The sequence below is a fragment of the Leptolyngbya sp. PL-A3 genome, assembly GCF_039962325.1.
Classification (GTDB): Bacteria; Cyanobacteriota; Cyanobacteriia; order Elainellales; family Elainellaceae; genus Vacuolonema.
Window position 1 is genome coordinate 1 of record NZ_JAMPLB010000054.1, and the last position, 47,444, is coordinate 47,444.

The window sequence follows — 47,444 nt, forward strand, 5'->3', positions numbered from 1 at the left end:
AATGCAATAAGATTGTCGTTATTCATGGTGTATCCTCGTCTGGTCTTTTTCCTTATCCAGCAGGATACGCCGTTTCTTCTCCTTTACTCATACACCACAAATAAACATAGCTCTCAATATAGAAACCTATCTTACTGAAACAATCTTTCACTTGTTAGAAGAGGAGGGATTACTCAACGAACACCAACAACTGGATTTGGAACGGTTAGGAGCACGTAACCGCGCTAGCGCTGAGCTACAGTATATGACGAATATTCATTCAGAAACTGCCGTATGAAGCCTTAAAAATGATCTACAGCATTTGATTGGATAGGGATGAGAGATAGGTGTAGGATGAACCACATCTATCTCTTATCCCGCTACCCGGTCAGATGCTGTAAGTCTGGAATGGGTGTGGATACCGGGAGGAGTAAGGCTAGCTGTAAAAACTCTTTCCCAAGGGAGTTTAAAAGAGAGGCTACGAGCGTTTTGATTCTAATTATTAGGATTTCACTTAAAGACACTCAAATGACTACTCTTGAAGAAGTATTAGAAACTGCTTCCAGTGCTGGGTACAGCTTGCTTGCAGAAGCAAGTAATGGTCGTGGGTACGTCCTTGGTCGTCAGAATGCTGAGCAGCCAGTGGGAGTCTTTCAAACCCTGGATGAGGTCATGAATTTTTTGGCAACTCAGTATTGGGAAAGGTAAGCGAGAAAACGCCTGGGCGACAATTGAGAGGAACGCCAAGCTGCAGGCCCAACTAGTAGGCTGCGGCCTAAGTTCACAACCTATGTTTTGTGTGGGGTGCGAAGCACCCCACACAAAACATAGGTGATGGATTTCCGCTTCAGCGTACTAGTGAGACATTTGGCATGAACCTCGCTATTGGTCAGAGTTGTCTATAACTCTTGCAGGGTGGGTGTGGGCATCTTGCCCACACCATAGGTATCCAGAACTGAAGTCAGTGCCAGGCAACCATAGCTTCGATAACCTGCTTGGATAACCCATTATTAATGCCATATTCAAAGCAAATGAACCAATAGTGCTTTCTTAGGAGGTTTCTGCATAAGAATTTACCCAGAATGTTGGTGCTTTGCCCGCGAAGCGGGCAAAGCACCAACATTCTGGGGGTAATTTTATTACTGGAAATCTCCTTAACTGACATGACGGTTGTCTTGTATTTGAATGCTCCAGGGTAGCAATAGCGTAAACGTTGTCAAACCTTGTTTGCTGGTTACAGTAATGCTTCCTTGCAACAACTCTACTCGCCGTTGTACAAGAGCTAAGCCCAGGCCAGTACCGCCATGCTTCCAGGGATCGTTGTTCGGAACGCGGTAAAATTTTTCAAAGACGTGCACTAACTCGTTGGTGGGGATTTCGGTACCCGAGTTACTCACGCGTATCTCTAAGCCGTCTGCTTCTGCGATCGCTGAAATTGTTATCGTTTCACCACTAGGGGTGTATTTACAGGCATTAGTAAGGAGTTCCGCCAAAATTTGTTCCAAGCAACCCAGATCGGTCATTAATGTGGGAAGTTGAGTTGGGATCTGAACAGACAGATGCTGTTGTTGACTTCGGGCCTGTGCTTCAAACGGATCGAGAAGAAGAGGAATCCAAAGCTCTAGTTCAACCTCTGCGAGCATCAGTGGTTCTGTCTTAGCTGAAAGCCGAGAGAGATCTAGAAGGTCATTGATTAACGTAATCTCCTGTTGGCATTCATGCTGAAGAACCTCGAAATAACGGCTGGCTGAACCGGATTCAGGATCAAGGAGCCCAAGGGGCTTGAGGATGAACTCCAACATATGGGTTGCCATCTTGATATTAGAGATGGGGGTTCTGAGCTCGTGAGAAACTGTACTCAGAAAATCGTCTTTCAATTGGTTGAGCCGCCCTAATTCCTCGACTTGTAACTGTGCTGCTTGATAGAGTCGAGCCTGCCGAACAGCGATCGCACACTGGTTAGCCACCTGTTGTACCAAGCGAATTTCCAGTTCTTCGAAGCATTGTTCGCCAGCTTTGTAGAGCCATAAATCCCCGATCACCGAGTGATCATTGATGATGGGGCAAGCGAGAGTGGTCAACCGTTTAGCAACTGGACGGATAGGATTGGGGTGTTCAGGCATCCAGGAAAATTGCAGCGTGAGCCCTTGCAATAAGGGATCGTAAGTTTCAGGTCTATTACTTAGAGCAATGATGGCGCCCTTTGCAGGCGGCACCTCGCAACGCACGGTTTCGTAGTGGATAGTTGAGGTATTCTGCCCTAAATCGTATAGACCTGCGTCGCAGCTATAGGCTCGCAACCCTAGTGCAAGTTCTTGGACTGCCGTTTGCAAAATCTGGGCTTCCTCCAGAGAATCCCGAACTTTGTCTGTAATCCGTTTTAGGAGTGCCTCAAAATCGAGCGATCGCTTTAATTGCTCAGTTCGTTCTTCCACCTGTTGTTCTAAGCGGGCGTTAAATTGTTGGACCTGTTGGTATAGTTCAGATTGTTGGATGGCGATTGCAAGTTGAGCAGCTAACTGTTGCAGCGAGTCAATTTCCCAGGTTTGCCAGGAATGTGGAGCTAAGCAATGGTGTACCACCAACAGCCCCCAGAGGGTAGTTTCATGCAGAATAGGAACAACGAGATTCGCTTGTACTTGAAGACTGGCTAGAAGTTGCTGGTAACAGGGCTCAACATCACTGCTCTCTACATTTTCAATAGCACTAATACGTCCCTGCTGATATGGTTGTTGCCATCCGCTTTCAAAACATGGATCATAAATCTGCTGATGCAAAATTGATAAATCAGGTGAATGAACGGATTCAGCGACAATGGTGCCACTCACACCAGGATTAAAGCGGTAAATAACGACGCGATCGCTTTGTAGAAGTTGCCGGACTTCTGCCACTGCTGTATCTAAAATTTCCTCCAACTGCAATGATTGACGAATATGTTCAGTAACGCTTACCAACAACTGCTCTCGTTCCCGCTGTTGTCGTAAGGCAGCTTCTGTCTCTAGGCGCTCAGTAATATCTTTTACAAAGGCAAAATTGTATTCCTCCCCATTAAAGTCAAGGTAATTGATTGTGACCTCAATGGGAATAATGCTGCTATCTTTCGCTCGATGCTGAGATACCAACGTCAGGGTTTTCTCATGTTTCAGCCTCTTCCAATGCTCTGACCAAATTTCTGAAGAAAAATTGGGATCGATATCATACACATGCATTGATTGCAACTCTTCGCGAGAGTAGCCTAACATCTGGCATACCCCCTGATTGACCCGTAGGATCTGTGCATTTTTGCCGATCCAGAGGGCTGCGATCGCCGCGCGTTCAAAAGAAAAATCCGCTAGTTTTAGGGCTTCATCTGCCAATTTGCGTTCTGTAATATCCTGACCGATACCAATGGTATTGCCATCCGATAGTCGTACATTTGCCCAAGTTGTATTAATGATGGTGCCGTTTCGAGTTTGAGTCCTGAAATCTTGCCATTTGCCCGTTGCAGTTTGAATGAACTCAAGAACGCGTTGGCAGTGGAGGGGATCAGGATAGAGCTTTGTTAAAAGGTTTTGTTCTTGTAGCTCTTGAGCCGTCCACCCTAACGTTTTTTCCCATGCTCGGTTGGCCCATTGAACCTGTCCCTGTGAATCAATAAAGTCAACCATGATGGGCACGTGGTCCATGATTGTTTGTAGGAGTTCGTGCTGTTTTTTGAGCTTTTCCTCAGCAGCCTTACGTTCACTAATATCACTGAAAGTACAAATTACCTGTCTGATATTTCCCTCCTCATCGAGCTGAGGCTCAGCACTGACTAACAGCCACATGCGGTTCTTATTTTGGGGATGGTAAACGCCCATTACCACATTGCGAACAGGCTGACCTGTGGTGATGGCTTGAGGAACTGGATGTAAATTTCCAGGAAATGGAGAGCCATCCTCGTGAATGACATTCCAACTTGGATCAAAAGATGTTTTACCCAGGAGTTGATCTTCAGTTAATCCCAGTAGTTGCAGGGCCTTGGAATTACTCAACAGAATTTCAGCGTCCGCTCCTTGCACTAAAACACCGACATGTAGATCCTGAAGTAGGAGACGAAAGCGCTCTTCACTTGCTCTTAATACGGCTTCTGCCTGTTGCCGTTCTGTAATGTCTCTGGCTACTGCACACATCACGGGTCGATTGTTCCAGGTGAAGCGGCCTACACACAGTTCGACTGGAAAGATCACGCCATTTTTCTTGCGATGCCATCGTAAATAAATTCGTGCTTTTCCTGTTGAATTGGCTGTACGAATAGCAGCTTGGGATTGAGCCGGTTCGGCGCTCACGTCTGCAACTTTGAGTTGCATGGCTTCAACTCGGCTATACCCATATAACGTTTCAAATGCTTCATTAACATCTAAGATTTCCCCAGTCTCCGTATCGAAGAGGCTTACAGCGTCGAGCTCGTTGGAAAACAGTAAGCGATATTTTTCTTCACTCTCACGTAACGCCGCTTCGACTTGTTGCCGTTCTGCAATTTCTTGCTCTAAGGCCTGATTAGCGGCTTGTAACTGCTCTGAACTCGGCAGTTCTAATGCTTTGGATACGAGGGGTACTAACAAGACAGCCGTTGCGAAAGAAATTAGAGCAAGTACCGCTTCAAGTCCATCAAATACCCAACCAGGAGGATACCAAAGAGCCCAGATCTCCAATAGGTGAGTCGTTCCACAGGCAGCAATGAAGGCTGCAAATAACAAAAATATCCAGGAAAGCGGTAAATCTTGCCGTTTACGGACGAAGTAAAACAATGCTGCTGAAATGGAGTAATAAGCGAGTGCGAACAACCCATCAGACAGGATATGAAGCTCAGCCAGTTCTGCTTTCCACGGATAGCAGTGTCCATATGGAATAAAAGCTGTCAGGGAAAACCTATAGAGGAAGGAAGGCATTACAGGACGGCTCATAGCTACTTCTTTATAGAAGATAACCCCCTTTCAAAATATAGCGCTGGCGCGCTGATTAAGTACGGTGGTGTGGGGCACGAGGTGCCCCACACCACCGTTGCTGTACTTAACACACTTGCACATTGCAATAAGAGAAATACTTCTTTTCTAGAGGTTAATACCGTTGCTCCAGAAGCTGCCCATATTGGGGAAGGGCTGCGTAATGTGTGCTCCTTCCCCAATATGGGCAGCTTCTGAGGATTAGACTCGTTGTGAAATCAAGGTTAAAACTCGAAATTAGTTTTTCCTTTGCAATTTTGCAACTTAGGTTGCCATTCGTCACAGTAAGTTTTGTTCAAACCATTGCCTCAACTCCGGTAAATAACGTGCTGTGAGGATACCAGCGACAAAGCCGAACAAATGTCCCTGCCAAGAGATGCCGCGTCTTCGCGAGGGCAAAATGCCCCAGATGAGGGGACCGTAGAGCAACGCAACCACAACCGAAACGGCGGCGGATGGGAAGTCCTGTTCGAAGTAGCTGCGGGACAGGAGAAAGCCAAAATAGCCAAAAATTATTCCGCTAGCACCAATGTGAAGTGTATTAGATGGCGCGAAGAGCCAAACACCTGCACCACTGACAAACCAGATAACGGCTGTCACGATTGTAAATTCTGTAACACCACGCAGTAGGGTAAACCAGCTTAGAACGGCAAACGGTAGCGTGTTTGCTATCAAATGCTTCCAGGTACCGTGCAGTAGTGGTGCAAACAAAATGCCTCGCAGCCCGACCTGAGTACGGGGCAAAATGCCTAAACGGTTTAAACGGTGCTGCAGCAACAATTGGTCTACAATCTCCAACACCCAGATGAGTATGATAAAACTGCCAATAATTTTGGCTTGAGTTTCAATGTCACTAGTGGCCAGGGGCGATTGCATTGATAACGTACATAAAGTTCTTTAATAGTTTAAAGCTTAGTTTTTTCAATAGAGTTGTAACGTTCCTCGATAGGCGTTAAGGGCGATCGCCCTTCGAACTCGAATAGACGAAAAATGTTGTGGTACATCCTTGGAATCAATCCGTGGGGAATTACAGTCAGTTAATGGGTAGCACTATTTTGATGTGGTAGGTTACTACATCGTCTTTCCAATCGTTGGTCGGTTTGCTTTTTAGGTTGAGGATATGTTGAAATTCAAAGGTTTGTTTTGGCTTGGTGCGATCGCTCTTACCACAAATTTAATGATTGCAGCTCCTCCTGCATGGGCTAACTGCAATGATTCTGTTGGTCGTGTTGAGTTTTGGCAGTCTCCTATGCAGCGGCACTGGCAGCAATTGCAGCAGCGTACTGATTATCCTTGGGGTCAAAGCCGCCCTTATGCTGAGATCTCGGGCGATCGCATTACCCTCACTGCCGATTTCGACCGGCTCAATGGTGCTCAAAAACAACAAGTGCTCGATTTACTGCTCAACCCGAATTGGCAGCAAATTATCACTCCTCAAGAACAACAAGCAGGCATTGAGCAAGGTACTATCGGTGCTCTTCCCTATTCTGTCTATGCGAGAGATGGCCGTTTAGTTTCAGCCGTTTATGATGGCTGTACTCGCATGACCATGCTAACGGAACGGGCCCGTTATAGCTGGTATTACAATAGTATTGGGCGCAACCTCCCAACTAACCTGAATCCAGTTGCTCTGAGAAATGCTGGAACTCCCTCCTGGCGGCTGGTGCAGCGTCCAATTTCAGCAGCGGAAGAAAGTAGTGTGCGTCTGCGCTTCTGGAATGCTGTTGGTTACAACCAGGCTGCCAATGGATTCTGGATCGCCTGGGTTCCTGAGGGGGGGTATTTTGAAATCAATGTTCCACCCGGTAATGATGCAAGGCAATTACCATTTTGGAGCGTTGCTCCTCGTGAGTATAACTATCGCGTCATTGCAACTGACGGAACATTTGTTAGGGATGCCAATTTCAATAGTCGAGGTGGCTAATATCATAGCGGGTTAAACGCCGATCATAAAAAGTGGTGCGGCGCAAAGCGCCCCACCACTTTTTATGATCGGCGTTTAATCTTACCTGTTATAACGGCATCAAATACACTCAGTAGTTCAACCCAATTAGAGATAAAACCCAAAATGCTGTGTCGCTCCAAAACGGTGCTATAGCATTTTCTCCTATTGTCAACTAACGAAAGATAGATCGATACATCAATCTAATTGTAGATTTGGCTCCCAGATGCAGGTCAGTTCAGCTTCTATAACCCAGCTCCTCTTCCTAGAACCGTTAGTCGATGCTTAACATAGAGGAGAGGGAGGATTGCGAATGGATGGACAAAGAACAAGTCCCTTTTCCAGATTTGGGGAAATGGGGGCACGTATGCAGGCCTTGGATTGGGCAGAGACTCCAGCAGGTTCTGTCGAATCCTGGTCACAAAGTTTGAAGTCAACCGTTCGCACATTGTTAGGTTCGCGCTACCCCATGATTCTGCTCTGGGAGCAAGAACTCATTCAGATTTACAACGACGCTTATATCAATTTAATTGGAACCAAACACCCTTATGCCCTGGGGCGATCCATCCGGGACACCCAGGCTGAATCCTGGGATGTCATTGGACCCATGATCACTGAAGTGATGACGACTGGAATTCCCAACTGGGTTGAAGACCAGATGCTAGCGGTGAACCGCTCTGGCTACAACGAGGAAGCGCACTTCAGCCTGTCCTACAGTGCGGTTGAAGATGACGCAGGGGTGATTCGCGGCATGCTCTGTGTCTGTAGCGAAGTAACCCAGCAGGTGTTGGGAGAGCGGCGCTTACGTTTACAACGGGACTTGGCCGCACGGGCCGGTGAGACCCGTAGTGTGGAGGCGACCTGTCACGATATTTTAGCGGCGATCGCTGAATATCCTCTCGATGTACCCTTTGCCCTCATCTACCTGCGCGATCCAGATGGCCAGACCCTGCAATTGGGCGGCAGTGTTCGGATAGGTACTCATCCCAAACTGGCACCAACCCATGTCTTGCTTGCAGAATCAACGGATCGATGGTCTTTAGCCAACGTTATGGCTGGTCAAACGGTGATTGCAACAGATCTGGATCGGGACATTGCCATTCCCGGTGGCCCCTGGGGTGAAAGCGTACATCAAGCGATCGCCCTACCGATTCCATCCTCTAACGTAGCCGCTCCGTTGGGGGTACTAATTTGCGGTATCAGCCCGAATCGAGCTCTTGATGAAGGGTATCAGTCATTCTATGAACTTCTAGCTGGGCAAGTTTCCGTGCCCCTCCGCAATGCTCAGGCGTATGAGGAAGAACGCCGCCGGGCTGAGATGCTGGCAGAAATCGATCGGGCAAAAACAGCTTTCTTTTCTAATGTCAGCCATGAATTCCGCACGCCGCTGACTCTCATGCTGAATCCTCTGGAGGATGTGCTTCAAAATGGCAATTTACCCACTCCAGAACGAGAACAAATTGCCGTAGCGCATCGTAATAGTCATCGTTTATTAAAGTTAGTCAACACCCTACTCGACTTCTCTCGCATTGAAGCGGGCCGAATTCAAGCTGTTTATGAACCGACGGATCTAGCCAGCCTCACGATAGATTTGGCTGGCGTATTTCGTTCAGCCATTGAAAAAGTCGGGTTGCAACTCGTTGTTGACTGTCCACCCCTGCCTGAACCGGTGTATGTTGACCGGCAAATGTGGGAGAAGATTGTGCTCAACCTGCTTTCCAATGCCTTCAAATTTACCTTCGAGGGGCAAATTTCTGTTTCACTGCGCCCTGTGGATGCTTCGGTTGAACTGGTCGTTCAAGATACAGGAACAGGCATTCCAGCTCATGAGTTACCCCATCTGTTTGAACGCTTTCATCGAGTAGCCGGGGCACCAGGACGCTCCTACGAAGGTTCAGGTATTGGATTGTCCCTTGTGCAGGAGTTGGTTAGGTTGCATAAGGGTACGGTAACGGTGAGCAGCGTGGTCGGGAAAGGAAGTACATTTGTTGTGCGGCTACTGATGGGATATGCTCACCTACCATCGGAACAAATCCAGGCGGCTCGTACTCAAGCTTCGACCGCTCTAAACTCCACAGCCTATGTCGAAGAAGCTTTGGGGTGGGTTGTAGAGGACAGAGCTCCTCCAGCTAAAGAGGCCGTTTTATCTCCCCACGCTTTCACGCGGATTCTGCTGGCTGACGACAATGCCGATATGCGTCACTATCTGCAACGGCTCTTGAGCGAACATTATGCTGTAGAGGCGGTTGCTGACGGTCAGGCAGCGCTAGAAGCGATTCGTCTCCAACTGCCTGATTTAGTCCTGACAGATGTCATGATGCCCAGGCTCGACGGTTTTGAGTTGCTCCGCCAACTCCGGGCCGATCCGCGAACCCGTGAAATTCCGATTCTGCTACTCTCTGCGCGGGCGGGTGAAGAAGCCGCGATCGAGGGATTGGAAGCGGGAGCCGATGATTACCTGGTCAAGCCTTTTAGTGCCCGAGAGTTACTGGCCCGTGTTGCAACCAGTTTAGAGTTGGGGCGATCGCGTCAGGCAGCCAGTCAACAACGCTTTCGCTTTTTAGCCGAAGCAATCCCGCAAATAGTTTGGACAGCCGATGCTCAGGGTTGGATTGATTATTACAGCCCGCGTTGGTTCGAGTACACCGGCTCGACCCTGGAACAAACTCAGGGATCAGGATGGCAGGATGTGATCCATCCTGACGATCGCACCCGCAATATTGAGGTATGGAATCATGCCATCGACACGGGAACCAGCTACAACATCGAACATCGTCTGAGACGAGCAGATGGTAGCTACCATTGGCATCTAACCCGAGCCCTCCCGATGCTTGATGAGCAAGGCCATGTTATTCGCTGGTTTGGCACCTGTACGGATATTAGCGATCAAAAACAAGTTGAAGTTGAACGAGAACAGCTATTGCAACACGAACAAGCTGCACGACAGGCTGCCGAACAGGCAAACCGCATCAAAGATGAGTTTTTGGCGGTGCTGTCTCATGAGTTGCGATCGCCTCTCAATCCAATTTTAGGGTGGGCAAAGTTACTGCGGAGTGGCAGATTAAATGAGGCTAAAGCTCGTGAAGCGATCATCACCATCGAACGTAATGCACAACTTCAAGCCCAGTTAATTGAAGATCTATTAGACATTTCTCGTATTATGCAAGGCAAGCTGGCACTGAATGCAGCCCCTGTCAGTTTGGCAGTGGTGATTTCGGCTGCTATTGGGACCGTACGCTTGGCTGCTGAAGCAAAAGCGATTCAAATTGAAACCTACTTTGAACCAGACGTCCGACAAGTTCATGGGGATGCAGGGCGATTGCAGCAGATCGTATGGAATTTGCTCTCGAATGCCGTGAAATTTACGCCTCCTGGAGGACAAGTAAAAGTACACCTCCAGCGAGTCGTCGATGACAGAGGAAATGAAACCCAACCCAATGGATCACTATTGTTATTGGACTGTTCATTACCTATTACTGAATATGTTCAAGTTATGGTTACGGATACGGGAAAAGGAATTCGCCCTGAATTTCTTCCTCATGTATTTGATCATTTCCGGCAGGAAGATGGAGCAACAACGCGTCAGTTTGGTGGTTTAGGCCTGGGTCTGGCAATTGTGCGTCATTTAGTGGAACTTCATGGTGGTACGGTTCAAGTGGAAAGCCCAGGAGAAGGTTTAGGCTCTACTTTCACTGTCAAACTGCCATCGATCCCCATCTCCAGTTCTATCAGCTCAGAATACTCCACAACCGCACCATTATTAAGCTTGAGTGGGATACAAGTATTAATCGTTGATGATGAAGCGGATTCACGAGAATATTTAGCGTTTGCGTTGGAGCAGGCAGGAGCCAGTGTGATCGTTGCTTCGACGGCATTTGAAGGGTTATCAGCATTTACACAATCTAAACCGGATGTGCTGTTAAGCGACATCGGTATGCCTAATATGGATGGATATATGCTGCTCCAGAAGATAAGAAGCTTGCCACCGGAGCAAGGGGGGCTTGTTCCAGCGATCGCGATCACGGCCTATGCAGGGGAGTCTGACCAACAACAAGCATTGGAAGCTGGGTTTCAACAACATATTTCTAAGCCTGTTAATTCAGAAGCTTTAGTGAAAGCTATTCTCACGTTTGTTCATTGCCCTTCTGATACTACAGAGCCGTAGTTCCAATGAACCGCCCATACCTGTGCCCAAGTACTGCCTTCAATGCCAGCATGGGTGGGGCTGGCGATCGCCTGCAACAAGCGTGCGTATGAACGTTCATCGATGGGAAGTTGAGGATCATGATAATGACCCCGTGTTCACCTTATTGCGTAACTTCTGAATCCCTTTGAGCAGTGAGGTCCGATGCTGTGCAAGCTTCATCCATCGCGGTAAACGAACTGCGATACCATGATGGTTCCCTTTACCTCCTTGCCGTTCTCGAATTGTGGCACTGATATACATTTCTAAAAAATCTAGATGGGCTTCGTTGTAAGCCCACAGCACCTCTCCACAACAGGGAACCTGCAACCAGAGGGGAAGCCCGAATAGCGGATCAACGGCACCATTGTACTTACGATACTGTTGCCACCAGGTACCTTTCCACCAGGGCATTGGCTTCCGATGCTTGCCTACTCTTGATGCGGTTTGCGTATAGCTACAATGAGGGCACGCGATTCGCCAGGTCAGCTTTTCATCCAGACATCGCGAGAGCACAGGGCGATCGCAACGAGGACAAAGCACCCATATATTCGGCTCAAACTGTTCTAAATAAGTTTCGTAATCCCTAAAACGGAACATTACAGGCCCTCACAAAAACAACCGTGGCTGATTCAAGCGCAAAGCCCTGTACAAAAAAATGATGGGTTTTAATTTTGTAAGGATCCTTAGGGGCATGAATTCTGTTTTAGCTCAGGTTGATCGGCATGTCTTTTGCAAAGCCTTTCTTAAGTGACAGTGCAAGGACAATGTAATTTGATAAAAGAGAGGAGCACCTATATGGTATAGCCCATGGTTGCTACCCTCAACCCGTATCTTTCCGATAACTTTGCTCCTGTTGGGACAGAGCTGACTGTAGATAATCTTCCAGTCCTGGGTGAAATACCACCTGAGTTGCATGGAATGTTTGTCCGCAATGGTCCTAACCCTCAATTTCCGCCATTGGGCCGTTATCACTGGTTTGATGGTGATGGAATGTTGCATGGGGTTCATATTCACGATGGTAAGGCTAGCTACCGCAATCGATATATTCGAACTCAAGGGTTTCAGCAAGAGCAGCAGGCAGGGCGAGCCCTGTTTGGAGGGTTGCTAGAGCCATCACCTCAAGGCTTCAAGAATGTTGCCAATACGGCTCTAACCTGGCATGGCGATCGCCTTCTTGCCCTCTGGGAGGGCGGTGAGCCTCATGCTATTGAGGTGCCAAGTTTGGATACACGGGGTACTGACACTTTTAAGGGCAAACTAGCCTCTCCTGTCACCGCCCATCCCAAAGTTGACCCCTCTACAGGGGAAATGATGTTCTTTGGCTATTCTTTAGCTCAGCCTCCCTACGTTAAATACAGTATTGTTTCTGCTGAGGGAGAACTTGTACGCACTATTCCTATCGACTTGCCTGTGGGGGTGATGATGCATGACTTTGCCATCACAGAGCACTACACCATTTTTATGGACCTACCCCTCACCTTCCGATTGGAACGACTCCAGCGGGGAGAACCTGCATTTGCCTTTGAGCGCGATCGCCCTAGCCGTTTCGGGATTTTGCCCCGGCATGGAAAGAGCGAGTCAATTCAATGGTTTGAAGCACCCAGTTGTTATATCTTTCATACGTTCAATGCCTATGAAGCAGGGGATGACATCGTTCTAATTGCCTGTCGTATGAGCAGCACCGATGTCTTAGGTGGAGGCTCTCCAGGCTCTCATGAGGGAGATAATCGCCAAATTCAGGCTGATGTCCCATTACCGTATCGCTGGCAGTTCAACCTGAAACATGGAACGGTACAGGAGGGACCCCTGGACGATCGCCCGTGTGAGTTTCCCCGCATCAACGAACAGTATTTGGGACGACAAACGCGCTACGGATATGTGGGGAGTAGTGCACCGACAGAGGTGCCAAAGTTCGACGGTTTGCGTAAGTTTGACTTCCAGGACGATAGTGCTCAAACCCATGCGTTTGGCGCAGGACGGTATGGTGGGGAGGGTGTGTTTGTGCCACGACCTGGAGCGATCGCAGAAGATGATGGCTGGTTAATGACGTTTGTCCATGATGAAATTCAGAACGCGTCTGAACTGGTGATCATCAATACTCAGGCCATGACGGATGCACCCGTTGCTCGTATTCTAATGCCACAGCGAGTTCCCTACGGCTTCCATGGCACTTGGATTGCATCCGTATAGACTTCCTATCTCAGTACAGGACAGAACCTCTAAAACCCAGTTTTTTCGTTACAGTAGCGAAGTCGCCGCAACAGAAAAATTCGGGTTTTAGAGGGCGTTCAAATTTTGTTCTGTCCTATAAATGTGCAAGTGCGTTAAATACAGCAACGGTGGTGTAGGACACTTCGTGCCCCACACCACCGTACTTAATCAACGCGCGTAGCGCTATAAAGTTTTCTACATCTTCTTTCTAACATCAAAATCGAGTTTGGCAGGATTACCGTAGTAGCAAAGAGCGGTTTTCGCTACCCTTGCAAGCACTGATATTCACCTGACTGGGTGAGCTTAAACACGCTTACCTTAGGTAAATTAGAACTATGAAGACAAATCGTTCATCCCCTCAATTCACTACACCATGAGTGGGACGGAAGTAGGGCGATCGCGCCTGAAGGAACGCGCTTCTCAAAGCGAATAACATTGGAGAAGCGACATGACGAAGCTTACTTATCGTGGCACAAACTACACTTACAGCCCTGCTCAGCCGAGCCCGACTGTTATTTCTGTTCCCTTAATCTATCGCGGTGTTCGTTATCAGCCGACTCATCAGGTTGCTCCAGCATTGTCATACACGCTGAAGTACCGGGGTGTTGCTTACCAGGTAGGGTCAAATGTTCAACCTGCTGCCAAGGTTGCACCCTCTCAAACCAACGTAGCCAATGTGCACCAACAAAACCTGCTGAACAACGTGCAGCATCGAATAGAGGTTGCACAGGCGCGAGGTGATGACCGGCTTTTAGCGCTTCTTGTTGCTGAGCGCGAACAACTCGCTGTCTAATGCGATGGTGGTCTGAAAGCCGTCGCTTCTAGACGTGCTTTCAGAGAGTGAAAATTAACCTATGTTGAATGGGGTGGAGTGCTTTACATTCCACCCCATTCATTCAGTTAATGAGTACTAGAGCCTGTTTTAGAAGTTGCTTTTCGTGCGCGAAGCGTAGGGAAAAACAACCCTTTCAACGAGTTTTAGAACGCGCTCTCGTGGCCCGTCAGGATAGATCTGAGGTACCTCTCAGATCTATAGAAACTAATCTTTAGGTTTTGTTGAGGGGTTACAACCCCTCAACAAAACCTGGGCAACCTATTAGGGAGTCAGCCGCTGTAGGGCGATCGCCCGGTAAGCTTCTTCTTCAAAACCCATTGCAAGTTGTTCTGCCAGCTCCCGATCTTCCGTACTTAAGGCTTGCTCAACCATTTGCCAGAGGAGCTCACGTTGCGCAAAGCGATCGCCCATCGTTTTCACGGTATCTAACGAAAACTGAATAGCCTGATTTGCGCGGTTCGTTTCTCCCTGACGTGTATAGGCTTGCGCAATTAGAAACCAGTTGTACGCTCTTAAGTTGGCAGACTGAATGTCGGCATTGATTTGCCCTGCTTGCAATAATTGGGCAATCGATGGATCCTGGTTTCCTGGAAGGACGAAGTAGTAACGAATAGCATCATTTAAGGCTTGCTCTCGCTGGCTATCATCCGGAATCATTTCAGTAATCTGCTGAAGCTGAGCAACAACGGCTTGCGCCTGGCTATCTTGGCCTTTGGCATAATAATTGGCGGCTATTTGGGCCAGTGTTGGGATATATACTGCTTGCTGGGGCTGATTTTGGATCGTCTGAAGGGCATAAGACGGTTCCGAGGATGCGGCTGCGACTGCAATAAGTCCTATCAGCCAGTCCCGCTGAGCCGGTTCGAGGCTTTGAACCAGGGTTAAGGCGGCTTCTGCGGTTTCCTTCATCTGGGATTCTGCCCCCAGGGTTCCATAAGCTTTAATGATCGCGTTCATTCCCCAAAGTCGTGGAATGGGCTCTGTAATCGTGCTGCTGGCTGTTTTCAATCCTGACAGCATCTCCATCGCCTGCTCCCTGTCGCCGGCAATGCCAAACATTTGAGCCACCTCAGCCAGGGGCTCTACAGTCCAGGCAGGGAAGACCGACGATCGCTCACTTCCGGGGGCTTGATTAATTAGATTAAACGCGCCTTCTGCCGCTGCCCGTACCCGCTCGCCCTGCCCTAGCTGGTCATACAATCGGGCGATCGCTCCTATAGACCGCACCTGTTCCCGTACCGAATCTTGACTCTCAACCTTGAGAACCTGGGCTGACTCAAGTGCCTCATCTAAAACAGCTACAGCTCGATTGGGTTGGTTGAACGCGACATAGTCCTGGGCAATCTCTAGCAACAAGCCTGCATTGGAGACGGTGACAAAGGTATTGCGATCGTAGAAAATGGTCGTTCTATCCACCGTACGGGCTACTGCAAGCGCTTGATCTAGGGTAGCGATCGCTTCTTGAGATTGATTGGCCCGTTGATAGTGTTGGGCAATTGCCCGCAGTGCCTTGACCCGTCCCTGTTCCTGTAGAACATTCGCGGCCTGCACGGCCCGACCATACTGCCCTGCCTTTACGGCTTGCTGAGCGATGTATTGCAGTGCTTCCGCTTTCAGGTCCGGCATATCGCCAAAGGGTTGCAGTACCCCATCCGGTACCCGCTGCACGAGGGCGATCGCTTCGTCATATCGCCCTGCATCGGAATAGACACGAGCAATGATGACTCTGGCATGGGCCTGGTCATATCCGGTCAAGCCGTCAGCCAGGGCTATAGCGCGATCAAACGCTCCAACCTGAGCAAAGTAGCCTGACCACTGGGCAAACACCTGTGAATCTGGTTGCATTTTGGCCAGTTCATAAGCTTCTGAAAGAATGGTAAGCGCCCGTTCTTGTGCTCCAGTTTTGGCATAGGCTAACGCAACTTCGATCCAGAGCTGGACGCGACTGCTAGATTCCGGAATCTCGCTGGCAATCTGGTAGGACAGATCCGTCTTACCACTGCGCCACGCCCATTGGGCCAGAGTTGTCAGCAGAACAGATTTTTCATTTTGGTCTGCAATTGTTTCTGTAAACGCTAATGCGTCAGTAAAGCGATCGGCGTTGATATAGCTTTTCAGGATAGCCTGGTGGGCCAGATCAGTATAAGCTTCGGTGCGCTGGCTGAGGGCGATCGCTTCCCGAAACTGCCCCTGTTCAGCTAGATAAGAAATCACAGGCACCAGGGCTACATCACGAGATGAGGCAAACTGAATTCCCTCTGCAAACTGCTGCGCTGTCTCGACTTGGCCAGCACTCAAATAGGCCTGGACGATCGCTACCTCTGCATCGGTTCTCACAGGTACGCAGCACCCTAGAGCAGGGAGGGAGGTATAACTCATGCGGTTGGCAATTGCGATCGCCCGGTCATACTGGCCCAATTTCGCCTGCTCTGCTGCAATGGTGGCAAAGAGTTGGTCAAGGGTCGTGGAATTGGATAGAAGCGCGGCAGTTTGCTCGGCCTGGAAAAGGGCTTCTGTGGCTTTGGCAACCTCCCCACGAGCCGCGTGCCGCCGTGCTGTCTGGATTAACGTCCAGGCTTGCGTGGCGGGATTTGACTGGGCAGTGGTTTGGGCGATCGCAGAGCCAGAATCGCCGTCTGACAGATCCGAAGGGTTCGGGGTTGTCGCTGCAGTGACAGGTATCGCAGTCAGTACGGTAACGAGGATGGATACCATCCACGGCTGTATGGAACACACGTTTGGAATGACCGTAACTTTTTTGAAGGGAAGCATGACATGCCTCTATTTAGGAATGGATAGGACGCTTTCAGGTGACACGTTGTGGAAGCATCACCCTCAATAACAATCTGAGGGATCTACAACTCAAAGATTACAAATTGCGTAGAACCTCCAGATTGAGGGCAAATATCAAAGCATGCTGCGCCAGTTTTTGGGGAGATACCATTAGTCTGGTCGTAGGGAGCGATCGCCGGGTTGGAATGTGCCGTCATAGCTTTATTAGACGAGCAATGAGAGAAATAGATTCCAACAGAATCCGTTCAATAACTCCAACTCAATTAAACATACAGCGCTTTGCGCTTGAATCAGCCACGGTTGTTTTTGTGAGAGCCACGCGGAGCGCGGTTCTCACAAAAACAACCAGGTTTGAAGCGCTTGAAAAGCGCCGTAAGAACCACAAGGTTTTGTATCGTTCGTGTTCCAGTCTCTGACAAATACGAGTTTTACAAATTCTGAACGTTTCAATTTGGATTAAGCCCAGGAGCCATTAACGATAAAGAAAAACCTTTACAAACTAAGAGGACTTGCTAGGATACTTTCTAAAGATATTTCTTTTAAAAGTATGACCTCCACTACAAGCCAGCTTCAATCTCTTGTTCGCGCTGCCAGCCTGGTAGAACTCCAGGAAAAAGGGCAATTACTGGTTCGTATTAACCAGCAACCTGTTGCACTGTTTTACAGTGGGGAGCGGGTCTACGCGATCGATAACCGTTGTCCCCACATGGGGTTTCCGCTCCACGGCAGCGTATGCAAAGACGGAATTGTGACCTGTCCCTGGCACTATGCGCGCTTTGACCTGGCCAGTGGAGGGACCTTCGATTCCTGGGCTGATGATGTACGCGCGTTTCCGGTGCAAATTCAAGATGGAGAAATTTGGGTTGATGTTGCCCCTCCAGCGAACCCTAAAACTCACCAGCAACAGCGATTGCAGGATGGCCTGGAGCAAGGTATTTCGTTAGTCATCGCAAAATCTGTGATTGCCCTGCTTGATTTGGGGGTTGCCCCTACAGAGCCCTTTCAAATGGGCTTAGCTTTTGGAACACGCTACAACAAAGCAGGATGGGATACAGGGCTCACCATGCTGACTTGCATGATGAATCTGATGCCCTATTTAGAGGAAAGCGATCGCCCCCGTGCCCTATATCAAGGGCTTTCTGCCGTGGCTCGGGATAGTGCAGAGGCGCCACCTCATTTTCATGTGCATCCTCTACCAACAACAGACCTGAATTTTTCCACCCTAAAAGCCTGGTTTCGTCAGTTTATTGAACAGCGCGATCGCGAAGCGGCTGAGCGGTGTTTGGTAACTGCATTACAGGCCGGCATGAGCCGTACTCAAATTGCTGAGATGCTGTTTGCGGCGGCAACCGACCACCGTTACCTGGATGTTGGTCATGTGCTGGATTTTATCAATAAAGCCCTGGAAGCTCTGGATGCGATTGGTTGGCAGGAGGCTGAACCCGTGCTGGCAAGTCTAGTGGCCGGGTTGGCAAATGCAACTCGGATGGAAGAAGCGAGTTCATGGCGATACCCTGTAGATTTGGTTGCAATTCTGGAAGCAGCATTTGAGCAATTGCCTGCTGTTGTAGAGATAGGCCACACTTATCGAGGACAGTGGACGCAACCTGCCGAGCTACTTCCAGTGCTTTTAGGGGAAGATGCTCAGGCGATCGTAGACAGTCTTCTCAATGCGCTGCGGTCCGGATGCACAGAAGCCCAGTTAGCCCAAGTTGTTACCTATGCAGCAGCTTTGCGAGTGGCCCGGTTCCATACCAACAATGACCATGGAGATTGGAACAGTGCTCACCATCCCTTTACCTTTGCCAATGCTGTACAGCAGGGCATCCATCGAGTACCGACAATCGAGCTTCTGCGTGGCGTTTTTGATGCAGCGATGAGTGTCTACTTGAATCGATTTCTCAACGTGCCTCCGGCTCGCTTGCCCGAACCCCAAGATAACGTTGCCGAGCCAGACGCCTTACTGAAACAATTGCCTGACTTACTTGACCGTCAGCAGCAGGTGAATGAAACGGGGCGTCTAGTTGCGCAATACCTTTATAGTGGTGGCAAGCCTGCAACATTGATGGCACTGTTGGCGAAATTGATGCTGCGGGAGAACCGAGATTTTCATGTGATTCAATCTATTGAAGCTGCATTTCGTCTCTACTCCCTGCTTGATGATTCTCAAGAGGGTGTATTCGTGCTTGTCGCAACTGCACGGTATCTAGCCGCTCATGCTCCTACAATGCGATCGCAGGAGCAAACCTATCAGATGGCCTATCGCTTGCATCGGGGCGATCGTTTGTTTGAGGAAACGGAATCGGAGGCTGCTGGCTAATGGGGTAAAAATAATGTCGGCTTATGATGGTATTGCAGTTCGCCATAGAGTCTAAAATCTACCCCGGAACTGAAAACTCAAGGTGTGAAGGGTGGGGTGCGTACGTACCTCACCCTTCACACCTTGGGTTTTCGAATAAGCTCTTAACACTTCTTCATCGAGATGTTCTCGCGCGCAGTACTCAGCCCTGATTTTCCAACATATAGCAATGTACAAGTGCGTTAGGTACAGCAACGGTGGTGTGGGCACTTTGTCCCCCACACCACCGTACTTAAGTAACGCGCACAATGCTATAAAGTCAAAAACTAGACAATTCGACAAACAGATCCTATTCCCAGCAGAATTAAATGTGATTAGAATAGGGTCATGACAGCGAGTTGCTTTCCGCCGACCCTGGCAATAGAGTAATTCCGCCGATTAGCTGCACTAGACAGTCCGACAGACCTGCAAAGCTTTTTGCTGAAATTATTGCGTTTTTAGAATTCCTGGGCATTCTAAATCTAAGTGTTTTCAACTACTTACGGTCTATGTCGACCCTTATTCCTAGCTTTTACCGCGGCTCCCAGCCGATGTTCCCAACTATTCCCCGAAAGGGTATGCTAATCTCCAGTTGGGAACCATTGGAAACCACAAAGATTTACCCCTCTTAGGGACATACACCGAATAACCCACGCGTCACCCATGATGAGGTGCAGTTTCTGCTTGTATAATGGCGTGGGCGATCGCTCCCTGGCAATGTTGAAGTAGTTCTCCTGAGACGGCGAAGCTAAACATCTTTAAACATTTGTAAAGCAGTTAAATACTTTAATTGGTGTAACCAAAATGAACTTAGAATATTTCTCTCAACGCGCTTTAAATCTGATGTATTCTGGGGTTCTTTACCGAGAGCGCCTCGCTGAGGTGTACTGCGCGCTCAAGAGTTATGAAGCAGGTGGTATCTCCGATAAGGTGATGCAATACGCGCTAGATCGCTACGACCCTGAATTAGAGCCACTCTTCCCCTTTCCTCTGTTTTAACGGAACTCGTTGCCAGCGAGGTCATCAGTTCTATCTAAAATGCTTTGCTAGACCAGCATTGGCTGGTTTACTATCGGCCCTTCGTGGCTCCAAGTAACCTTACTCACATTTTTACTCTGGCACACTAAACCCTGATCTCGCCGCATAAAGCGATGGCATCAGGGTTTTGTTGTGTAATGAAGGTTAGAGCATGACCACAGTGATCTCTTAAAACAGGTCTTACAACGCTTTGCGCTTGAATCAGCCATGGTTGTTGTGAGAGCCGCGCTCCGCGCGGCTCTCACAACAACCAGATTTACAGCGTTTGAAAATCGCTGTAGATCAAGGATTGGCCCTTGCGGTCAAACGGCCGCTATGAACGTGACATGTTGGTGTCATTTTTGCCGCTCATAATGGCAGTTAAAGGTTAGGAAGAAGTCGCATGTACTCCGTAAATAGCCGATTATCCTCTGCTCAACCCAAGCGGCTACCATGGGTTCGGCTCATGGTTATTTTAGGTGTCGGGCTAACAGGATGTAGCCAGTTGCCCACCCGCATGGAGCAAGCGGCTGAGCAGGCTGCTCATACGCCATTTTCACAACTGGATAGATCGCAGTTCCTAGAGGGCGATCGCCCTGCCATTGCTGATGTTGAAGCGTTAGTGGCGATGGGGGCGCGAGTGACAGGAACACCGATCGCTGAACAATCCAGTCGGTACTTAGAAGAGGCATTTCAACAGGCTGGATATGTCACTGAGGTACAAACCTTCACCTACTCAAAATTTACGGATCGTGGCTCCACCCTAACCATCAACGGCTCTACTCTCTCAGGTCGCGCCCTCAATGGCTCGAACCCTGGCCGTCTGACTGCGCGGCTGGTTGTTGTGCCTAATGTGGGACGTCGTGAAGATTTTGCTCAAGTGGATGTGCGTGGTGCGATCGCGATCGTGCAACGTGGCGAAATCCGCTTTCTCGAAAAGGCGAGAAATGCGGCGGCAGCAGGTGCTTTGGGGCTGATTATTGTCAACACGGATGACAATAACTTTCAAGGGACACTAGGTAGTGGGGTGAGCATTCCAGTTTTGTCGCTGGGTGGTGAGGACGGACGAGCATTGCTCTCCAACTCGGCTGCGTCCCCCGTAACACTAAATGTAAATGCTGTTGAGGAGATGGTAACGGGGCGCAACGTCATTGCTTATATGGAAGGTGTAACGCAACCAGACGTATTGCTGGGTGCTCACTACGACTCGGTTGCGGGTTCACCAGGTGCAAACGATAATGCTTCTGGTACGGCCGTTCTGCTCAACTTGGCGCGGCAAATGGCAGACACTCCAAGCAGCCGTCAAGTCTGGTTTGTTGCCTTCGATGGCGAAGAAGATGGACTCAGGGGATCACGAACTTTTGTGCGTGAAGCCCAACCCCAATTTCTTCAACAGCTCCGCGCCATGCTCAATCTTGATATGGTCGGCGTAAATGCAGGCCTGCAAGCTAGCGGCACATCCGAACTGACCCGTCTGGCAACAACCGTTAATCCTTCGATTTCTATATTCGGTGAGGCTGGAGGCAGCGACCATGCTTCATTTGCGGCTGTTGATGTACCTGTTTTGTTCCTGACCCGGGGTATGGAGCCAAACTATCATTCGCCCAACGATCGCCAGGTAAACGCCCAACTTCTGAGCGAAACAGCTCAAATTACGCTTGACGTTCTAAATCGCTTGCTGACTCCCAATGCTTAGGAGATTTCTGAGAAACAATATCCCCATTATTTGGAAAAAAGGCGCGGCGAAGCCGCGCCTTTTTTCCAAATAATGGGGAAGTTCTTATCTGGAAATCTCCTTAGTTTATCGGCTCATACCTTGCATCAAGACCCAGAATTGTTTTTTCGTTGCGAAGCGACGAAAAAACAATTCTGGGTCTTGGTTTTGAAAAAGTGCAAGATGCAAGTTTACTATGAAAAAATTAGCTGCTTATCTGAGCTTACCGCTGCAACTACGGCACTAGAATGAGTGTCCTGGCTGATTACCGTTGACTTTATAAAGATATTTCTTTACTTTATAAAGTGGTAAAACTCTATACTGCTCCTCGGTTGTGGTCGAGAGACTGGGGCTTGATTCCAGTTTTTCCCTCGATTGCACCACAACTGAGCTTAGCTATAAATGATGGTAAAGAAAGCGAAAACCGAAGAAGTGGCTGTTCGAACACGACGGGCGATCGTCCAGCTATTGAAGCGGGAAGGCAACCTGGATGCAGAAACCCTGGCTTCTCACTTGAAGATTACAGCAATGGCGGTGCGACAGCATCTCTATGCTTTACAGAATGAAGGCTTGGTGACGTACCAGGAGGAGCCACGCTCGATGGGACGGCCTGCCAAGCTATGGCAATTGACTTCAGCGGCCGATCGCTTCTTTCCCAATGGCTATGCTGAGCTGTCGCTAGGGTTGTTAAATTCTGTGAAAGAAGCGTTTGGGGAAGCAGGGTTAGATCGGTTGTTAGAAATCCGTACCCGCCAACAGCTTGAGGGTTACACCCAGCAGATGAAGGGAAAGCGCTCCTTGAAGCAACGTTTGCAGAAACTGGCCGAGCTTCGTACTGAGGAAGGCTATATGGCTGAGGTTGAAACCCAACCAGATGGTTCATTTCTCTTGGTGGAAAATCATTGTCCGATTTGTGCTGCTGCCACAGTCTGCACTGGCTTCTGCGCGAAAGAACTGGAAACCTTTCAAACGGTATTGGGAAATGAGGTGAGTATTCGGCGTGTCGAACACATTGTCGCCGGAGAACGCCGCTGTACTTACCAAATCAGTTAACAAGAGCCTCCAGCCCGTTGCCTCAAATAAGCGATCGCATAAGCTATCTGAGAACCTACGCGTTTGATTGCGACCAAAACATATGTACTGCCAGTGTTTTGTCTCACCTAATTGTCATCGTCTGTGACAAAGCATACGAAAAGTCCAACCTTTAAAACAGACTCTGGGCATATGCAATCAAAGGAATTGCAGCCGATAATTGAACTTCCCTTCAGAGAACGAGATTTATGAATGGGGACGATCGCCCGAATTCACTGCAGGCGCGTGGTTTATCTCAGCTCCCCCAAACGTTTGCCCAAACAATTGCTTACGTTGAGGCGTTTGCTTTACAGCGCTTACGTGAAGAAGTTATTCAAAAAAAACTTTATTACCATACGGAAGACCATGTAAAGGGCGTTCGACGGCGATCGCATCAAATTCTGGATACCCTTTATAACACTTCTGAGGCAGAAGCCACAACTCATACAACTCCATTAGATTTAGACCGCACAGGGTTATTGCTTGATCTCTGTGCTGCTGCTCACGATATGGTTCAATTATTTGAGCAGAATACCCAGAAAAATACGGCTCGGCGGCGTCTACCGGGCAGAAGCGAGGCCGCAACCCTTGGGCAACTCATGCCCTATATCCAACAGATAAATCGATTAATAAAGCAGCACGATCCGAATAGTACAGCTACATTTACAGATGCGGATATTGCTGTCATCCAAGAAGCTATTAACGCAACAATTTGCATTTATGTACCCCTCGAAAATGCCATTCACCAACCACTACTTCACAGCCCTGACCATGTTCCATCGACAGTTGCTCAGATTCTTGCCTTAGCGGATTTAGGGGCACTAGGAATGGATGGAGTAGAGGCTTACTCTCAGGAAGGTAGCCTGTTATTTTTAGAGGAAAATCCTGATGTAGTGCCTTTTCTGCGCGATGGTACGATTCATCAATTGGAAGTAAAAGATCCAGCCATTGCAGAAAATATCCGTCAACGTTTGTTGAAGCGTGCGCGCTTTCAAGTCAGTTTTGCAAAAAGCCGCTTAGCTCGTTTCAAACAGGAACTTCAAGGGTTTCCAAAAGATGTCATTCCTGTTTTAATTGAAAAGATATTTCGGTATTTAACACCCACGACGATTCAGGTGATTGAAGCTACCACTCCGACTCAGGATAAGACAGATTTGAACAGTCTGCTTAAATTTTTTAGGCTGGAGAACTATCTAACCTGAATTATCTTTCCATAGCAGTTCTTTCAGCACTTTGCACTTGAATCAGCCAAGGTTGTTTTTGTGAGAGTCTTGCTCCGCGCGGCTCTCACAAAAACAACCAGATTTTAAGCGCTTGAAAAGCGCTATAAGGTTCATTTTAAGAATTCTTTCAAACACGAATTAACGTCAGTTCGGGATAAGCCGAACCGCCTATTATTGCGTGCGCGTCGCGCACGCAATAATAGTTTTTTCCGAGTGCCGCGCGAAGCGCGGCACTCGGAAAAAAAACTTAACCCGAACTGAGGTGAATTGCTTCAAATTAGCTCTTGTAGCAAACTCCGTAATCCCTTTTTTTGCAAAGCACACGAAAAATAGAGATTACGGGGTTTGGTTTTAGAAAGGTACAAGATGTAAGTAAAAAAATGGAACAAGTTTTATACGGACTCGATTAAATGCTTTAATTCTTCCTCACGATGTTGAAGCCGCTCGGCCAACAAATTGACGATAAAACGGTGAATGTTGGAAGCAAGAACTGGGTCGGATGCTTCAATTTCTTCGAAGGTTTGAGCAGATAGAAAATAGAGTGAACTGGGTTTGTCAGCGACTACTGAAGCCATACGATCAGTCTGACGGTAAAGCCCCATTTCACCAATTGTGTTTCCAACCGTATAGGTGCGAAGGCGCTTAAACTGGCCGTCATTCAATTCCAGCACAACGCTAACCTGCCCTGATGCCACAAAATATAGCCCATCAAATGGATCGCCCTGGTAGAATAGATATTCATGCTCGGCTAGCTGGCGTAACTCTAGGCAGGCCATCAGACGGTTTACCTGCCTGGGATCAGAAAAATGGGTTTGCAGATGCGATGCCAGCGCTGTTTCGGGCGCAGGAATCGGATCAGGTCTGTAAGGCTGGTAATGCTTTAGAATCTGCTGCTCATACCATTCCAATGCCCGATCTAAGTCGGGAAACAAGTGGCAAAATGGATCGTTTGGTTCTAAGCACTCTCCTCGAAGTAGCCGTTGTTTAGCCTGAGGGTCCAAATTGCTATAGAGCAAATGAACTTGTTTCTGGTCTGCTACTTGTCTGAGTTTTGCAAAGCTGAGAACAGCGGAAGAATCCAGTCCACTCACCATACGGAAGTCGAGAATCACGTAGCGCAGCGGAGTTAATTCGCTGTTGTTGAGGCGATCGCGCACCTGATTCAATAATTTATTCGCCGTGCCAAAAAAGATTAGACCCTGTAATTCGACAATGTATGCCTGCTGCCCTTCTGCTTCCAGAATTTCCAACTCTTCCGAAGTTCGTAGTACGTTGCTATGGCGGTAAGTCCCATAGCTCGCATGGCGCACAACGGTTAGCTGACTGTAATGAATTACAAACAGAACAATCGCCGCGACCAATCCGGCGCCGATTGCTTGGAGAAAGCCAACACTAACGGTGATTAACACAATCAACACAATGATGGCGTAATCTGAGCGGGAGAACTTGAACCAGGCTTCGTAAAGCCATTCATTGAAGAACTCAATGGTGACCAGTAACGGCATCCCAACCAGGATAAATTTGGGAAACAGCGCGAGGAGCGGTGCACCGCCTACCACCATGGCGAGACAGATCAGGGTCACCATCCATCCTGCCAGGCGGGTTTTTGCCCCTAATTGGTAAGCCAGTGTATTTTCCCCGGCACTTGGAAACCCGCCAATTCCCCCACCAAGGCCCGATAAAAACCAGGCAATCCCGGAAGACTTTAACTCGCGATTCAAATCCAGATCCCGTGACGCAACCAGTTCAATGCCATTGCCGTGCAACAACAGCGCGATCGCCGATATTAGCCATAGCGCTGCCATAGTTGGTATTTGTTGCAAGACAACGCTCCAGTCAGCCTGCTGAATTGCCTGTAACGTGGCAAAGTCATACAACCCTCCGGATGGAATATTGCCCAGCAACCAGCCCCGTTCTGTCGCTTCTGCCATGGATATTCCTGTTACGGACAGGACAATGTAGAAGAGGGCCGTGGCAGAGGCGATGATACCGGGATATATCAGGAAGTGGGTAATTCGCTGAGGCAGCATGAACATGACAGCGGCAAAGATTAGCCCCGGAAACCATTGCAAAAAGACGTTGGGTTGGAAGAAAGCGGCGATCGTGAATGGCTGTAAATCTAATCCTGAAACCGACTGAAAGGCTGCAATGAGTAGGAGCGCACCAATCCCGGCTAAGAAACCACCTACGACGGGATAGGGAATGAACCGCACAAAGCTTCCTAATTTGAACCAACCCAAAGCCCAAAAAATTGCGGCTGTTATCAGACTGTTAAGGGCAAATGTTGCCACAACCGTCATTAGCTTCTGCTCAACGGGGGCATCTGGCATGGCCGTAACAACCTGCCGTGCAATCAAGCTAAAAATGGGAACGGTGACTTCGGCAATTGTTACCACCATGCCGGGGTAGGAACTCATAGCTGTGCCGAAGGCACTGATGATGACAGAACTGAAGAGTAACAACCCAATCCCAAATGTCAGTACAGGTGCCAGGTCTCCTGAGAAGATGACCGTTCCAAACGATACAGCACTTGTCACCGCTAACAGCCCCATAATGGCACCTGCAATGGCGTTGGAGATGACAGGGTTAGTAGTGGATTTGGCGTGTGCGATGGTAGTCACCTATAAAATGTAGATCTATTTTTGTTGTGTTTATCCTATAGAATTCTGCGGGACTTCCTGTCTTCTCAGCAAGTAACTTCTTACTTCGGGCATAGCTGTATTAGTTGAATGGCATCAAGGTCAACTTGTAAAGTTATTAACAATACACAGTCGACGCTAATTGAAGAGCTTTCTCTGAGGCCCTTGATTCTTGTATAAACCTCAGCACCCATAAAGTTGAGGGTTGCAGAAAACTCTCCAAGGAAGCGAATTAGCTATTTCGAGATGAGTATTAAATGCCTGTTCCGCAGGATATATAATCCTAATTTTCTTGACGTAAAGATTTTCCTGCCCTAGGGGAGATGCTAATTGTCGTCACTTGCACTACAGTCAGTTAGCTGCCTCAATTTTTTGGAGTTTATGCAGGTTAATACAGCCGCGCAGGCTACGTCTAAAACGGCGTTACTACTACTATTTCATATTGAAGAGAATCTGTATGCGATTGATACGAGTAATGTTATTGAGATCGCACCAGTAGTCCTGCTCAGGAAGATTGAGGCAGCTTCAGAGTATATTGCAGGTGTTTTTAATTATCACAATACCATTGTGCCGGTTATCGATCTTTGCCAACTTATTCGGGGGACATCCTGCAAAATTTCCTATAGCACGCGTTTAATTATGGTGAACTATGGGGCGAATTCTTGCCAGGGGGAACACTCACCGTATCAAAAACGCCAGTTGGGGCTTTTGGCAGAACGAGTAACAGAAACTTTAAAGGTGCCCATCAATACCCTGAAAAATGCGGAAAATATGAGTGATTCTTCCGTGATGGGAGAACTATTTATTGATGGTAAGGGCATTATTCAAAAGGTGAACTGGGAACAACTGGTTGCAGATGGCCTTGATCCAGCCTTATTTACTGAGAGAAGCGGGCAGGTGAACGGTGCAGGATGCAATTGAAGTTATTCTCAGGGAGAAGTTGGGGCTAGATGCGAACAGTGTAGGTTCGCGAATCATTGCACGAGCTGTTGCCCAACGTCAGGCGGCTAATGGTGTGCGCGATCGCTCCCACTACCTGGCTCTTCTCCGCTCCGCTCCCGAGGAACTCAATCAATTAATTGAAGCGGTTGTAATTCCTGAAACCTGGTTCTTCCGAGACAAAGAACCTTTTGAGTATCTACGGTATTACGTGAAGGAACGAGCTATTCACGCCTGGGAACGGACCACTAAGCCTCTCTATGTTCTCAGCGTGCCTTGCTCTACGGGGGAAGAACCCTACTCGATCGCCATGACTTTGTTAGACGCGGGGCTAACAACGGCTCAGTTTCAAATAGATGCCGTTGATGTCAGTCAGCGCGCCTTACAAAAAGCCGAGCAGGCGGTTTATGGAAAAAGCTCCTTTCGAGGTGTTACGGCCGAAGCGTTAGAGCGTTACGTTGAACCAACGGCTAGGGGACATCAAGTGCGCCCAATGGTGCGTAAATCCGTGAATTTTATTCACGGCAACATTCTGCAACCTCATTTTCTTCGTAAGACGTATCACGTTATCTTTTGCCGCAATCTATTGATCTATTTAGATGGAGCAGCGCGCGATCGCACGATGGCAACTCTCGATCATGCTCTGTTCCCCACAGGATTATTGTTTTTGGGAGCTGCCGAAACATCTCAAATTTCGGGTAAACAAAATTACAAGTCAATTGAGCATTCCTCTGCATTTGCGTACCAAAAACAATCACTTACCCTATTGGATAAAACAGATTCTAATAGTTCACCTGCACTGAATACAAATCAGTCATCTATCCGGCACCCATTGAACAAAGCAACTTTCCCAAAGACAAAATACCTTAATCCTCCATCCGAAAAAACATTCGATGCTCATCAGGGTTTAAGCAATGGGTTTCTATCGAAAACTCAATCAGATCAAGGGCCACCCATTTTGTTGGAAAGGGCTAAGCAGCTTGCCGATCAGGGACAACTGACCCAAGCGGCTCAACTTTGTGAATCCTATGTGCGGGCTAACCCAGCGGAGGCCTCGGCCTATTTGCTATTGGGTGAGATTTGTCAGGGACTGAGTCAAAATAAACAGGCAGAAACCTATTTCCAAAAGGCTATTTATCTCGATCCATCTGCCTATGAAGCCTTGATACATCTTGCTTTATTGAAAGAGCAACAGGGTAATCAAGCTGCTTCGGAAAAACTAAGGAAACGGGCGCAACGGCTTGTAGAGCAAGGCTATCATTCATCTTAAATAAATGATTCACTATGGTTCAATCAATCTGGGATCGAATTACAAATCGCATTTTACTGGGGTACTCTATTCCGCTGTTAGCCCTATTGGGATTAAGTGCGATTGTTTATGATTCCACTACCCGTACTTTTCAGCTTCAGCAGGAAAGCGATCGCATCGAAACCCAAATTCGCAACGTTAATGGGTTGATTGATGGGCTCAATCGCATGATTGGTATTACCCGGACCTACTTGATTTTCCCAAGCGATCAGAGTGCTATAGATGCTTATTCCGATGCTCGCCAATCCTTTACAGAAAATGCCGAAAATGCGATAGCAACATCTGATGCGCAGACTCAGGCAGACATTAGCAACCTGATTGAATTAGGTGAAGAATACGATCGCACGCTGCAAACTATCTTTCGCCTGGTTGATCAAAACAACCTGGTTCAGGCCAAAGCGGATGTACGCCGGCCTCGTATTAGTGATGCGGTTGCCCAACGCGATCGCGTTGTTGGCGAACTAGAGAACCAGTTAAACCGCAATAATCAGGCTGTCCAAAATTCAAAAAACTTTCTGTTGCGTTTGATTGTTATCGGGACAGGACTGACGATTTTATTGACGCTGGCAGCAGGGCTACTCACGACCTTGCCGCTACGACGCCAGTTGCCCCCCATTGTCGATGCAGCAACGGCGATCGCTGATGGCGATTTAACCCAATCTATCCCGCCCACCAAAGATCCCACGGAAGTTGGGCAATTGCTAAGAGCCTTCCAGGAAATGGTTAAAAGCTTAAATGCTCTAATTGCTCAGGCTCAGCGCTCCGGAATTCAAATTAGTTCCTCGACGACACAAATTGCGGCGGCTGGTCGGCAATTGGAATCGACGGTGAATGAGCAAGTAGCTTCCATGCACGAGGTCAAAGCCACGTCTCGCCAAATTGCCTCTACTGCGGGTGAATTAGCCCAGGCGATGGATGAAGTGACGGATACGGCTCAGACAACCACCAGTGCTGCGGCTAACAGTCAGGAGAATCTCGATAAAATTCAAGGGGCTATGCAAAATTTGGTCGTAGCGACCCAATCGATCGCAGCAAAGCTCAAAGTGATTGATGAAAAAGCCAATAATATTAATAACGTTGTCACGACGATTACGAAAGTCGCAGATCAAACGAATTTACTATCTCTGAATGCTGCCATTGAGGCCGAAAAGGCTGGTGAATATGGCGCTGGGTTTGCCGTCGTAGCGCGTGAAATTCGGCGGCTTGCGGATCAGGCCGCTGTTGCAACCCTGGAAATTGAACAGATGGTGAAAGCCATGCAAACCTCGGTGTCAACAGGGGTTGTAGAGATGGATCGGTTTAGTCGCGAGGTAACCCAATACGTTCAAGAAGTTGGCAATGTCAGTGAGCAGATTACCAGCTTTATTCAAGATGTACAGGGGCTTGCGCCACAGTTTGCTACTGTTAGCCAGCGGATGGATGAGCAATATCGGGGAGCCGAGCAAATTAGTATGGCGATCGCCCAACTCAGTGATGCGTCCCTCCAAACCATGCAATCCCTTCAAGAAACCAATAATGCGTTAACACAGTTGGATGATGCAGCGCAGGGGTTGCAGCAGGAGATTTCACAGTTCAAAGTGTAGCCATCGTAGTTTTACATGATGAAGTGTCAGTGATGAATGCCGAGTATTGTTGGAGCGAGATTGGGATAGAGGGCGATCGATCGTGCGATCGCTTAGAGTCGGTAGGACACTGCATCAATTGCCCGGTCTACCATGAGGCAGGCCGCGGCCTCCTTAACCGCGAAATTCCACTCGACTATCTCCAGGAATGGACAGAAATTCTTGCTCAGCCGCCAGAAGCTCAAATGGGAACTCTGTCTACTGCCGTCAAGCAAGATTCTCTCAAAATTGGCCAGGGTACAACGCTATCGGCTATGGTTTTCCGGCTCGGCAGCGAGCGATTTGCGTTACCCGTTAGTATTCTGCAAGAAATTACCCGTCCTGTACCTATTCATACTCTTCCCCATCGCAGTGATGATTTGTTCCTGGGATTGGTGAATATTCGCGGTGAAATCCTGCCCTGTGCGTCTTTAAGCCAATTTATTGGGGTAGAAATGCCGATCGACCCCACCTATAGTCGAATTAACCTCAGGCGCATGATGGTGATTGGGCAGCAGGAGAGCCGCTGGGTGTTTCCGGTAGACGAGGTGCATCGAGTTTATCGCTTCCATCCAGATGAGCTTCAGAAACCTCCTGTTGTGATTGCAAAAGCCCATCAATCCTATACCCGGGGGATCATTGACTGGCAAGACAAAAAAGTGAATTATCTGGATGCTGACCATTTGCTGAATACGCTCGATCGCCGCCTCTTGTAGTGTTTGAGCTGTTTCCTCCCTAATTCTATGTAACTCAACAAAAATGCCCGATTATTCAATGCTGGATCTATTTCGTCAGGAGGTTATCGCTCAGGTGGAGAACCTGAAGCAACACTTGCTGATGTTCCAGCAACAGTCTCAATCGGCGCAAGATATTCAGGGATCGTTGCAGGCTTTGCATGCCCTTGATGGGTTGGCCCAAGTTGTCAACGTAGAAGCTGCTGTTGTTGTCATTCAAGCTATTCAGTCAAGACTTAGAGCGGTTCAACAGGGTATAGATTTGAGCGCTGTTGAGGTTGATCGTCTGCTCGAAGCAGCTCATTGGCTTTTGGACATTAGCCTATTGGATGAACCCCAGTGGGAAAGTTGGTTGTCCGGTCATCGCGAGAGTATTGCCGCCATTCAATCTGTCTATCAACCAGTAACGTCTGAATCAGACTATTCAGATCCTTCCTCCGGTTCCGTGGCTGGCATTGCATCGTCCGAGGATGAGAATCTTCCCGAAGTGGAAGATTCAGTAGCAGATTCCGTGCCGGAACCCCTTCAGGCTCACCTACCCCTGGTTGATCCTCAGATGATGGATTTGTTCCGTATGGAGGTGGAGGAACAGGCAAATATTTTGAACGATGGTTTGCTGACTCTGGAGACGCAACCCACAGCCACTCAACCCCTTGAAGCTCTCATGCGGGCAGCTCATTCGATTAAAGGGGCCGCACGGATTGTTGGACTGGATGCTGCTGTTAGCCTGGCGCATACTCTAGAAGATTGTTTTGTTGCAGCCCAGAACCGTACGCTTACATTGAGTGGCGATCTGATAGACCAACTACTGCGGGGCGTCGATTTATTGCAAGGCTTAAGCCAGGTGAGCGATCGCCATCTCTCCACCTGGTTAACTCAGCAAAATATCAATATTCTATCCGTACAGTCTGGTATTGAAGCTCTGCATCAATCCTCTGTTCATTCTGAGAACCCTGCATCCTTTGATGAATCCGAGCACTCATTTAACCACCCGGCCGTGAAGGGTTCTTCCAATGGAATATCCGATGCTGCACATCAAATCCCGGTTGGTATTTCGAGCCAATCGTCTGGTGCTAATAGCAGTGTAAGCGAGCAACTTGCCTATGATGCCTCTAAGGGAGCTCAGCGGGTTGTGCGGGTTGGCGCAGATAACCTGAACCGGATTATGGGGCTGGCGGGAGAAGCACTGATTGAAGCCAATGCACTGCCTGCTTTTGCGGATGCCTTGATGCAGGTGCGATCGCATCAAATCGAGCTAGCTACCAGTCTGGAAGTACTGGAACAACAAGCTTTACCTCATTTTCGACAGGCTGACCAAGCCTTATTTGAAATGGTGCGTCGTCAGGAGCAGCAGTGTCGCGCTTTGTTGAGCGATCGCCTCTCGGATCTGGAAGAGTTTATTCGTCGTACCACTCATCTATCCGATCGCCTGTATCGAGAAGTTATTACCTCGCACATGCGGCCTTTTGAGGAAGGTGTGCAAAACTTCTCGCGCATGGTGCGTGATCTGGCTCGTAGTCTAGATAAACAAGCTCGATTAGAAATCGTTGGCAAGTCTACATCCGTCGATCGCGACATTCTCAGCAAGCTAGAAGCCCCCATCACGCATATTCTTCGAAATGCAATTGGTCACGGTATTGAGTTACCCGAAGCCCGCATTGCCGCAGGGAAACCCCCGGAAGGAAGGATTCGCCTGGAAGCGGTCCATCGAGGCGGCATGCTAGCTATCACAGCCACAGACGATGGTGCGGGAATTGATATCCAACGGCTTCGAGAGCAAGCCATCGCCCGTCAGCTTACGACTCCTGAAATAGCCGAAAAACTGTCAGATGCGGAGCTTATGGAGTTCCTGTTTCTACCTGGATTCTCCCTCTCCCAACAAGTAACGGAACTGTCTGGGCGAGGTGTTGGGCTGGATATTGTGAAAAGCATGGCTCAGGAAGTGGGTGGTACTGTGCGGATGACATCTCAGCCAGGAAAGGGCACCAGTTTTCATTTTCAGTTGCCACTAACCCTCTCCGTCGTCCGGACACTACTTATAGAAGTTGGGGGAGAAATTTATGCTTTTCCCCTGTCGCGCATTGACCATATTGTCACGGTGAAGCAAGAAGATATTTTCACCGTTGAGAATCGACAATATTTTACCCTGGAGCACCAAAACGTTGGTCTTCTTCCCCTCTATCATGTTCTAGATTTGCCACCACCTACTGCCGTGCCGGATCCCTTATGGGTCGTGATTATCAGTGATCAATCGGCCACTTATGGTCTAGCGGTCGATCGTTGTCTGGGGGAACGTGAGTTAGTGGTGCGTCCCCTTGATCCACGCTTAGGCAACGTACAAGATGTGGCGGCGGCGGCACTGATGGGAGATGGGTCGCTGATTTTGATTTTGGATGTGTCTGATTTGTTGCGATCGCTCAACACATTGCTGGTCGATGGGCGGCTAGCAAAGACAGGGGAAACGCGATCGCGCAAAGGTAACGATGCAAAACGGGTGCTGGTGGTGGATGACTCAATTACTGTACGGGAAATGGAACGTAAACTGTTACAGAATCATGGTTACGTGGTAGATGTGGCTGTTGATGGGATGGAAGGCTGGAATGCTGTTCGCTCTTATCCCTATGATTTGGTCATTAGTGATATTGATATGCCCCGGATGAACGGTATTGACTTAATTAAAGAAATCAAAAAACATTCGCGCTTACAGTCAATTCCCGTCATTGTGGTTTCCTATCGCGATCGCGAGGATGATCGCATTCAAGGACTGGAAGCAGGAGCCGACTACTATCTTACAAAGAATAGTTTTCACGATGACACGTTAATTCGAGCCGTTGCTGATTTAGTGGGTGAATAAAATGAGTACCCTACATTCCCACAATCCAAGATTTATGGTTGCTCAGCGACGGCAAAAGCAGAATTCTAAGTTTTGGGTTTGAACAGTGCAAGTTATGAGCTGGGCAGATGGACTTCCTGAACGATGGTAATGTGGCATGAGAATTGCAATTGTCAATGACATGGTGCTAGCGATCGAAGCAATGCGACGGGTGTTATTAACCGTTGCTGAGCACCAGGTCGTTTGGGTGGCAAAAAACGGTATCGAGGCTGTTACCAAATGTGCTCAAGATACTCCTGATCTGATCCTGATGGATCTGATCATGCCTGAAATGGATGGCATTGAAGCGACTCGACAGATCATGCAGAAGACTCCTTGCGCTATATTGGTGGTCACTGTCGATGTCAAACAAAATGCTGCCAAGGTGTTTGAAGCTATGAGTTGCGGTGCGCTCGATGCGGTCAACACTCCCACTCTTGGAACTCAGGGCGACCCAGAATCGGCGCAAATCCTTCTCCACAAAATTGCTACCATCGAGAAACTTACCCGCCACTCGGTGTCTCCTTCCTCCTTCCCCCTTACGCATCACTTAGCGACACAACGTCGCACTCGATCACTCGATCGCTCCCCCAGTGACTTAGCCAACCCTCTGAATTCCAAATCTCCACCCATCCATCCATCTACCGATCCGCCGATCCGCCCATCCACCCTTTTCTCCACCCCCCTCCTGGTCGCCATTGGAGCCTCCACAGGTGGCCCTAAAGCCCTCGCCACAATTCTCGCCCCTCTTCCTGCGGACTTTGATGCGGCGATTGTTATCGTTCAGCACGTAGACGCTCAGTTTGCAGAAGGTTTGATTGAATGGCTGGGTCATCAAACGGCTCTCACCGTTAGAAAAGCGGTTACTGGCGATCGCCCCACCTCAGGAACGGCTCTTGTCGCCTGTAGCAACGACCATCTATGCCTACAGCGAAACCGTACCCTCGCTTATGTGAAAGAACCCAGCGACTATCCCTACCGCCCCTCCGTCGATGTTTTCTTCAAGAGCCTGGCCCGCCATTGGCGTCTGCAGGGAACGGCGATGCTGTTAACTGGAATGGGGCGGGATGGTGCAGAGGGGCTCAGCCAGCTTCGCCAACGGGGTTGGTATACGATCGCCCAAGATAAGGTGAGTAGTGTCGTGTATGGAATGCCTAAAACAGCTGTTGAATTAGACGCAGCAGTGGCTGTTTGCAATCCTAAGGAGATTGCCGAGTATTTGCTACACGTATCCTCCAAACTATGAACGACCCCATTACGGTCCTGCTGATTGACGATCAAACTATCATCGCGGAAGCGGTACGGAAAATGCTGGTTAACGAAAGGGATATCACCTTTCATTACTGTAATAATCCTCTGCAAACTATCAAAGTGGCAAAGTCTTGCCAACCCACGGTGATTTTGCAAGACCTGATGATGCCGCAGATAGATGGGCTTTTATTGGTGCGTTTGTTGCGATCGCTTGATGCCCCTACCTATCAAGTTCCTCTAATCGTTTTGTCCAGTGAGGAAGACCCTGTTATCAAAGCGCAAGCTTTTGAATATGGGGCGAATGATTATTTAGTGAAACTGCCCGATCGCGTTGAGTTGCTGGCTCGAATTCGTTACCACTCCAAAGCCTATAATAACTTGCTCAAACGGCAGGAAGCTGAAGCTCTACTCCGCGAGGAAAATGAGCAACAGGCTCTCTACATTCAACAGGTGAATAAAATTACAAATGCAGCTTCTGCTGTTGAGCAAAACATATTTGAAGACACCCAGCTAGACGATGTTTCTGCTCGTAAAGATGAACTTGGGCAACTGGCACGGGTGTTTACCCAGATGGTCAAAACGGTAAAAGTGCGCGAAGCAGAATTGGAGCGACTGAAAGATTCTCTGGCACGATTTTTCCCAGATGAATATTTGCGATTTCTGCGTAAAGACAGCGTGATTGATGTGCAACTGGGGGATTTTGTTAGCAAAACCATGGCTGTTATGTTTAGCGATATTCGCTCATTTACCACCATTTCTGAAGGGATGACACCTCGCGAAAACTTTAATTTTATCAATGCTTATCTAAAGCGAGTAAGCCCCGAAATTCGCAATCACTACGGCATTATTGTGAAGTTCTTGGGAGATGGCATGATGGCGGTTTTCCCGGATGGTGCTGATGATGCGATTGCCGCAGGAATCGCCAAACAACAACGGGTGCAAGAATACAATGATCAGCGTCAGGCAAAAGGTAAACAACCCATTCACGTCGGTATTGGTATTCATGTGGGCCCCATGATGCTGGGCATGGTTGGAGAAAACCACCGCATTCAAGGCGATGCATTTTCAGATAATGTGAATGTGACAGCCCGCTTAGAGGGGTTGACCAAAGTGTACGGAAGCTCCATGCTGATTACCGGACAAACCGTCGATCACCTTAGCAATCCTGAGACCTACCAAATTCGCTTTTTGGCAAATGCCTTGGTGAAGGGACGAACAGAGGCAGTCGCCGTTTATGAAGTATTAGATGCTGAAACTGAAACAATCCGCGAGTTGAAACAACAAACATTGCCTCACTTTGAACAGGGTATTTTGTATTATCGCCATCGCGTCTTTACAGAAGCTAAAGCTTGTTTTGAGAAAGTTTTATCAATTCATCCCACTGACCAAACGGCTCAGCTCTATTGCGAGCAAATCACAATGTTATTATCCGAAGGAATTCCTGAGAACTGGCAGGAAGCATGGACATTTGGATAGACTCGGGTCGGTTATGTTTCAAGCGTTTGCAAAGCGCTGTAAAGCTGTGGATGGGATGTGGTAGAAGGGGCACGAAGTGCCCCTTCTACCACATCCCATCCACAGGTCTAGAACACCCCCAATTATGGGTTCTGGAAGTTTTGTCATGTACCGAGAGATTTATACACAACTATCACTGGATAGCTTGTACCTTTCGACATAAAGTTTGCAAATATTGCTAGAGTACGAAGTTAGGTTGAAGCCTCCATCTTAAGGTAGATTCTCATTCATTGTGAACTTCGCTTGAATGGAGATACCCGTTTATGCATACGGATTAACGCTTCATGAGACGCGATGCTGCCGGAAAGTTTGTGAACAACTGGAATTCCGAGACAAAATATCGGGTGGGTGTATCACTCACCCGTACTGCCCAGCGATCGCTTGATCAGGAGGCCCAAAAACGGGGAATTTCTCGGTCTGAAGTGATTGAGCACTTTGCTCGCAGTCTCGGTGCTGAACATTCTAATGATGCTGATGGGCTGTATTCCCAAATTGCGTTACTTCAACATCAAATTCTTGAGCAACAGCATGAAATCGCAGCTTTACGCAGTCAACAGCAACCATTAATGGCTCTACCAGACAATCCTTTGCTTGAAGCTGTTTTAGAACAGATGCCTGTGGGTGTCTTAATTGCCGATGCGAAGTCTGGCAAGCTAATGCTGGCGAATGAACAAGCCAAACAAATCACGGGGTACAGCTATAAAGAATTATTAGAGCTTGAAAGTGATGTTGCTACTGTTCCATTCGAAGCGTTTCACCCAGATGGAGAGATTTATACACCGGATGAGCATCCTTTGGTGCGATCGCTAAAAACCGGTGAGGTTATTACCGATGAAGAGATGGAAATTTGCCACAGTGACGGTAGTCCTGTTTTCATCACCGTTAACTCGGTTCCCATCCTCGATCACCAGGGGCAAACTGTCGCAGCAGTAGCGGTCTTCCATGATGTGACCGAGCAGCGATCTATAGAACAAGTTTTACATGAAAATGACTTTCGGTTGCAGGCACTATTAAACGCAAATTTTATTGGCATCATTATTGGTGATTTTCAAGGCAATATTTTGGAAGTCAATAATACCTGGCTCAATACTTTAGGGTATACCCGGGAAGAAGTTGTGTCGGGGGCCGTTAATTTTCTTGAGATTACCCCACCTGAATTTCGGCATTTAGATCAGCAGGCGATGGCCGAAATGGAACAAGTGGGTTACCATGTACCATTTGAGAAAGAGTACATCCGTAAAGATGGTAGCCGCATTCCTGTTCTGATTGGAACTGCTTATTTGGGAGGCCCCGATGATTTAGGCGTGGGTTTCCTCATTGATCTCACTGAACGCAAACGTCTGGAATCAGCGCTACAGCAGCGAGAGCAACACTACAAGATGGTGGCTGAAAATGCGCCAGACATTATTAGCCGTATTGATACAAAGTTTCGCCACGTATATGTTAGCCCCTCTGTAGAGAGAGTGACAGGCATTCCAGCCGATCAGTTTATGGGTAAAACCCATGCTGAATTAGGAATGCCCGAGCAGATCTACTGCCTCTGGCATGACAGTGTTCAGCAAGTATTTGATAGTGGACAAGAACGAACCATTGAATTTCAGTTTCCCACTCTTCAAGAAATACGGTGGTATCAAGCACGTATTGTTCCTGAATTCACCGACGATGGCTCTGTTGAAACAGTGTTAGGAATTGCTCGTGATGTGACAGATTATAAACAGGTTGAAGAAGCCTTACGAGAAAGCGAAGAACGTTTGCGTCTGGCACTTACAGCTGCTCATATGATGGTGTGGGATATGGATTTGCAGAGCAATTGGATGGTTGTTTCTGCAAATGCGCAACAGATCTGGGGCATACAAGAAGGTACAGGAGAAGATTTTGTTGCGGTGATCCATCCAGACGATCGCCTGCGGGTGTTACAAGCAGTCGAACGGGCCATGGCCGGAGGAGACACATCTTACTCGCAAGAATATCGAGTGATGAGCCCAGATGGTACTGTACGTTGGCTCAACAGCCAGGGGCGGATTTATCTGGATGACATGGGGCGTGGAGTGCGAATGCTGGGCGTTTCGGTGGATGTAACGGAGCGTAAGCAGATTGAAGCAGAACGTGCTCAATTGCTAGAACGAGAACGTTTAGCAAGGCTAGAGGCAGAAAACGAACGCAAGCGATTATATGACATTCTGATGCAGTTCCCTGCCATGATTGGCATTGTTAAAGGGCCTGATCTGGTGTATGAATTTGCTAATCCCACGTATCTGCAAATCACTGGTCAGACTTCTGACATGATTGGTAAGCCGATTCAGGAAGCTTTTCCAGATCTGGAAGGACCTATTTATTTTGATGTGCTGAAGCAGGTCTATCAAACGGGAGAAACCTTTGTTCGAGAGGAATCACCGGTATGTTGGGATCGGAACGGTGATGGCGTGTTGGAAGAAGCATTTTTTACCTGCAATTTCCCAGCTTGGCGAGATGTTGAGGGAAACATTCAGGGTGTATTAATCTACAACTTTGAAGTTACAGCGCAAGTAAAAGCAAGGCAGCAAATTGAGCAATTATTAGAAGAACTTCAACGGAAAGAAAGACAGCAAAAGTTTTTAATTGAGTTGAATGATACGATGCGTGCCATTCAAGACTCAAAAGAAATCATGTGGCAGGTCGTTTGTGCTACGGGAGAATACTTCAATGTCACCCGCTGTACTTATGGTGAAATTGATTCTACACAAGAATATGTGATGGTCGATCGTGATTACTGCAATGGAGCTATCAGTATCGTTGGTAGCCATCATATGAATTCGTTTGGGCCTGATATCATCGCAGAATTGAAGCAAGGTAAAACTGTTGCTGTGGATGATGTGGATCAAGACCCTCGCACGGTCGGATCAGGGGCAGCGGCTTTTGATGCAATTCAAACAAAATCGCTATTGTGCGTTCCTTTGGTGAAAGCAGGAAAATTTGTTGCATTGATGGTATTGCACCACATGGCTGCTCGTCAGTGGACGGTAGAAGATGTCGTATTAATGGAACGCATTGCCGAGAAAACCTGGCTGGCAGTGGAGCGATCGCGCGTAGAGGAACAATTGCGCGAAAGTGAATCACGCTTGCAGCTAGCCCTGCGCATTGGACGCATGGGTACCTGGGATTGGGACGTTCAAACGGGAACAACACGATGGTCAGAGGGATATTTCACGGTTCTTGGTCTGCAACCCAATGAATGTGAACCGAGTTATAAAATCTGGGCCAGCCGTGTTCATCCCGATGACCTGGCTGAAACGGAGGCAAAACTCCAGCATGCGATGGACGAACGAACTGAATATCAGCACGAATACCGGATGCTCTGGCCAGATGGTTCGCTCCGTTGGGTTGGAGCACGAGGGCAGTTTACCTATGATACTCAGGGGCACCCCAAGCACTCCATTGGTGCGGTCATCGACATCACAGAACGCAAGCAAGCAGAACAGGAACGAGAACAACTGCTGGAGCGCGAACGCATAGCGCGATCGCAAAGAGAAGTGGCTCAGCAGCAACTCGCAAACATCTTTGAAACGTCTCCTATCGGGCTGGCTTTGCTGGATGCTCAACAGCGATTTGTGGCTATCAACGAAGCCCTGGCAGAGATTAACGGGTTAACCCGTGAGCAACACTTGGGCGTTTCGATTGCGGATCTTTTTGGTCACTCTGACTCCGGATTGGTTGAAATTTTTCATCGGATTTATACTACCGGGGAACCTTTCATCTCGCCTAGTTTTGCGGTCAATATACCGGGGCGTAACGATCGCCGTCCCGGTTACTACAACGTCTACTATCTGCCAACAGTAACTGCAAATCATCAAGTCGAAGGCGTGCTGGTATACGTGGTCGATGTGACAGAGCGTATCCGGTTAGAACGAACGCAACGTTTCCTCTCCGAAGCCAGCGCAGTGCTGGCATCCTCTCTGGATTACCAGACGACGTTGGAGCAAGTTGCGCAGCTGACGGTGCCGGAATTAGCTGATTGGTGTACGGTCCATATTGTTGAGGAAGATGGCACTATCGACCAAATTGCGGTCGCCCATATTAATCCTGATAAGCTGGCATGGGCTCATCAAATTCGCGAGAAGTACCCGTTAGATCCCAATGCGGAGCGAGGTGCCGCACTGACATTGCGCACGGGGCAATCGGATTTTGTGCCAGAAATTCCCGACGAAATGTTGGTACATGCTGCCCATGACCCAGAGCATTTAGAAATTTTGCGACAGGTCGGTTTCAGTTCTTTTATGTGTGTTCCCCTGCGTATTCAGGCCCGAATTATGGGTGTCATTTCCTTTATTTCGGCTGAATCTGGACGGCGATATACGCCAGTAGATGTGCAATTTGCCGAAGAATTAGCGCATCGTGCTTCCTTAGCGATTGAGAATGCCCAGCTCTACCAAACTGCGCAACGCGATCGCGCCAAGGCGGAATCAGCTAACCGTATTAAGGATGAGTTTTTAGCGGTGTTGTCCCATGAGTTGCGATCGCCCCTCAATCCAATCCTGGGTTGGACCAATATGTTACGCAGGAAGCGACTAGATGCAACGAAAACAGAGCAAGCGTTAGAAACCATTGAGCGCAATGCGAAGCTACAAGCCCAGCTCATTGAAGATCTGTTGGACGTTTCCCGCATTCTCCAGGGCAAGATGACCCTGAATATTGCGCCTGTGAATTTAGTCACGACCATTGAAGCGGCTTTAGAAACGGTACGTCTGGCGGCTGAAGCAAAACGTATTCAACTTCAAACCACGCTGAATCCAGTTGCTGGAAGTATTCTCGGTGATACGAACCGTCTGCAGCAGGTTTTTTGGAATTTGCTTTCGAATGCCGTAAAGTTTACGCAACCCGGAGGGCACGTGTCGGTTAAGCTTGAGCAAACTGGCATGTACGCTCAAATTCAGATTAAAGACACGGGCAGAGGAATCAGTGCCGATTTCTTACCCTATGTGTTTGATTACTTCCGTCAGGAGGATGGTACCACCACCCGAAAATTTGGTGGATTGGGATTAGGGTTGGCGATCGTACGTCAGATTACCGAACTGCATGGAGGAACGGTTTCGGCCGAGAGCCCGGGGCAAAATTTAGGAGCAACATTTACTGTTCGATTACCACTTAACCTGGTTGGGCAGGAACAGTCTTCTTCAGATAAGCCCTCAGAAGCCGGAGCAGACTTAACCGATATTCAAATATTAGTCGTCGATGACGACGCAGACATGCGGGAATTAGCATCATTCGTTTTAACCCAATCTGGTGCGCAGGTCATAACGGCGGCTTCAGGAATGCAAGCATTGTCTCTGCTCAACCAATCGGTACCCGATCTGCTGCTCTGCGATATTGGTATGCCGGAGATGGATGGGTACACCTTAATTCGGCAAATCAGAAGGTGGCTCCCTGAGCAGGGTGGAAATATTCCGGCGATCGCCCTCACAGCCTATGCCGGAGAGATTAATCAGCAGCAAGCGTTAACTGCTGGGTTTCAAACCCATATTTCAAAACCGGTCGAACCCGAAAGGTTAGTACAAGCCGTTATTCATTTACTGCGTCCAGCCACTTCCTAGTAGACTGCGGCTTAACGCAACCTATGTTTTGTGTGAGGTGCGAAGCACCTCACACAAAACATAAGTGGTGGACTTCCGCCTCAGCGTACTGGTTTCGTGACGCACAATTGAGTTAGCCAGGAGCTGAGATTACGCGATCGCGTCCTTGTTGTTTTGCTTGATAAAGTGCTTGATCTGCAACGGTGATCAATCGAGGAGGTGACGATTTTTCATGGGGTGTGACAGTCGCAATACCCAGACTCAGGCTGACTACCCCAATAGAAGATTGTTGGTGCTTAAGCTGGAGTGCTTTCACCGCAGTACGAATGCGTTCAGCCACCTTAAATGCTCCCTCAGCTGTCGTATTCGACAGAATAATGGCGAACTCTTCTCCCCCATACCGCGCAACGAAATCGTCTTCCCGATTAGCGGTGTGCTTGATCGCTGCGGCAACCTGCTGCAAGCACTCATCCCCAGCAGGGTGGCCATAGGTATCGTTGTAAAGTTTGAAGAAGTCGATGTCACATAAAATGAGAGATAACGGTGACCCGATCAGACTCATGCGCTGCCAGACTTGATCCAGGTGATGATCAAAGTGGCGACGGTTGGCCACCTGGGTTAACCCATCCACCATTGCCAATCGTTGGACCTGTTGATATAACTCCGATTGTTGAATGGCGATCGCTACCTGGGTTGCCAATTGATTGAGCAAGCTAATCTCCAGCTCTTTCCAGTGGCGGGGACCACTGCACTGGTGAGCGATCAGCAGACCCCACAGGTTATCGCCTTGCAGAATGGGAACCACCAGATTGGCACGAACCCCATGTTCGGCCAATAAGTTGATATGACACTCATGTAGACCCGCGTTGTAAATGTCTTCAATGGCTCGTACGCGTCCCTGTTGATACTGTGGCACATAAGCATTTCGAAAACAGGGTTCATCAATCACTGTTCTCAAAATCCTGGGATAACCTTCTGCCACAGATTCCATTGTGACTACACCGCTCCAATCAGGTTTGAACCGAAAGACGATCACCCGATCTGTTTGTAAAAAATGCCGTACCTCATGCACAGTTGTATTCAAGATTTCATCCAGATCCAGCGACTGGCGAATGCGCTGAGCGATCGCAGTGACTAATCTTTCTCGTTCTGCCTGCTGTTGCAGCAACGTTTCTGTCCGTTGGCGTTCAACCGCGTGGGAAATACTCCGGGCGATCGCTCCTAACTGCGCGATGATAGCCTGTGGTAGGGGTTGACGCAGAAATAGGGATAGTACACCAGTGGTTTCGTGATCGAGCACTAACGGATACCCCGTGAAGGCAACCAATTGCTCTTGTATTGCTGTGGGGCGATCGGATAGCGGCAGATGCTCCAGCAAACGATTGGTCTGGAAGGGTTGCCCCTGTTCCGCAATCCAGTCTGCTTTAAACAAACGAATCGAATCCAGAGCTGGTGTTCCATCACTGGCTTGTAGTTCCAACACATCTGTTGTAGGATGGCGCATCCAAAATCCAACAAATGCTGCATTCAAATGGTGAGTGAGCGTCGTTGCACAGGCTTGTAGTAACGTGAATATTGGCTCATTGCGATTTAGGATTTCTCCAATTTCCATGACCAATTGAGCTAACTGCATTTGCTCCGTTAGCGCTTCACGATATTGGTAAGAGATTGCCATTGCAGGTTGTGTGGCTGCTATTGCTGACTGTGGCAACAGTTCCTGTCGTTGTTGCTGGTCCAGTAGATGTCGTCGCAGTTCCAATTGGGTCATGACTTGCTCTGCTAACACTCTGAGCGATTCCTGCTGCTCCGATGTCAAAATCCGTGGTGTAGAGTCTGCAACGCATAATGCCCCCAATATGAAACCCTCTGCATTCACTAAGGGGGCACCCGCATAAAACCGCAGATGAGGTTTCTTTGTTACCACCGGGTAGTGCTTGAATCGTGGATCTACTTGTGTATCGGGTACAAGCAGCAGATCACGCTTCAGAATGGTATGGGCACAAAAAGCATCAGTACGAGCCGTTTCCGTGAGTTCTAAACCTTGAATAGATTTGAACCATTGGCGTTGTTCATCCACGAGGCTAATCCAGGCCATGGGGGTCTGGCATATCTGTGCAGCCAGGTGGGTCAGTTGGTTAAACGTGGCTTCCGGTGGTGTATCCAGTACCTGATATCTAGATAGAACAGCCAATCGCTGAGCTTCATTAGGGGGAATGGGAAAAGTTGCTGTCACGGGTTGAGTGGGTCGGGGTAACTCCATCTGGGATGGTGCTGCTTTCTTATAAAGCAGCTGCGTTGCCCCATCCGTTGTCAACGGTTTGCTGAATAAATAACCCTGCACGACATCACAGTGATTTTGCCGTAAAAATTCTAGTTGTTCTACCGTCTCAACGCCTTCAGCAATGAGTTTCAGGTGCAGCCCATGTCCAAGGGCAATGACCGATGAAATGATTGCTCGATTACTGGTGTGTTTGTTTAAATTCTGAATGAAGGACTGATCAATCTTAAGTGTATTAACTGGTAGATGCATCAACGCACTGAGCGATGAATATCCTGTACCAAAATCATCCATGGCAATGTGAATGCCCAATCGCTGCAAGTCCCGCAAAATTGCCACTGCAAGCTCTACATCTTGCATGATCAAACTTTCAGTGATTTCTAATTCAAGATAGTGCGGCTCCAACCCAGTTTCTTGTAGAGTTCTGGCGATTGTTTGCACTAAATTGGGTTGCTGGAATTGACGTACTGATAGATTGACCGAAATGCGTAAGGGGGGAAGCCCCGCCTCTTGCCATTGACGATTTTGTGTACAAGCAGTGCGTAAAACCCATTCGCCAATGTCACAAATTAAGCCCGTTTCTTCAGCAAATGGGATAAACTGCGTTGGCGGAATCATTCCCATTTCAGGATGTTGCCACCGGAGTAGTGCTTCCATTCCCACGACTTTTCCGGCTTTCAAGTCAATTTGGGGTTGGTAATGCAACAACAATTCCTGCCGACCCAGGGCTTTATAAAGATGATTGCCTAGCAATAAGCCTTCGAGCGATCGCCGATTCATCGTCGGTGTATAGAGCAGATAACTGTTTTTGCCCTGCTGTTTAGTTCGATGGAGCGTCATGTCGGCACATTTGAGTAATGTTCCAACATCCTCCCCATCATAGGGAGCCAGGGCAATGCCAATACTGGCGGTAATGTGCAACTCGTGGGTATCGATTTGAAAGGGAACTTTGAGTGTATCCAGAATTTGCTGTGCAACCTGAATGGCATCTTCTGCTGAACAGATCTGGGGTAACAATACCGTAAATTCATCGTCTCCCCAGCGGGCAAGGGTATGGCTATCGCGCAAACAATCCCGCAGCCGTTGCGTTACGGCTTGTAGGAGGCGATCGCCTGTAATGTGACCCAGCGTGTCATTGATTGTCTTAAACCGATCTAAATCCAGCATCATCACCGCTAACATGTTGCCCTGATGATGAATGTTGACCAGTGCCAGAGACAGTAATTCGTCAAATAGCAATCGGTTAGGTAATCCGGTTAGCAAATCGTGGGAAGCATGGTGATGCAGTAGGTCTGCCACCCGCTGTTGCAAAACCGTAATATATAGATGCAACCCGTAGGATTGTGCCAGCTTAATTTGGGCGGGTGTCCACAGGTCTACTTGTCCCGATTTAATTTCACGCCATGCCTCAAACGACTGACGCGGTAGGACATTGCGCTCGTCGGGGTTGGAACGTCCTGCCCATAACCGCTCTGTTTCAATCTCAGCCCGAAACAGGGTAAGACAGCCAACATACTGTTGATACTGAAGTGGGATGATCAGCAGCGAGCGGATTGATGTGGGTTCACAGGCATCAACCAGAGCTTGCAGACGAGCATCCTTCTGTAAATCTTGAAGTTGATAGGTGTATGTTGCTCCGGTATAGCTAACTTCTGATGTCCTTCCGTGAAGGGAGGCTGCACTCGTGACTTCGGTTGTGTGGCTTACTTCGGTGACTTGACGATGGCTGGTTGCCAATACGCCCTGCCAGTCGATTAAGGCTTGCCAGAACGGCGAAGTTTCCAGGTACGCCTGGGTAGGCTGCTCTCCCCATGTGTACAGTTGCATCGCTTGACCTGTTGGGCTGGCCGTGATGTACAGCCTGCCACCAATAGCAGATAGGGTGTGGCTGATTTGCTCTAAGGCAGTTTGCCACATGCCTGTCTTATCTTGAGGTCCGTTGAGTAGTTGATTGAGTTGATTTAGAGCTGCTTCATGTAGGGCCTGTTGCTGTGCCTGTTGCATCAGATCTGCCTGAGCGATCGCAATAGGCAGCTGATCTACCAATAACTGCACAGTCTGTAATTGCGATTCTTTAAAGGATTGTGGCTCGCTGTGATGAGCGACCAGCAATCCCCAGAGTTGATTCTGGTAGAGAATCGGTAACGAAATGGAAGAGGCCACTCCCATCGCAGTCAAATACTGCAAGTGGCAGGGATCGACGGCTAAGTAACGAACATCCCCCTGTACGGGTTGGTCGAGCGATCGTACAGATTTAAACTGGTTCAGGGTTTTACGCTGGGAAGCAACATCCGAGAGTGTTTAGATTTTTGTGTAAGCCTTTAGATTTTTAATAGTTGAAGCGTCCTGGAAATAGGATAGCAAAATGAGACAAGGCTGCCTTCCAATTTTTTATCGGTCGATTCCATCGCTTAGCAATGTTGTTCATTGCCAAATACATCAGCTTGAAAACAGACTCCTCATCTGGAAACACAGCCTTGGTTTTAA

Annotated in this window: 25 protein-coding genes, 1 pseudogene and 1 riboswitch; of the genes and pseudogenes, 18 read left to right on the top strand and 8 right to left on the bottom strand. The window is 48.4% G+C overall.

What is annotated here, in order from left to right:
- Window positions 1–507: 507 nt before the first annotated feature.
- A complete protein-coding gene (locus NDI52_RS26620; RefSeq protein ID WP_348256584.1) occupies window positions 508–687 on the top strand; it encodes a hypothetical protein in 180 nt (59 codons plus the stop codon).
- A gap of 446 nt (window positions 688–1,133) precedes the next feature.
- Here the strand turns inward: NDI52_RS26620 and NDI52_RS26625 are convergent, their stop codons facing one another.
- Together NDI52_RS26625 and NDI52_RS26630 are read right to left on the bottom strand one after the other, a co-directional pair.
- Window positions 1,134–4,904, bottom strand: a complete 3,771-nt coding sequence (locus NDI52_RS26625; protein ID WP_348256585.1) for a PAS domain S-box protein — start codon at window positions 4,902–4,904, stop codon at window positions 1,134–1,136.
- A 318-nt stretch (window positions 4,905–5,222) separates the two neighbouring features.
- Complete coding sequence (locus NDI52_RS26630) at window positions 5,223–5,819, bottom strand: rhomboid family intramembrane serine protease (RefSeq protein WP_190773926.1); 597 nt, start codon at window positions 5,817–5,819, stop codon at window positions 5,223–5,225.
- A 244-nt stretch (window positions 5,820–6,063) separates the two neighbouring features.
- Between NDI52_RS26630 and NDI52_RS26635 the strand changes: the two genes are divergently transcribed.
- Window positions 6,064–6,867: a phosphoribosylaminoimidazolesuccinocarboxamide synthase gene (locus NDI52_RS26635; protein ID WP_190773927.1), complete on the top strand. Its 804-nt coding sequence runs from the start codon at window positions 6,064–6,066 to the stop codon at window positions 6,865–6,867.
- Between the two features lie 385 nt (window positions 6,868–7,252).
- Window positions 7,253–11,050 (top strand): ATP-binding protein, encoded by a 3,798-nt coding sequence (locus NDI52_RS26640; RefSeq protein ID WP_199307764.1) that lies wholly within the window; start codon window positions 7,253–7,255, stop codon window positions 11,048–11,050.
- Between the two features lie 117 nt (window positions 11,051–11,167).
- Here the strand turns inward: NDI52_RS26640 and NDI52_RS26645 are convergent, their stop codons facing one another.
- Window positions 11,168–11,482: a hypothetical protein gene (locus tag NDI52_RS26645; protein WP_190773929.1), complete on the bottom strand. Its 315-nt coding sequence runs from the start codon at window positions 11,480–11,482 to the stop codon at window positions 11,168–11,170.
- Between the two features lie 396 nt (window positions 11,483–11,878).
- On the opposite strand from NDI52_RS26645, the gene NDI52_RS26650 reads away from it, so the two are divergent.
- Both NDI52_RS26650 and NDI52_RS26655 read left to right on the top strand, forming a co-directional pair.
- Window positions 11,879–13,261, top strand: coding sequence for a carotenoid oxygenase family protein (locus NDI52_RS26650; protein WP_190773930.1), 1,383 nt, complete (start codon window positions 11,879–11,881; stop codon window positions 13,259–13,261).
- 366 nt (window positions 13,262–13,627) lie between these two features.
- A riboswitch (Glutamine riboswitch) is annotated at window positions 13,628–13,700 on the top strand.
- A 30-nt stretch (window positions 13,701–13,730) separates the two neighbouring features.
- Window positions 13,731–14,075 (top strand): DUF4278 domain-containing protein, encoded by a 345-nt coding sequence (locus NDI52_RS26655; protein WP_190773931.1) that lies wholly within the window; start codon window positions 13,731–13,733, stop codon window positions 14,073–14,075.
- A 303-nt stretch (window positions 14,076–14,378) separates the two neighbouring features.
- Here the strand turns inward: NDI52_RS26655 and NDI52_RS26660 are convergent, their stop codons facing one another.
- On the bottom strand, window positions 14,379–16,889 hold the full coding sequence (locus NDI52_RS26660) for a tetratricopeptide repeat protein (RefSeq protein WP_190773932.1): 2,511 nt from the start codon (window positions 16,887–16,889) through the stop codon (window positions 14,379–14,381).
- Between the two features lie 83 nt (window positions 16,890–16,972).
- Window positions 16,973–17,107: a hypothetical protein gene (locus NDI52_RS26665; protein ID WP_277874866.1), complete on the bottom strand. Its 135-nt coding sequence runs from the start codon at window positions 17,105–17,107 to the stop codon at window positions 16,973–16,975.
- Between the two features lie 350 nt (window positions 17,108–17,457).
- Here NDI52_RS26665 and NDI52_RS26670 point away from each other — a divergent pair, with 350 nt between their 5' ends.
- From NDI52_RS26670 to NDI52_RS26690, 5 genes are all read left to right on the top strand, one after another.
- Window positions 17,458–19,230: a Rieske (2Fe-2S) protein gene (locus NDI52_RS26670; RefSeq protein ID WP_190773933.1), complete on the top strand. Its 1,773-nt coding sequence runs from the start codon at window positions 17,458–17,460 to the stop codon at window positions 19,228–19,230.
- A gap of 822 nt (window positions 19,231–20,052) precedes the next feature.
- Window positions 20,053–20,247: a hypothetical protein gene (locus tag NDI52_RS26675; RefSeq protein WP_190773934.1), complete on the top strand. Its 195-nt coding sequence runs from the start codon at window positions 20,053–20,055 to the stop codon at window positions 20,245–20,247.
- A 421-nt stretch (window positions 20,248–20,668) separates the two neighbouring features.
- Window positions 20,669–21,961 carry a M28 family peptidase gene (locus NDI52_RS26680; RefSeq protein WP_199307765.1) on the top strand — a complete coding sequence of 431 codons (1,293 nt, stop codon included), beginning with the start codon at window positions 20,669–20,671 and terminating at the stop codon, window positions 21,959–21,961.
- A 423-nt stretch (window positions 21,962–22,384) separates the two neighbouring features.
- Complete coding sequence (locus NDI52_RS26685; RefSeq protein ID WP_190773947.1) at window positions 22,385–23,032, top strand: metalloregulator ArsR/SmtB family transcription factor; 648 nt, start codon at window positions 22,385–22,387, stop codon at window positions 23,030–23,032.
- A 227-nt stretch (window positions 23,033–23,259) separates the two neighbouring features.
- Window positions 23,260–24,252 (top strand): hypothetical protein, encoded by a 993-nt coding sequence (locus tag NDI52_RS26690; RefSeq protein ID WP_190773935.1) that lies wholly within the window; start codon window positions 23,260–23,262, stop codon window positions 24,250–24,252.
- A 413-nt stretch (window positions 24,253–24,665) separates the two neighbouring features.
- Here NDI52_RS26690 and NDI52_RS26695 read toward each other — a convergent pair whose 3' ends face one another.
- Window positions 24,666–26,894, bottom strand: coding sequence for a SulP family inorganic anion transporter (locus tag NDI52_RS26695; protein WP_190773936.1), 2,229 nt, complete (start codon window positions 26,892–26,894; stop codon window positions 24,666–24,668).
- 399 nt (window positions 26,895–27,293) lie between these two features.
- Here NDI52_RS26695 and NDI52_RS26700 point away from each other — a divergent pair, with 399 nt between their 5' ends.
- The 8 genes from NDI52_RS26700 to NDI52_RS26735 all read left to right on the top strand — a co-directional run bounded on the left by NDI52_RS26700 (window position 27,294) and on the right by NDI52_RS26735 (window position 42,700).
- Window positions 27,294–27,833: a chemotaxis protein CheW gene (locus NDI52_RS26700; protein ID WP_190773937.1), complete on the top strand. Its 540-nt coding sequence runs from the start codon at window positions 27,294–27,296 to the stop codon at window positions 27,831–27,833.
- On the top strand, window positions 27,817–29,121 hold the full coding sequence (locus NDI52_RS26705) for a protein-glutamate O-methyltransferase CheR (protein ID WP_190773938.1): 1,305 nt from the start codon (window positions 27,817–27,819) through the stop codon (window positions 29,119–29,121). The genes NDI52_RS26700 and NDI52_RS26705 overlap by 17 nt, the downstream gene beginning before the upstream one ends.
- Window positions 29,122–29,135: 14 nt before the next feature.
- On the top strand, window positions 29,136–30,743 hold the full coding sequence (locus NDI52_RS26710) for a methyl-accepting chemotaxis protein (protein WP_190773939.1): 1,608 nt from the start codon (window positions 29,136–29,138) through the stop codon (window positions 30,741–30,743).
- 32 nt (window positions 30,744–30,775) lie between these two features.
- Window positions 30,776–31,477, top strand: a complete 702-nt coding sequence (locus tag NDI52_RS26715; protein WP_190773940.1) for a chemotaxis protein CheW — start codon at window positions 30,776–30,778, stop codon at window positions 31,475–31,477.
- Window positions 31,478–31,520: 43 nt separating this feature from the next.
- Window positions 31,521–34,349: a hybrid sensor histidine kinase/response regulator gene (locus NDI52_RS26720; RefSeq protein ID WP_190773941.1), complete on the top strand. Its 2,829-nt coding sequence runs from the start codon at window positions 31,521–31,523 to the stop codon at window positions 34,347–34,349.
- Window positions 34,350–34,485: 136 nt separating this feature from the next.
- On the top strand, window positions 34,486–35,613 hold the full coding sequence (locus tag NDI52_RS26725; RefSeq protein WP_190773942.1) for a chemotaxis response regulator protein-glutamate methylesterase: 1,128 nt from the start codon (window positions 34,486–34,488) through the stop codon (window positions 35,611–35,613).
- Complete coding sequence (locus NDI52_RS26730; protein WP_190773943.1) at window positions 35,610–37,094, top strand: adenylate/guanylate cyclase domain-containing protein; 1,485 nt, start codon at window positions 35,610–35,612, stop codon at window positions 37,092–37,094. The genes NDI52_RS26725 and NDI52_RS26730 overlap by 4 nt, the downstream gene beginning before the upstream one ends.
- Before the next feature lie 323 nt (window positions 37,095–37,417).
- Window positions 37,418–42,700, top strand: coding sequence for a PAS domain S-box protein (locus tag NDI52_RS26735; RefSeq protein WP_190773944.1), 5,283 nt, complete (start codon window positions 37,418–37,420; stop codon window positions 42,698–42,700).
- Window positions 42,701–42,812: 112 nt separating this feature from the next.
- Here the strand turns inward: NDI52_RS26735 and NDI52_RS26740 are convergent, their stop codons facing one another.
- Together NDI52_RS26740 and NDI52_RS26745 are read right to left on the bottom strand one after the other, a co-directional pair.
- Entirely contained in the window at window positions 42,813–47,225 is a 4,413-nt protein-coding gene (locus tag NDI52_RS26740) for a diguanylate cyclase (RefSeq protein ID WP_277874867.1), read from the bottom strand.
- Window positions 47,226–47,286: 61 nt separating this feature from the next.
- Window positions 47,287–47,444 (bottom strand): annotated as a pseudogene (locus NDI52_RS26745) (IS256 family transposase); the annotation flags it as partial.

Bases quoted from the DNA above. Each gene is read 5' to 3' on its own strand.
- NDI52_RS26630 (WP_190773926.1), bottom strand. From the start codon at position 5,819: ATGCAATCGCCCCTGGCCACTAGTGACATTGAAACTCAAGCCAAAATT.
- NDI52_RS26700 (WP_190773937.1), top strand. From the start codon at position 27,294: ATGCAGGTTAATACAGCCGCGCAGGCTACGTCTAAAACGGCGTTACTA.
- NDI52_RS26725 (WP_190773942.1), top strand. From the start codon at position 34,486: ATGAGAATTGCAATTGTCAATGACATGGTGCTAGCGATCGAAGCAATG.
- NDI52_RS26685 (WP_190773947.1), top strand. From the start codon at position 22,385: ATGGTAAAGAAAGCGAAAACCGAAGAAGTGGCTGTTCGAACACGACGG.
- NDI52_RS26635 (WP_190773927.1), top strand. From the start codon at position 6,064: ATGTTGAAATTCAAAGGTTTGTTTTGGCTTGGTGCGATCGCTCTTACC.
- NDI52_RS26720 (WP_190773941.1), top strand. From the start codon at position 31,521: ATGCCCGATTATTCAATGCTGGATCTATTTCGTCAGGAGGTTATCGCT.
- NDI52_RS26715 (WP_190773940.1), top strand. From the start codon at position 30,776: ATGAATGCCGAGTATTGTTGGAGCGAGATTGGGATAGAGGGCGATCGA.
- NDI52_RS26660 (WP_190773932.1), bottom strand. From the start codon at position 16,889: ATGCTTCCCTTCAAAAAAGTTACGGTCATTCCAAACGTGTGTTCCATA.
- NDI52_RS26710 (WP_190773939.1), top strand. From the start codon at position 29,136: ATGGTTCAATCAATCTGGGATCGAATTACAAATCGCATTTTACTGGGG.
- NDI52_RS26675 (WP_190773934.1), top strand. From the start codon at position 20,053: ATGAACTTAGAATATTTCTCTCAACGCGCTTTAAATCTGATGTATTCT.
- NDI52_RS26670 (WP_190773933.1), top strand. From the start codon at position 17,458: ATGACCTCCACTACAAGCCAGCTTCAATCTCTTGTTCGCGCTGCCAGC.
- NDI52_RS26625 (WP_348256585.1), bottom strand. From the start codon at position 4,904: ATGAGCCGTCCTGTAATGCCTTCCTTCCTCTATAGGTTTTCCCTGACA.
- NDI52_RS26640 (WP_199307764.1), top strand. From the start codon at position 7,253: ATGCAGGCCTTGGATTGGGCAGAGACTCCAGCAGGTTCTGTCGAATCC.
- NDI52_RS26650 (WP_190773930.1), top strand. From the start codon at position 11,879: ATGGTTGCTACCCTCAACCCGTATCTTTCCGATAACTTTGCTCCTGTT.
- NDI52_RS26690 (WP_190773935.1), top strand. From the start codon at position 23,260: ATGAATGGGGACGATCGCCCGAATTCACTGCAGGCGCGTGGTTTATCT.
- NDI52_RS26680 (WP_199307765.1), top strand. From the start codon at position 20,669: ATGTACTCCGTAAATAGCCGATTATCCTCTGCTCAACCCAAGCGGCTA.
- NDI52_RS26735 (WP_190773944.1), top strand. From the start codon at position 37,418: ATGAGACGCGATGCTGCCGGAAAGTTTGTGAACAACTGGAATTCCGAG.
- NDI52_RS26620 (WP_348256584.1), top strand. From the start codon at position 508: ATGACTACTCTTGAAGAAGTATTAGAAACTGCTTCCAGTGCTGGGTAC.
- NDI52_RS26665 (WP_277874866.1), bottom strand. From the start codon at position 17,107: ATGACGGCACATTCCAACCCGGCGATCGCTCCCTACGACCAGACTAAT.
- NDI52_RS26730 (WP_190773943.1), top strand. From the start codon at position 35,610: ATGAACGACCCCATTACGGTCCTGCTGATTGACGATCAAACTATCATC.
- NDI52_RS26655 (WP_190773931.1), top strand. From the start codon at position 13,731: ATGACGAAGCTTACTTATCGTGGCACAAACTACACTTACAGCCCTGCT.
- NDI52_RS26645 (WP_190773929.1), bottom strand. From the start codon at position 11,482: ATGCCCTGGTGGAAAGGTACCTGGTGGCAACAGTATCGTAAGTACAAT.